Annotated in this window: 59 protein-coding genes (3 of these 59 running past the window's edge); 25 read left to right on the top strand and 34 right to left on the bottom strand. The window is 58.4% G+C overall.

The window, feature by feature from the left end; all coding sequences use genetic code 11:
- Positions 1-793: the 3' portion of a lytic transglycosylase domain-containing protein gene (locus ACR0KG_RS02535; RefSeq protein WP_480826396.1), read on the top strand. It extends 1,181 nt beyond the left edge of the window; the window shows 793 of its 1,974 coding nt (coding positions 1,182-1,974); its start codon lies off the left edge, out of view; its stop codon occupies positions 791-793.
- On the opposite strand, the gene ACR0KG_RS02530 is transcribed toward ACR0KG_RS02535, so the two are convergent.
- Both ACR0KG_RS02530 and mnmC2 read right to left on the bottom strand, forming a co-directional pair.
- Positions 767-1,636, bottom strand: a complete 870-nt coding sequence (locus ACR0KG_RS02530; RefSeq protein WP_480550770.1) for a DMT family transporter — start codon at positions 1,634-1,636, stop codon at positions 767-769. The two genes, ACR0KG_RS02535 and ACR0KG_RS02530, sit on opposite strands and share 27 nt — an antisense overlap.
- On the bottom strand, positions 1,633-2,298 hold the full coding sequence (mnmC2, locus tag ACR0KG_RS02525; protein WP_480826395.1) for a tRNA (5-methylaminomethyl-2-thiouridine)(34)-methyltransferase MnmC2: 666 nt from the start codon (positions 2,296-2,298) through the stop codon (positions 1,633-1,635). Before mnmC2 ends, ACR0KG_RS02530 begins: the two co-directional genes overlap by 4 nt.
- A 55-nt stretch (positions 2,299-2,353) precedes the next feature.
- Here mnmC2 and ACR0KG_RS02520 point away from each other — a divergent pair, with 55 nt between their 5' ends.
- The gene (locus tag ACR0KG_RS02520) at positions 2,354-3,388 is read left to right on the top strand and encodes an NAD(P)/FAD-dependent oxidoreductase (RefSeq protein WP_480826394.1); all 1,035 of its coding nucleotides are present in this window, start codon (positions 2,354-2,356) and stop codon (positions 3,386-3,388) included.
- A 7-nt stretch (positions 3,389-3,395) separates the two neighbouring features.
- Here the strand turns inward: ACR0KG_RS02520 and ACR0KG_RS02515 are convergent, their stop codons facing one another.
- The 3 genes from ACR0KG_RS02515 to ACR0KG_RS02505 form a co-directional block, all read right to left on the bottom strand.
- Positions 3,396-3,935, bottom strand: coding sequence for an NADPH-dependent FMN reductase (locus tag ACR0KG_RS02515; RefSeq protein ID WP_170533307.1), 540 nt, complete (start codon positions 3,933-3,935; stop codon positions 3,396-3,398).
- Between the two features lie 87 nt (positions 3,936-4,022).
- Entirely contained in the window at positions 4,023-4,694 is a 672-nt protein-coding gene (locus tag ACR0KG_RS02510; protein ID WP_480826393.1) for a YiaD family glycine zipper/OmpA-like lipoprotein, read from the bottom strand.
- 130 nt (positions 4,695-4,824) lie between these two features.
- A complete protein-coding gene (locus tag ACR0KG_RS02505) occupies positions 4,825-5,520 on the bottom strand; it encodes a helix-turn-helix transcriptional regulator (RefSeq protein WP_480826392.1) in 696 nt (231 codons plus the stop codon).
- Positions 5,521-5,624: 104 nt separating this feature from the next.
- On the opposite strand from ACR0KG_RS02505, the gene ACR0KG_RS02500 reads away from it, so the two are divergent.
- Complete coding sequence (locus ACR0KG_RS02500; RefSeq protein WP_480826391.1) at positions 5,625-5,816, top strand: hypothetical protein; 192 nt, start codon at positions 5,625-5,627, stop codon at positions 5,814-5,816.
- A 2-nt stretch (positions 5,817-5,818) separates the two neighbouring features.
- Here ACR0KG_RS02500 and ACR0KG_RS02495 read toward each other — a convergent pair whose 3' ends face one another.
- Complete coding sequence (locus ACR0KG_RS02495) at positions 5,819-6,466, bottom strand: RluA family pseudouridine synthase (protein ID WP_480826389.1); 648 nt, start codon at positions 6,464-6,466, stop codon at positions 5,819-5,821.
- 97 nt (positions 6,467-6,563) lie between these two features.
- Here ACR0KG_RS02495 and ACR0KG_RS02490 point away from each other — a divergent pair, with 97 nt between their 5' ends.
- Positions 6,564-6,974 (top strand): nuclear transport factor 2 family protein, encoded by a 411-nt coding sequence (locus tag ACR0KG_RS02490; protein ID WP_480826388.1) that lies wholly within the window; start codon positions 6,564-6,566, stop codon positions 6,972-6,974.
- A gap of 1 nt (position 6,975) precedes the next feature.
- Positions 6,976-7,686, top strand: coding sequence for an SGNH/GDSL hydrolase family protein (locus tag ACR0KG_RS02485; RefSeq protein ID WP_480826387.1), 711 nt, complete (start codon positions 6,976-6,978; stop codon positions 7,684-7,686).
- Here ACR0KG_RS02485 and rarD read toward each other — a convergent pair.
- The 12 genes from rarD to ACR0KG_RS02425 all read right to left on the bottom strand — a co-directional run bounded on the left by rarD (position 7,677) and on the right by ACR0KG_RS02425 (position 20,718).
- On the bottom strand, positions 7,677-8,582 hold the full coding sequence (gene rarD, locus ACR0KG_RS02480; protein ID WP_480826386.1) for an EamA family transporter RarD: 906 nt from the start codon (positions 8,580-8,582) through the stop codon (positions 7,677-7,679). The genes ACR0KG_RS02485 and rarD overlap by 10 nt on opposite strands.
- A 263-nt stretch (positions 8,583-8,845) precedes the next feature.
- Positions 8,846-11,299 carry a GcvT family protein gene (locus ACR0KG_RS02475; protein ID WP_480826385.1) on the bottom strand — a complete coding sequence of 818 codons (2,454 nt, stop codon included), beginning with the start codon at positions 11,297-11,299 and terminating at the stop codon, positions 8,846-8,848.
- Positions 11,300-11,388: 89 nt separating this feature from the next.
- Positions 11,389-12,372, bottom strand: coding sequence for a GlxA family transcriptional regulator (locus tag ACR0KG_RS02470; protein WP_480826384.1), 984 nt, complete (start codon positions 12,370-12,372; stop codon positions 11,389-11,391).
- 17 nt (positions 12,373-12,389) lie between these two features.
- Complete coding sequence (locus tag ACR0KG_RS02465) at positions 12,390-13,283, bottom strand: homocysteine S-methyltransferase family protein (RefSeq protein WP_480826383.1); 894 nt, start codon at positions 13,281-13,283, stop codon at positions 12,390-12,392.
- A gap of 12 nt (positions 13,284-13,295) precedes the next feature.
- On the bottom strand, positions 13,296-14,348 hold the full coding sequence (locus tag ACR0KG_RS02460; RefSeq protein WP_480550742.1) for an alcohol dehydrogenase family protein: 1,053 nt from the start codon (positions 14,346-14,348) through the stop codon (positions 13,296-13,298).
- 12 nt (positions 14,349-14,360) lie between these two features.
- Positions 14,361-14,837, bottom strand: a complete 477-nt coding sequence (locus tag ACR0KG_RS02455) for a cupin domain-containing protein (RefSeq protein WP_480826382.1) — start codon at positions 14,835-14,837, stop codon at positions 14,361-14,363.
- Between the two features lie 19 nt (positions 14,838-14,856).
- Positions 14,857-17,304, bottom strand: coding sequence for a GcvT family protein (locus ACR0KG_RS02450; protein WP_480826381.1), 2,448 nt, complete (start codon positions 17,302-17,304; stop codon positions 14,857-14,859).
- 15 nt (positions 17,305-17,319) lie between these two features.
- A complete protein-coding gene (locus tag ACR0KG_RS02445; protein WP_480826380.1) occupies positions 17,320-17,700 on the bottom strand; it encodes a GFA family protein in 381 nt (126 codons plus the stop codon).
- Between the two features lie 4 nt (positions 17,701-17,704).
- Positions 17,705-18,328, bottom strand: coding sequence for a LysE family translocator (locus tag ACR0KG_RS02440; protein WP_480826379.1), 624 nt, complete (start codon positions 18,326-18,328; stop codon positions 17,705-17,707).
- Positions 18,328-18,897: a helix-turn-helix domain-containing protein gene (locus ACR0KG_RS02435; RefSeq protein WP_480826378.1), complete on the bottom strand. Its 570-nt coding sequence runs from the start codon at positions 18,895-18,897 to the stop codon at positions 18,328-18,330. The genes ACR0KG_RS02440 and ACR0KG_RS02435 overlap by 1 nt, the downstream gene beginning before the upstream one ends.
- A 124-nt stretch (positions 18,898-19,021) precedes the next feature.
- A complete protein-coding gene (locus ACR0KG_RS02430; protein ID WP_480826377.1) occupies positions 19,022-19,474 on the bottom strand; it encodes a GAF domain-containing protein in 453 nt (150 codons plus the stop codon).
- A gap of 71 nt (positions 19,475-19,545) precedes the next feature.
- Complete coding sequence (locus ACR0KG_RS02425; protein ID WP_480826376.1) at positions 19,546-20,718, bottom strand: acetyl-CoA C-acyltransferase; 1,173 nt, start codon at positions 20,716-20,718, stop codon at positions 19,546-19,548.
- Between the two features lie 103 nt (positions 20,719-20,821).
- Between ACR0KG_RS02425 and ACR0KG_RS02420 the strand changes: the two genes are divergently transcribed.
- The 3 genes from ACR0KG_RS02420 (at position 20,822) to ACR0KG_RS02410 (ending at position 23,424) form a co-directional block, all read left to right on the top strand.
- The gene (locus ACR0KG_RS02420) at positions 20,822-21,160 is read left to right on the top strand and encodes an STAS domain-containing protein (protein WP_480826375.1); all 339 of its coding nucleotides are present in this window, start codon (positions 20,822-20,824) and stop codon (positions 21,158-21,160) included.
- A gap of 19 nt (positions 21,161-21,179) precedes the next feature.
- Complete coding sequence (locus tag ACR0KG_RS02415; protein WP_480826374.1) at positions 21,180-21,629, top strand: ATP-binding protein; 450 nt, start codon at positions 21,180-21,182, stop codon at positions 21,627-21,629.
- A gap of 217 nt (positions 21,630-21,846) precedes the next feature.
- A complete protein-coding gene (locus ACR0KG_RS02410) occupies positions 21,847-23,424 on the top strand; it encodes a gamma-glutamyltransferase family protein (protein WP_480826373.1) in 1,578 nt (525 codons plus the stop codon).
- 34 nt (positions 23,425-23,458) lie between these two features.
- Here ACR0KG_RS02410 and hspQ read toward each other — a convergent pair whose 3' ends face one another.
- Complete coding sequence (gene hspQ, locus ACR0KG_RS02405; RefSeq protein WP_170533369.1) at positions 23,459-23,785, bottom strand: heat shock protein HspQ; 327 nt, start codon at positions 23,783-23,785, stop codon at positions 23,459-23,461.
- Between the two features lie 80 nt (positions 23,786-23,865).
- On the opposite strand from hspQ, the gene ACR0KG_RS02400 reads away from it, so the two are divergent.
- Together ACR0KG_RS02400 and ACR0KG_RS02395 are read left to right on the top strand one after the other, a co-directional pair.
- The gene (locus tag ACR0KG_RS02400) at positions 23,866-24,747 is read left to right on the top strand and encodes an AEC family transporter (protein WP_480826372.1); all 882 of its coding nucleotides are present in this window, start codon (positions 23,866-23,868) and stop codon (positions 24,745-24,747) included.
- Between the two features lie 61 nt (positions 24,748-24,808).
- A complete protein-coding gene (locus ACR0KG_RS02395) occupies positions 24,809-25,390 on the top strand; it encodes a transglycosylase SLT domain-containing protein (protein WP_480550721.1) in 582 nt (193 codons plus the stop codon).
- Positions 25,391-25,427: 37 nt separating this feature from the next.
- Here the strand turns inward: ACR0KG_RS02395 and ACR0KG_RS02390 are convergent, their stop codons facing one another.
- From ACR0KG_RS02390 to ACR0KG_RS02375, 4 genes are all read right to left on the bottom strand, one after another.
- Entirely contained in the window at positions 25,428-26,000 is a 573-nt protein-coding gene (locus ACR0KG_RS02390) for a LolA family protein (RefSeq protein WP_480543092.1), read from the bottom strand.
- Between the two features lie 39 nt (positions 26,001-26,039).
- Positions 26,040-28,931, bottom strand: a complete 2,892-nt coding sequence (locus ACR0KG_RS02385) for a DNA translocase FtsK (protein ID WP_480826371.1) — start codon at positions 28,929-28,931, stop codon at positions 26,040-26,042.
- A 14-nt stretch (positions 28,932-28,945) separates the two neighbouring features.
- Positions 28,946-30,127, bottom strand: a complete 1,182-nt coding sequence (locus ACR0KG_RS02380; protein WP_480826370.1) for an aminotransferase class I/II-fold pyridoxal phosphate-dependent enzyme — start codon at positions 30,125-30,127, stop codon at positions 28,946-28,948.
- Positions 30,128-30,235: 108 nt separating this feature from the next.
- Positions 30,236-31,564 (bottom strand): amidase, encoded by a 1,329-nt coding sequence (locus ACR0KG_RS02375; RefSeq protein WP_480550713.1) that lies wholly within the window; start codon positions 31,562-31,564, stop codon positions 30,236-30,238.
- 51 nt (positions 31,565-31,615) lie between these two features.
- Between ACR0KG_RS02375 and ACR0KG_RS02370 the strand changes: the two genes are divergently transcribed.
- Entirely contained in the window at positions 31,616-32,878 is a 1,263-nt protein-coding gene (locus tag ACR0KG_RS02370; RefSeq protein WP_480550711.1) for an FAD-dependent monooxygenase, read from the top strand.
- On the opposite strand, the gene ACR0KG_RS02365 is transcribed toward ACR0KG_RS02370, so the two are convergent.
- The 4 genes from ACR0KG_RS02365 to ACR0KG_RS02350 all read right to left on the bottom strand — a co-directional run bounded on the left by ACR0KG_RS02365 (position 32,875) and on the right by ACR0KG_RS02350 (position 35,508).
- Complete coding sequence (locus ACR0KG_RS02365) at positions 32,875-33,060, bottom strand: Trm112 family protein (protein ID WP_170533390.1); 186 nt, start codon at positions 33,058-33,060, stop codon at positions 32,875-32,877. The two genes, ACR0KG_RS02370 and ACR0KG_RS02365, sit on opposite strands and share 4 nt — an antisense overlap.
- Positions 33,057-33,698, bottom strand: a complete 642-nt coding sequence (locus tag ACR0KG_RS02360; protein WP_480826369.1) for an LON peptidase substrate-binding domain-containing protein — start codon at positions 33,696-33,698, stop codon at positions 33,057-33,059. The genes ACR0KG_RS02365 and ACR0KG_RS02360 overlap by 4 nt, the downstream gene beginning before the upstream one ends.
- Positions 33,699-33,725: 27 nt before the next feature.
- Positions 33,726-34,643 carry a thioredoxin gene (gene trxA / locus ACR0KG_RS02355; RefSeq protein WP_480826367.1) on the bottom strand — a complete coding sequence of 306 codons (918 nt, stop codon included), beginning with the start codon at positions 34,641-34,643 and terminating at the stop codon, positions 33,726-33,728.
- Positions 34,644-34,719: 76 nt separating this feature from the next.
- Complete coding sequence (locus tag ACR0KG_RS02350) at positions 34,720-35,508, bottom strand: exodeoxyribonuclease III (RefSeq protein WP_480826366.1); 789 nt, start codon at positions 35,506-35,508, stop codon at positions 34,720-34,722.
- Between the two features lie 213 nt (positions 35,509-35,721).
- Here ACR0KG_RS02350 and ACR0KG_RS02345 point away from each other — a divergent pair, with 213 nt between their 5' ends.
- Complete coding sequence (locus ACR0KG_RS02345) at positions 35,722-36,621, top strand: hypothetical protein (protein ID WP_480826365.1); 900 nt, start codon at positions 35,722-35,724, stop codon at positions 36,619-36,621.
- 160 nt (positions 36,622-36,781) lie between these two features.
- On the opposite strand, the gene ACR0KG_RS02340 is transcribed toward ACR0KG_RS02345, so the two are convergent.
- Complete coding sequence (locus ACR0KG_RS02340) at positions 36,782-37,468, bottom strand: response regulator transcription factor (RefSeq protein WP_170533404.1); 687 nt, start codon at positions 37,466-37,468, stop codon at positions 36,782-36,784.
- A gap of 160 nt (positions 37,469-37,628) precedes the next feature.
- On the opposite strand from ACR0KG_RS02340, the gene ribA reads away from it, so the two are divergent.
- Both ribA and ACR0KG_RS02330 read left to right on the top strand, forming a co-directional pair.
- Positions 37,629-38,723 (top strand): GTP cyclohydrolase II, encoded by a 1,095-nt coding sequence (gene ribA, locus ACR0KG_RS02335; protein WP_480550701.1) that lies wholly within the window; start codon positions 37,629-37,631, stop codon positions 38,721-38,723.
- Positions 38,720-39,220, top strand: coding sequence for a L,D-transpeptidase family protein (locus ACR0KG_RS02330; RefSeq protein ID WP_480826364.1), 501 nt, complete (start codon positions 38,720-38,722; stop codon positions 39,218-39,220). Before ribA ends, ACR0KG_RS02330 begins: the two co-directional genes overlap by 4 nt.
- On the opposite strand, the gene ACR0KG_RS02325 is transcribed toward ACR0KG_RS02330, so the two are convergent.
- Positions 39,204-39,863, bottom strand: coding sequence for a YggS family pyridoxal phosphate-dependent enzyme (locus ACR0KG_RS02325; RefSeq protein ID WP_480826363.1), 660 nt, complete (start codon positions 39,861-39,863; stop codon positions 39,204-39,206). The two genes, ACR0KG_RS02330 and ACR0KG_RS02325, sit on opposite strands and share 17 nt — an antisense overlap.
- A 105-nt stretch (positions 39,864-39,968) precedes the next feature.
- The gene (locus ACR0KG_RS02320; RefSeq protein WP_480550697.1) at positions 39,969-40,937 is read right to left on the bottom strand and encodes a porin; all 969 of its coding nucleotides are present in this window, start codon (positions 40,935-40,937) and stop codon (positions 39,969-39,971) included.
- A gap of 282 nt (positions 40,938-41,219) precedes the next feature.
- Here ACR0KG_RS02320 and ACR0KG_RS02315 point away from each other — a divergent pair, with 282 nt between their 5' ends.
- The 5 genes from ACR0KG_RS02315 to ACR0KG_RS02295 all read left to right on the top strand — a co-directional run bounded on the left by ACR0KG_RS02315 (position 41,220) and on the right by ACR0KG_RS02295 (position 46,504).
- Complete coding sequence (locus ACR0KG_RS02315) at positions 41,220-41,708, top strand: DUF3576 domain-containing protein (RefSeq protein WP_170533418.1); 489 nt, start codon at positions 41,220-41,222, stop codon at positions 41,706-41,708.
- A gap of 72 nt (positions 41,709-41,780) precedes the next feature.
- Positions 41,781-44,333 carry a leucine--tRNA ligase gene (leuS, locus tag ACR0KG_RS02310; RefSeq protein WP_480826362.1) on the top strand — a complete coding sequence of 851 codons (2,553 nt, stop codon included), beginning with the start codon at positions 41,781-41,783 and terminating at the stop codon, positions 44,331-44,333.
- Between the two features lie 19 nt (positions 44,334-44,352).
- On the top strand, positions 44,353-44,823 hold the full coding sequence (gene lptE / locus ACR0KG_RS02305) for an LPS assembly lipoprotein LptE (RefSeq protein WP_480826361.1): 471 nt from the start codon (positions 44,353-44,355) through the stop codon (positions 44,821-44,823).
- Positions 44,820-45,848 (top strand): DNA polymerase III subunit delta, encoded by a 1,029-nt coding sequence (gene holA / locus ACR0KG_RS02300; RefSeq protein WP_480826360.1) that lies wholly within the window; start codon positions 44,820-44,822, stop codon positions 45,846-45,848. The genes lptE and holA overlap by 4 nt, the downstream gene beginning before the upstream one ends.
- A 68-nt stretch (positions 45,849-45,916) precedes the next feature.
- Positions 45,917-46,504, top strand: a complete 588-nt coding sequence (locus ACR0KG_RS02295) for a glutathione S-transferase family protein (RefSeq protein ID WP_480826359.1) — start codon at positions 45,917-45,919, stop codon at positions 46,502-46,504.
- Here ACR0KG_RS02295 and ACR0KG_RS02290 read toward each other — a convergent pair.
- Positions 46,497-47,678, bottom strand: coding sequence for a TIGR03862 family flavoprotein (locus ACR0KG_RS02290; protein ID WP_480826358.1), 1,182 nt, complete (start codon positions 47,676-47,678; stop codon positions 46,497-46,499). The two genes, ACR0KG_RS02295 and ACR0KG_RS02290, sit on opposite strands and share 8 nt — an antisense overlap.
- Positions 47,679-47,724: 46 nt before the next feature.
- Here ACR0KG_RS02290 and ACR0KG_RS02285 point away from each other — a divergent pair, with 46 nt between their 5' ends.
- A complete protein-coding gene (locus ACR0KG_RS02285; protein ID WP_480550687.1) occupies positions 47,725-48,021 on the top strand; it encodes an HNH endonuclease in 297 nt (98 codons plus the stop codon).
- On the opposite strand, the gene ACR0KG_RS02280 is transcribed toward ACR0KG_RS02285, so the two are convergent.
- From ACR0KG_RS02280 to ACR0KG_RS02270, 3 genes are read right to left on the bottom strand one after another with little or no spacing between them, the layout of a single operon-like run.
- On the bottom strand, positions 48,022-48,759 hold the full coding sequence (locus tag ACR0KG_RS02280) for a VOC family protein (protein WP_480550685.1): 738 nt from the start codon (positions 48,757-48,759) through the stop codon (positions 48,022-48,024).
- On the bottom strand, positions 48,756-49,364 hold the full coding sequence (locus ACR0KG_RS02275) for an enoyl-CoA hydratase/isomerase family protein (protein WP_480550683.1): 609 nt from the start codon (positions 49,362-49,364) through the stop codon (positions 48,756-48,758). The genes ACR0KG_RS02280 and ACR0KG_RS02275 overlap by 4 nt, the downstream gene beginning before the upstream one ends.
- Positions 49,361-50,104 (bottom strand): SDR family oxidoreductase, encoded by a 744-nt coding sequence (locus ACR0KG_RS02270; protein ID WP_480550681.1) that lies wholly within the window; start codon positions 50,102-50,104, stop codon positions 49,361-49,363. The genes ACR0KG_RS02275 and ACR0KG_RS02270 overlap by 4 nt, the downstream gene beginning before the upstream one ends.
- A 140-nt stretch (positions 50,105-50,244) precedes the next feature.
- On the opposite strand from ACR0KG_RS02270, the gene ACR0KG_RS02265 reads away from it, so the two are divergent.
- Positions 50,245-51,765, top strand: coding sequence for a DUF2125 domain-containing protein (locus ACR0KG_RS02265; RefSeq protein ID WP_480550679.1), 1,521 nt, complete (start codon positions 50,245-50,247; stop codon positions 51,763-51,765).
- Positions 51,766-51,900: 135 nt separating this feature from the next.
- Entirely contained in the window at positions 51,901-53,247 is a 1,347-nt protein-coding gene (locus tag ACR0KG_RS02260; RefSeq protein ID WP_480543137.1) for a TldD/PmbA family protein, read from the top strand.
- A complete protein-coding gene (locus ACR0KG_RS02255; protein ID WP_480550677.1) occupies positions 53,234-54,034 on the top strand; it encodes an inositol monophosphatase family protein in 801 nt (266 codons plus the stop codon). The genes ACR0KG_RS02260 and ACR0KG_RS02255 overlap by 14 nt, the downstream gene beginning before the upstream one ends.
- A protein-coding gene (locus ACR0KG_RS02250; protein ID WP_480826357.1) for a 3-deoxy-D-manno-octulosonic acid transferase crosses the window boundary here: on the top strand, positions 54,031-55,260 show its 5' portion. It continues 6 nt past the right edge of the window; 1,230 of the gene's 1,236 nt are visible here — the first part of the coding sequence; it begins with the start codon at positions 54,031-54,033; its stop codon lies beyond the right edge, outside the window. The genes ACR0KG_RS02255 and ACR0KG_RS02250 overlap by 4 nt, the downstream gene beginning before the upstream one ends.
- Positions 55,253-55,260: the 5' portion of a tetraacyldisaccharide 4'-kinase gene (lpxK, locus tag ACR0KG_RS02245; RefSeq protein WP_480550673.1), read on the top strand. It continues 991 nt past the right edge of the window; only the first 8 of its 999 coding nucleotides appear in the window; its start codon is at positions 55,253-55,255; the stop codon falls past the right edge of the window. The genes ACR0KG_RS02250 and lpxK overlap by 14 nt, the downstream gene beginning before the upstream one ends.

Raw genomic sequence — 55,260 nt, 5'->3', positions numbered from 1 at the left:
ATTGGCGACACCCCGCCGTGCGCCGCATTGGCGGCAGGCGGATTTCACAAATTCCAGCGTTCTGGAGGCCGGGCTGCTGCTGTTGAAAGCAGGCGAGGACAATCTGTCCGAGCGGTTTCTGACACATCTGGTCGAAGGCCTTGATCCGGTTCAGGCCGCTCAGCTGGGCGATCTCGCGATTGAGCTAAACGAACCGCATCTGGCGGTCATGATTGCCAAACGGGCAGCCACCGCCGGAACCGTTCTGCCTGCGGCCTACTATCCGGTGCACCCTGTGGCCGATATGAGCCTGCCCATGGCGAAGGAAATGACACTGGCGATCGCACGACGCGAAAGCGAGTTTGATCCGGTTGTGATCAGCGGTGCAGGCGCGCGCGGTCTGATGCAGGTGATGCCAGCCACGGCGAAACTGGTGGCGCAGGAGCTAGGTATCCTCAGCGGTCATCAGACCGGACGCTTGACCTCAGACTGGCAGTATAACGCCAAGCTCGGGGCCAACTACCTGTCAGGGCTGGCAGCTGATTTCAACGGCAACGTAGTCATGATGGCGGCCGGGTACAATGCCGGGCCACGGCGGCCAATTTCTTGGATGGAACGCTATGGCGACCCACGCCGGGGGCAGGTTGATGTGGTCGATTGGATCGAGACCATCCCTTTTAGCGAAACCCGCAACTATGTGATGCGCGTGGCAGAAAGCCTTCCGGTTTACCGCGCGCGTCTGGGCCAACCAGCCCTGCCAATCCCCTTTTCGCAGGAGTTGACCGGCTCAACCCTGGCTGCGTTCGCGCCATAGGGTGAAAAGGCCCGCGGCCACAACAACCGCCGCCCCGACAACCACCTCGGGGCGCAGCACTTCACCAAAGACCGAAATGCCCAGGATCGCGCTCCAGACCAGGTGGAAATAGGCAAAGGGTTGAACGGCGCTGGCCTCGGCCATCTCATAGCACTTGATCAGCAGCCAATGCCCAAGCGCCCCGCTGACGCACAACACCGCCATCCAACCCCAATCGCCTTGCGCCATGGGTTCCCAGAACCACATGCCAACAAGCGTCATGGCGACCGCACCGGACACGCCGGTCCAGAAAAAGCTGGTGGCCGTACTGTCCTGACGCGCGGCATAGCGGGTCAGCAAGCCGTAAAGCGCGAACATCAGGGCTGAGATCAACGGAATGATGGCCCAAGGATTAAAGACTCCGACCCCCGGCTGTAGGATGATCAAAACACCAACACAGCCCACACCAATCGCCGTCCACCTACGCCATCCGACCCTTTCACCCAACACCGGGCCGCTCAGTGCCGCAACGAGCAGCGGATAGCAGATAAAGACAGCCATGCTGTCGATCAGACCCAGAATCGTAAAGCTGAATACGGCAACGCAGATTTCAGCCGCCAGCAAGACGCCCCGAAAGATCTGCAATCCGAGTTGGTTGGTCCGGGTCGTTGCCCTCAACCCGCCGGGCGCGCGCGCAGCCAGGGCGATCACGAAGGCAGCGAAGAACCAATAGCGGATCATCACGACCATGTAAGTGTTATAGGACTCGGCCAAATGGCGAGAGATTCCGTCCTGCAAGGCAAAGACGATTGTCGCGCCAATCATCAACGCAACGCCCGCGCGCGTATTGTTCTGCTGGGTCATGCCTTGACCGCCCGTGTCATATGGCGTTTGCGGCCATAGCCGGGGGTTCTGGTCACTTGAAAACCCGCATCTTCTAACCCGCGCCGCACGAATCCGGCGGCGGTATAGGTGGCCGCCGAGCCCCCTTGGACCGTATGATCTGCAACCTGCTGCATCAAGTCAGGGCCCCAAAGCTCGGGGTTCTTGGCGGGTGAGAAACCGTCCAAAAACCACGCATCCGCCCGCTCCTGCCAATTCTGTAACGTCTGGCGCGCGTCGCCTTCAATGACGGTTAGTACCAGCGTATCGAGCAGGCAGTCTTTCCCTGTCCATTTCTCCAGAAATCGATCCGCCCATAGCGCCAGTTCAGGGAATGCAGTCAAAGCCCGCCGCATATTCGCTGTGTCCATTGGAAAAGCTTCGAAGCTGGTGAACTGCAGCGGGGTCGTTTGACCCGCCTGTTCCCAGGCAGACCACGTGGTGAGCATATTCAGCCCAGTGCCAAACCCCAGCTCAGCAATGTGAAAACCCGGCACAAACCGCGCAGGCAGCTCGTTGCCCGCAAGGAAAACATGCCGCGTCTCCTCGACCCCGTTTTGCAACGAGTAGTAAGGGTCGTCGAAGCGATCCGAGACGGGTATCTGATCCTCGGTCCACGTGACCTCGGCGCGCTGGTCTGCCATCGGGGAATCCTGTAGCTAAGCGGCGCGACACTGAACAAGGAAAAGGAGTTTGGCAATGGTCGATGTGACCGTCAAAGGCGCCGGGGTTTTCGGCTTGTCGATCGCCTGGACCTGCGCGCAGCGCGGCGCGAAGGTGCGCATCATCGACCCCTTTGGGCCGGGCGCTGGCTCCAGCGGCGGTCTGGTCGGCGCTTTGGCCCCGCATGTGCCTGAAAACTGGAACGCCAAGAAGGCCTTTCAGTTCGACAGCCTGATCATGGCCGAACCGTTCTGGGCTCAGGTCGAGGCCGTCGGCGGTGTCTCTGCCGGGTACGGGCGTTTAGGTCGCATCCAGCCGATTGCCGACCCGCGCAGCCTCGATCTGGCGCGCGCGCGTGAACACACCGCGCAAGAGCTGTGGCAAGGCCGTGCCGAATGGCGGGTAATCGAGGTGGCCGAGGCCGGATCATGGTGCCCGCCCAGCCCGACCGGCTATGTCATTCATGACACGCTAACCGCCCGCATGCACCCGCGCCGCGCTTGCGCCGCGCTGGTCGCGGCTTTGGCGGTTATGGGGGTAAAGTTGGTCACTGACGCACCCGATGCAGGTCGGGTTGTACACGCCACCGGACTGGCCGGTCTGAAAGAGCTAAACGAAGCCTACGGCAAAACTGTCGGCAATGGCGTGAAAGGTCAGGCGGCGCTATTGCGGTTTGATGCGGGCGCGGTACCGCAACTGTTTGCAGATGCGATCCATATCGTTCCCCATGCCGACGGGACGCTGGCCATCGGCTCGACCTCGGAACGCGACTATGACGATCCCGCCAGCATCGACAGCGCGCTGGACGATGTGATCGAGCGTGCGATGCAGGCGGTTCCGCTGCTGCACGGGGCCGAAGTGATCGAGCGGTGGGCCGGTGTCCGTCCGCGCAGCAAAAGCCGCGCGCCGATGCTGGGCGAACACCCCCTGCACACAGGTCAGTTCATCGCCAATGGCGGATTCAAGATCGGTTTTGGCATGGCCCCGAGAATTGCCGAAGTCATGGCCGATCTTATGCTGGATGGGCGGGATACGATCCCGGATGATTTCCGGCCCGAAGCCTCGCTTTGACCCGGCTCTATGCGCTCAGGTTCCGCAGCTTCTGCATCAAGGTCCCCAGCGTCTGCTCATAGCGCGCACTGGTCAGCCTGCCCTGGTCATCAAACTCGTTCGAACTGTTGGCCAGGTGGATTTCCGGGCCCTGCAAAATCAGCGGCTGGAACGGTACCATATAGGCCCGCAGGATCATCTGGGCCCGTTCACCCCCTGCACGACCCGCAGCAGCTGACATAACCGCAACAGGCTTGTCGGCCCATGGGTTGCCTTCGGTCCGGCTGACCCAGTCCAGCGCATTTTTCAGAACACCAGAGGGACCCTTGTTGTATTCCGGGGTCGAGATGATCACCGCATCTGCTTGCTCGATCTGAGCCCGCAGGGTCTGAACAACGGCAGGAATGCCCTCACCTTCCTCCAGATCGCCATCATAAAGCGGCAGGTTCAGGTCGGCCTCGACAAACTCGGCGGGATCAAAAAGCCGAGCAGCCTCACGCAGCAATTTGCGGTTGGTCGCGCTTTGGCGCAGGGACCCAGACAGGCCCAGTAGGATCGGTTTGGACATCAGGGGAAACTCCGTTTCGTTGTTTCCCCATAGTTAGACCGGGACAGGCGCGATCCAAACCCCATTCCGTGCACAGGCCCTGCGCGATCAGGCGTTGCCGCTGGGAACGATCACGATCTCAACCCGACGGTTCTGCGCCTTGCCCGCCGGTGTCAGGTTCGACGCGATTGGATTGTTTTCGCCCTGTCCGATGGTTGTGATGCGGTTGAAGCCGACGCCGTTGGCTTGCAGAATGTCCGCGACCGCATTCGCACGACGGACCGAGAGGCCCTGATTGTACGCCGCATCGCCATCACTGTCAGTATGGCCGATGATCTGCACATTCGAGTTCGGGTAGTTTACCAGGTTCTGACCAACCTTCACCAGGTCCGAGCGCAAGGCCGGGCGCACAGTGGCGCTGTCGGTGTCAAAGGTGATATCGTTCGGTACGGTCACAATCAGACGATCCCCGGTATTCACGATAGTGATGCCGTCATTGGCCAGTTGCTGGCGCAGTTCAGCCGCCTGACGGTCAAGCTGATTGCCTATCAGACCACCGCCTGCCGCACCAATTGCGCCGCCCGCCAACGCGCCCAGTAACGGGTCCGAGTCATTGGCAATGGCCCCGACCCCTGCCCCGACCAGACCGCCAATAAGCGCACCTTGTTTGGCATTCTGGTTAGGATCACCGGGCGCATTCAACGTACCCGGATCGGTACATGCTGCCAGCGCCAGGGCCGAGCCCAGCCCAGTTGCCACAAAAAACTTGGAAATCGTCATGATATCACCTTCTGCTCCGGCCCCCGGTTTGTTCGGGTTTGCCTTGTTCAGCCCGTTATATCATGGGGACTAGGTAAAGGCTCAAGCAACAATGCGGTGAAGTCGGCGAATACCTGCCCAAACCCTCCGATCAGGCGGTTTCAACATGGCTGTCCCAACGGGTCTGTTCCTGCCAGAGAGTACGCAGGGAGTCACCCTGCCCGCAAAAGCTCTCGTCTATGCTTTCACTGGCCCAGATACGATCCGTTCGAAAATGACGAAACCCGCTGCGCAGCTCGCACCAGGCGGCCAGTATCGTGCATTCGATATGGTAGATCAACGCGACGGGGCGGACGACGCGAATGGTGCGTTCCTCTGCCCCATTCACATAGGTGATGCGGATTTTCTGTTCGCTGCGAATGGCCTCTCGATAGTTGGCAACCGGCACGCAGCCTTTGGCCGGATCATCCGGCGGCGTTCCCCAGGTCGACACTTGCAGCCAACGCCGTGGCGTGTCGTGCAGCGCGTCAATCTTGCGGCAGATTCGGCGGGCGGCTTCCTGCAACTCACTGTCGCCGGTGCGTGCCAAAAGCGACAGCCCCACCCAAAGGGCCTCAACCTCTTCCGCATCGAAATTCAGCGGCGGCAGATCATACCCCCGGCGCATCAGATACCCGATCCCCGCCTCTCCTTCGATGGGGGTGTGCTGCGCCTGCAGTGCCGCGATATCGCGGTAAACTGTGCGCGCCGAGACTTCGAGCTTGGCCGCCAATGCTTCGGCCGTGACCGGCGCGTCAGCCGCACGCAATATCTGGATGATTTCGAACAATCGGGTCGAACGGCGCATTTTTTTCTCCCTCAACGCTACTGACACACTAGCACGCCCCACTGACAAGGGGGTGTCAGGAGTGATGGGCGAAGCTGGAACAGTCCCGAAAAAGGAGTGATGGCATGCCCTATCTCGACAACCACGTCATGATGACCCTGAAACTTGGCCGCTGGTCGCAGGACCACGCGCTGCGCGCCTTCGAGATCGAACGTGAACTTGCAGAGGCAAGACTGCCTTGCCAAGCCAGAACAAGAAAGCGTAGGCGCCGTTTCTCATTGGGTAATCTGAAAATGCTGTGGACCAATACAGCCTGAATTCAGAAATCCGCCGGTGCCCTGAATTTCATGGAAACCCCGCCTTCGGGGTTTTTCAGACGCAGTTCTTCGGAGTGCAACATCAGGCGCGGGAAATCGCGCGCAGGGCCTTCGGCATAAAACGGGTCACCCAATATCGGGTGGCCCATCGCCAGCATATGAACTCGCAGCTGGTGTGACCGCCCGGTCTTGGGAAACAGGCGCATACGGGTGCTGTCACCCTCATGTTTCACGACCCGCCAGTCGGTCACGGCTGGTTTGCCGGTCTCATGACATACCATCTGACGCGGGCGGTTGGGCCAGTCGACGATCAGCGGAAGATCAACGGTTCCAGTTTTATCTTTGACCCGCCCCCAAACGCGCGCAACATAGGTTTTTCGCGTCTGACGTTTCTCGAACTGCATGCTCAGATGCCGTTGCGCATGAGGGGTTTGGGCGAACACCATAACGCCCGAGGTGTCCCGATCCAGCCGATGCACCAGCAAGGCCTGCGGAAACGCAGCCTGCACACGGGTCAACAAACAATCCGCCAGATGATCACCCTTGCCCGGAACCGACAGCAGCCCCGAAGGTTTGTTGACCACGATCAACTGCGCATCTTCATGCAGCACATCCAGCGGTGTATTTGGGGGATCATAGGCCTCGGTCATGCGCGCCTGCCTAACGCAGGGCGCACCCTACCGCAACGTCGTCCTTGCGTGCCACAGGGTGTTCGTGAACCCTTGGACCCAGCAAGGGAGACAGGCCATGCATCCAACAATCGAACACATGCAACAGGTTGTCGCCAAAGGTGATGACGCGCAGATCCGCCCGCTTTTGGCCGAAGACGTCCGCTTTATGCCCCCGACCTATTTCAGCACATGGACAGGACGAGAGCCCGTCGCGGCTGTTCTGGGCCACGTGGGGCAGGTTTTTTCCGACTTTCGATATCGACGGATCATGGGCAGCAGCTGCGATTGGGCATTGGAATTTCAATGCAAGGTCGGCGATCTGGACGCGGTTGGCGTGGATCTGATCACGCTGAACGATGACGGCCTGATACAGGAATTCGAGGTTGTCATGCGCCCCTACAAAACCATCGGCGCCCTGCGCGAGGCGATGATGGCCCGCGTCACCCGCGATCCGCGCTTTCTGGACTTCAAATCCGCACTCAGCTGACATGCCAGTCCCGATTGCCTCCGATCAGATCGTCCGCGTGCCATTGGCCCCGGTTCTTGCACTACAGGGTCTGGCGGTGCGCCGCAGAGTTCAAATGCTGCCGGAACCCGCTGGCCCGCGCCAGGGGCAAATCGGTCGTGGGCCCCGGCTGCGCCTGTTGATCACAGGTGACAGTTCTGCCGCAGGGGTCGGCGCAGGCAGGCAAGATCAGGCCCTTTCCGGCCATTTGCTGCATCATCTGTCCAAGCATCACGCGGTCGAATGGCGGCTAGAGGCCACCACCGGGCATACAACTCAGGACACGCTGAACAGGCTGTCGCAGCTAGGCGGCACATATGACGCTGTTGTCACTGCACTGGGGGTGAATGATGTGACCCGTGGTGTTACACTAAAACGTTTCTTCGAACGCCAGACCCAATTGGCGACCCTGCTGACGCAGAAGTTTGGCGCATGTCGAGTCGTGGTTACAGCCGTCCCCCAAATGAACCGGTTTCCTGCTCTGCCGCAGCCTCTGGCATGGGTTCTGGGCCAGCAATCCGCGCGACTGGACCAGGGTTTGCAACGAGTGGCAGCTGCGTATCCAGAACTCAGGCATCTGAAACTGGATCTACCTGACGATCAAGCCCTGGTCGCACCGGACGGCTATCATCCCAGCCCCAAGACCTATGCGATCTGGGCAGAAAGAGCAGCGAAACTTTTGCTTCAAGCCTGACGCCGCGCCTGTCGGATCATCGGAATCGAATAGACAATCAGCGCCGCCCAGATCAACGGAAACGCAATCATCCGGCCACGATCAATCTGCTCTCCGAACAATGTGATCGCAGTGATGAAAATCATTGTGGGCGCGATGTATTGCAGAATACCCATTGTCGATAATCGCACCAGCTTGGCCCCGTTGGCGTAGACCAACAGAGGCACAGCGGTCACAATACCTGCGCAAGACAAGAGCAAAGTGTCAGAGGCAACAACTCCGAAATGGCCAGTGCCTTGCACGCCCAGCAATGTCACATAGGCAAGTGCTGGAATCAGCAGGATCAGCACTTCTAGCAGGAACCCCTGATTGGGACCAATGGGCAGAGAGCGTTTGAAAAAGGCATAAAAACCCCAGCTGACCATCAAACCCAATGCGGCCCAAGGCAGCCGCCCGGCTTCGTACACCAAAACCAGAACACCCAGCGCGGCCAGACCAACCGCAACAAGCTGCGTTCGGTTCAGCGGCTCGCGCAGCAATATCGCGCCCAGAGCGATGCTGAACAAAGGATTGATGTAATACCCCAGCGCGGCGTCCAGCGCATGCCCGGTTGAAATCGCCCAAACGTAAATCGCCCAGTTCACTGAAATCAGCGCAGCCGTGACCGCCGCCATCCCCAGCATCTTAGGATTACCAAGGGCTGCTTTCAGATCCCCTGTACGCCCCAGCAGGATTAACAACAGGCCCGCAACCGGCACCGACCAGATCACACGATGCGCAACCACTTCGACCGGACCAATATGATCCATCGCTTTCATATAAAGCGGCAGGAAACCCCAAAGAACATAAGCCGTAACCGCAAGCACCAACCCCTTTGGGGTATCTACATTCTGAGGTGAAGAGGGTGCGCGTGACACAGCAAATCTCCGGTTGATACCGGACCGGTGTACGGCAATTCCCAAGGGGTTGAAAACTCCGAAATCGGTGAAGCCCAACATAACGAATAGTGATGGGTCAATGTCTGACCCTATGCACAATTCAGTTCAAATTCTGCGAGGCTCTGCCTCGCGCTCCGAGATGTCTTTAGCCAGATGAATTCAGGATCCCGTGCTTCATCTGGCCCGAAATATCCCGGGGGAGGTGCCCGAAGGGCGCCGGGGGCAGAGCCCCCTGATCCGTCTCAGACTTTGACGCGCTCGGATTTGGAATCATACATTGGTTTCAACGAAGCTTCGGCTTTGACCTTCACGCCACAGACATCGATCTCGTAGGTCGAGGCCAAAACATCGGCGGCTTTCTCACCTTCGCAAGGAACATAGCCCATGCCGATAGCGCCACCCAACGTATGGCCGTAGTTGCCGGAACTCAGATAGCCGACATATTCGCCATCCCGCACAATCGGTTCGTTATGAAACAGGAGCGGTTCGGGATCGGTCAGTTTGAACTGTACCAGACGGCTTTGAGGCCCATTTTCTTTGCGTGTGATCACGGCCTCACGGCCAATGAAATCGCAGCCCTTGTCAACCTTGACGGCAAAACCTAGCCCCGCATCGACCACATGATCTTCGCAAGTGATATCATGCCCGAAATGGCGGAAACCTTTTTCAATCCGGCAGCTGTCCATCATGTGCATGCCGCACAGCTTCAACCCCATGTCTTGCCCGGCGTCGTGCAGCGTTTCGAACACATGGCCGGCCATGTCTGAGGAGACATAGATCTCCCAACCAAGCTCACCCACATAGGTCACACGATGGGCACGGGCCAGGCCCATGCCGATTTCGATGTTCTGCGCTGTACCAAAAGGGTTGGTCGCGTTCGTGAAATCCGCCGGCGAAACTTTCTCCAGGAGCGCGCGCGCGTTCGGGCCCATCACGGCCAGCACGCCTTCGCCCGCGGTGACATCCGTGATGACCACGTTGAAATTACCCGCCTGGCGCATCATCCAGGTCTGATCAGCCAGGCGGGTCGCCGCCGGGGTGACCACCAGATAGGCGGTCTCGGTGAGGCGAGTAGCTGTCACGTCGGCCTCGATCCCACCCGCTCGGTTCAGGAACTGGGTGTAGACGATCTTGCCATTGGCGACCGCGTAATCGCCGCCGCCGATATAGTTCATGAACTTTTCGGCATCCGGCCCTTCAACGCGAATTTTGCCGAAGGAAGATATGTCATACATGCCGACATTTTCGCGCACGGCCCGGTGTTCGGCGGCAGAGTTTTCGAACCAATTTTGACGTTTCCAGCTGTATTGATATTCGCGTTCCTGCCCGTCATTGGCAAACCAATTGGCGCGTTCCCAACCCGCCAATTCGCCGAAAACGGCCCCTTGTTCCTTCAGGTGATGATGGAACGGCGTCCGGCGCACACCGCGCGCGGTGGCCTTTTGACGATAGGGGTAGTGGTCGGCGTAAAGCAGGCCCAATGTCTCTTTCGAACGCTCGAACAGGTACTTTTTGTTGCCCTGAAACGGCTGCATCCGGCTGATATCCACGTCACCCAGATCGAACGGCTTTTCACCACTGTCCATCCATTCGGCCAACGCCATGCCCGCACCACCGGCGGATTGGATACCGATCGAGTTGAAACCGGCGGCAACCCAGACATTGTCCATCTCGGGCGCGAGACCCAGATGATAAGCGTCATCGGGCGTAAAGCTTTCCGGCCCGTTAAAGAAGGTATGTATGCCCGCTTCGGCCAGCATCGGCATGCGTTCACAGGCAGCTTCGAGGATCGGTTCAAAGTGGTCGAAATCCTCAGGCAGTTGGTCAAACTCAAAGCTGTCTGGAATGCCGTCCATCGCCCAGGGCTTGGCGTTGGGCTCAAACGCGCCCAGCATCATCTTGCCCGCATCTTCCTTGTAATAGGCGCATTCATCCGGCACGCGCAAAACCGGCAGCGGGGTCAGACCTTCGATGGGTTCCGAGACGATGTAGAAATGCTCGCATGCGTGCAGCGGCACGTTCACACCTGCCATGCGGCCAACTTCGTGGCCCCACATACCCGCGCAGTTCACCACCATATCACATTCGATATGGCCCGAGGCGCCGCCATCATCGGCAACCCAGTCCACACCGGTGACCGTGCGGCCTTGCTTGACGATATCGGTGACCTTCACCCGTTCTTTGACGATGCCGCCCCGCTGCCGTGCGCCCTTGGCCAATGCCAGGGCGATATTCGCAGGATCGCCCTGCCCGTCGAGCGGCAGGTAAACCGCACCTTTGACACCATCGAGGTTCAGGTGCGGATACATCTCATGCACCCGTTCGTTCGAAATTTCTTCGACCTCGACACCAAAGGCGCGGGCCATGGCGGCCTGGCGGTATATCTCTTCTTTACGTTCTTCGGTCAGCGCGACGGTGATTGACCCGACGCGCTTGAACCCGGTGGCGACGCCGGTTTCCTCTTCCAGCGCGCCGTAAAGCTCCTGGCTGTATTTCGCCAGTTTGGTCATGTTTGCCGTCGCGCGCAGCTGCGCGATCAGGCCCGCCGCATGCCATGTGGTACCGCTGGTCAACTGCTTGCGCTCAAGCAGGACAACGTCTTTCCAGCCCTTCTTGGTCAGGTGATAGGCAACCGAGCATCCGATGACGCCGCCGCCGATGATGACCACTCGGGCTTTGCTGGGCAGATTAACCATTGTGCAGACTCCGCTTTGTCAGGTTTTTACCTGCATCGCACGGAAGATCGACAGAAAACCTATCAAAAACGTCAGCACATCTACAAAAATCACCTATGCGCGATTTGCCTCTTCTGGCGCCGCATCGCGAAAGGCGTGACCCCAAAGAAGCTTCGATAGACCGACGAAAACCCGTTTGGGAATCCACAGGCAAGGCCGATCTCGCGCACGCTCATGGTTGTGTTCAGCAGCAGGTTGTTGGCTTTGGCCAGCCGCATTTCGCGATAAAACCCATTGGGTGTGGTTCCGAAGAAGGCTTTGAATTTCCGTTCCAGCGACCGGTTCGATAAGCCCAGCAGGTCTACGATCTCATGAATAGGCAGCGGTTCTTCGATGTTTGCCTGCATCAGCTTGATACATTGATCCAGTTTCAGGTCTCCGGTCGCTGTGGTCTTGGCCCCGGAAAACGGCTGCAAGGACGAAAAATCGCGGATGTTTTCGTGCAGCATGATATCCGCGACCGTCATTTTCACCGCGCCTGAGATGTGGCGCCCGATCACCGCCAGGGCGATATCTGTCGTCGCCCCCATCCCGGCGCAGGTGACCACCGCGCCACGTTCGGTTGCGATTGACAGTTTAGCCTCAAAACCTGCACCACGTTCACGCAGGAAAGATGCGTTTTCCCAATGCGTTGCCAAATCGGCTGTTCCCTGTTCGTCAATGTAGCGGCTGGCCGCTTCGGCCAGCAGAAACACTTGCGCGCCGCGATAGGTATAGTCCGAGACGACACGGCCCAGTGACAGGTCGGGTTGATACGGGTCCGTATTCCCGATCACAAAAAGGTAGGCCGCTGTCGGGTTGGGCAAAACGGCTTTGGTCTCAACGGTCGCGTCGCTGCTGCTGGCAATCGGCCCTCCGCGCAGGGATCGGTAGCCAAAGGAAAACCGGGGCGACGGGCAGACCCGGTTTGCAATACGCAGCACATCGACCAAAGACGCCAGTTCCAACAACACATAGCCCGGCGCGACCAGTATGTCGAAATGGACAAGATCAGGGCCTGGTTCGGCGGAGGCTGAAACGGGTGTCTCTGTCATTCAGCCCTGCACATTTCTCAGACGATCTGATGACCGGCAGCCTTAAGCCGATGAGCCAAAGCCTCGATGTGATCTGGGCCGATCTCACAGCATCCGCCAACAATCGTCGCGCCTTGATTGACCCAGGCCATGGCATGATCGGCATAGGCTTTGGGCCCCAGATCATGGCGCTGTTCCAGCGCATCAACCGTCGGGGCATCTTTCAAAAAACCGTCCGCGATATGGGTGAAACCATTGGCATAGGCCCCAAAGGGCAGACCCATGCCGGACAAAACATCCAACGCCGCCGGGATTGCCTCGGGCGGCGAGCAGTTGATCAGAACGGCGTCGGGGTGATGTTCGGCGACCAAGGGGGCGATATCCTGCAAAGGCTCACCCGAGCGCAGGCGTGTTCCGTCCTCATCCATCACCGACACGGCCAACCAGACAGGTTTCCCGCAGTTGGCTGTCCCGCGCAGGGCTCCTTCGGCCTCAAGTACCGAGGACACGGTTTCATGCAGGAACAGATCCACGTCATCCGCCATCAACGCGACCAGTTCACCGAACTTTTGGGCTGCGTCGTCCGGGTTGGGCATCAGGTCGGGTCGGTATGACGCCAGCAGAGGCCCCAACGATCCAGCGACCCGCCCAACCCCGTCCGGCCGCGCGGCCTTAGCCTGGGTCACAGCGGTTTGAATCAACAACGGCAGCTGATCCTCGATCCCTTCACGCACCAGGCGCGAGCGGTGAACAGCATAGGTGTTGGTCGTGGCAACGGTTGCGCCGCGGGCAAAGTATTCGGCATGTACCTCACGGACCAGTTCGGGATGATCGATCATCACCCGCGTTGACCACAAGGGCGTCGGGCGCTTGCCGCTGCGCTTCACCAGCTCTTGCCCGATTGAGCCATCCAACAAAGTAATCTCCGCCATACCAAACCTTCCTTACGGGATCAGCACCAGTTTCCCCGGCAGCGCTTTGGACTGAAACGCCTCTTGCGCCTTGGCGATATCCTTTAAGGGATATGTTTGGGAGATCAACGGTTTGATGTGACCAACATTCATCAGTTCGACCAAGCGGCCAAAGACCTCGGGCGATTGATGCGTGCAGCCATGGATGGTGATGTCGCGCAGATAGATATCGCGCAGGTCTGCCTGTACAATCGGGCCTGCAATTGCGCCGGAGACAGCGTAGTGGCCGCCGGGTTTCAGCGCTAGGATTAGATTTGCCCATGCCGGGCCACCAACCACGTCGATCACAACATCGAACATATCGGTAGGCAGAGGCGCATCGCGGTCAAAGGTTCCGACTGCGCCCTGAGATTTCACCACCTCGGCTTTGACTTCCCCGGTAACGCCCCAGACCTGCGCGCCCCGCAGATGGGCCAGTTGCACAGCGGCCAGACCTACGCCACCCGATGCGCCGGTGATCAGGACCTTGTGACCAGCGGTGACACCCGCGCGGGTCAGCAGATTCTCAGCGGTCCCAAAGGCGCAAGGTATGGCCGCGATCTCGATATCTGACAGGGGCGAAGCGGAGACGTCATAAAGATCATCCGCCTCCACCAGACAATATTGCGCAAAGGCCCCATCAATCTCGGACCCCAGCGCGATAAACCCGTGCGGGTGACCGGGGCGCGGACGTGGCAGGTTGATCGGGCAGGTCACACGCTGCCCGGGTTTGAACCCCACATCGGAACCAACAGCTTCGACAATGCCGCACAGATCACCCCCCTGAATCCGAGGAAATTGTAACGCACCGCCCCAGCCCCCGGCTTCGACATCCTGATCGACGTCATCCGTAGCGCCGGTTACATCCGAAGAGTACCAGCCGACCCGTGTGTTGATATCCGTGTTATTGACCCCGGCAGCTGCAACGCGCACCAGAACCTGCCCCGGTCCGGGTGTTGGCACTGGAATATCCTCGCGCCATTCCAGCGCCTCGGGCCCACCATGGTGGGTCAGATAAACGCCGGACATTTTGGTTGGTATGGTCATAGGGATCGTCGCTCAATCTGCGTCGTCTGGATGGGGAGGAACGGGGCCCATCGGGACAATGTCGTAGCGGGCATTGAGTGCTGCCATCTTCGCTTCATCGGCAAAGTCAGCCTCACTCATATTCGCCATCTCAGCCAGGAAATCATCAAAGCCCGAAGGTTGGTAGATCATCAGCATCTTTGCGGGTGCATTGCCCGCTGTTCGGCACGCATGCGGCACACCGGGGGGCACGTGCATCGTTGTCCCTGCCCCGCAGCGATGCCAATCGCCATCGATGTAAAAATCAACCTCACCATCCAGAAAATAGAACGTTTCAGCGTGAGTTTCATGACGATGAAGGCCAAGCGCAAAGCTGGCCTTCAGATTGTCCTCCATCAGGGTATAAGCGCCATTCGTATCCCGACCGGACACTTTCACAAACGTATGGTCGTTTTCCCAGTCATAGTTGGGGCCTTCACCAGGCCCCAGAACTGAATAGCGTTTGCCCATATGGTCTTCCTTTCAACGGTCAGGCGCGCAGTCGCTCGTTCGCCGGATCCCAGAGCGGTTGGTCCTGTTCTACCACAGCGCGGTATTTCTGGCCGTAGATTTCCACCTGAAGCTCGGTTCCCGGGTTCGCGGCATCGGTTTTGACCATGCCCAGCGCGATGGACTTTCCGACACGGTAACCCCATGCGCCCGAGGTCGTTTCACCCACAATCTGATCCCCTTGCCAGATGCAGGACATGTAAGGCGCATCGCACTCACCGGCCTCAACAGTCAGTGTGACAAAGGATTTCTTCACCCCTTGCTGCTTTTCATTCAGGATCGCAGCTTTGCCGGGAAAGTCCTGCGGCTTGTCCAGCTTGACGAACCGCTCCAACCCGCCTTCGAGCAGCGAATAGTCGGTGCTCAGATCGCCCTTCCATGCACGGTATCCCTTTTCGATGCGCAAGGAGTTCAGGGCGTACATCCCGAACGGTTTGGCCCCGGCGTCGAGGATCGCGTCGTAGATGGCTGGCATATCCGCGTTCAGAGCATGGACTTCCCAACCCAGCTCTCCGGCAAAGGACACACGGATCAGATGGGCAGGGTGCCCGGCCACCGTGGCGCTTTGATGGGTCAGCCAGCCGCTGGTCAGATCGGCGTCGGTCATCCCCGCCAGTATCTCACGCGACTTGGGCCCTGTGACGATCAGCGTGTCGCGTGTTGTGGTGACATCCTCGACACTGACGTTAGCGGGCATCGCTGCTTTCAAGATATCACGGTCATGCCACTGAGCTGTTGCGGCGGTGATCATGACGAACTCATCCTCGCCCAGTCGCAGGCAGGACATCTCGGTCAGAATGCGACCTCGCGGATCGGAGATGTAGACCAGGTTGATACGACCGACTTTGGGCAAGCCGCCCGCGACCAACCCACGTAGCGCTTCGGCCGCGCCGTCACCCTTGACCATGAACCGAGAGAACCCGGGCAGGTCCAGAACGCCGCAATGGTCGCGTACGGCCTCGCATTCTTCCTTGATACGCTGTTCCCACGGGCCCGACCGGCCCCAGGTGTGTGTAGCCTCAAGCGAGGTATCGTCGCCCGGCTGCGCGAACCAGTTGGCGCGTTCCCAACCGTTATAGGCCCCCATGACAGCGCCTTGTGCGATGATCTTGTCGTGGACTGGCGACAGCTTCTTGTCCCGCGCGGCGGGCCATTCGTGGTGGGGGAAGTGCATCGCGTATTCGTTGCCATACACCTCCAGCCCCTTCTGATTGCAATAGTCCTGATCGGTATAATCTGTGTAACGGCGCGGATCGACGGCCCACATATCCCATTCGGTGGCGCCATCGACGATCCATTCCGCCAGCACCTTGCCGGCCCCGCCACCCTGCGCGATGCCGAAGGTAAAGGTATGCGCCTCAAACGCATTTTTCACACCTGGCATTGGACCGATCAACGGCAGACCGTCGGGCGCGTAGGGGATCGGGCCATTGATAACGCGGCCCACGCCCGAGGTCGCCATCAACGGCACCCGTTCCATCGCATCGGTGACAATGTCTTCGATCCGGTCCAGATCGTCGTTCCAGAGCTGGAACGAGAAATCCTCGGGCATCGGGTCATCTTCGGTCATCCAGTGGCCCTTACAATTGGGCTCATACGGGCCGAGGTTGAAGCCGTGCTTCTCCTGCCGCAGGTAGTAGGACACGTCAACATCCCGTAGCAGTGGCAGCTTGCCGCCATTTTCCTTGGACCATTCTTCGATTTCAGGAATCTCATCGGTCAGCAGGTACTGATGGCTCATGACCATTGCTGGAACGGTCCGACCACCAAAAGGTTTGAACCATTCACCCACGCGCTGTGCGTAGTAACCAGCAGCATTCACGACATAGTCACAAGAAATATCGCCCTGATCTGTGTGCACCGTCCAGGTGCCATCGTCGTGTTGGGTCACACCTGTCGCCGGGCAGAAGCGGATGATCTTCTGGCCCATGTCACGAGCACCTTTGGCCAGCGCCTGTGTCAGCTGGGCGGGGTCGATATCGCCATCTGTTGGGTCATACAAAACGCCTTCAAGATCATGCGTTTCCAAGAACGGGTAGCGCTCCTTGGCCTCTTCCGGGGTCCACATTTCCATCGGAATGCCCTGATACCGGCCCATCGCCAAGGCGCGTTCGAATTCCTGCATCCGCTCTTTGCTGTGCGCCAGACGGATCGAACCCGACTGGTGATAGTTCATCGGATAGTCGACCTCATCCCCCAGCCGCGCATAAAGCTCGGTCGAATACCGCTGCATGTTCATGATCGCCCATGAGGTCGAGAAGGTCGGCACGTTGCCTGCTGCATGCCATGTCGAGCCTGCGGTCAGTTCGTTCTTTTCCAGCAGAACGCAATCAGTCCAGCCTTTCTTGGCAAGATGATACAGGGACGAGGCCCCCACCACGCCACCACCGATGATAACCACGCGGGCTTTTGTCGGAAAATCATTCATGTCATTCAGTCCCTGTTACTGTGCCTCTCGAGGCAGATCGTCTGTGATTTCGTAGTAGCCGCCCTTGTCAGCCACGAAGATGTGGCGGGCGAGGTGCAATCCGGTGGGCGCGTCAAACGCCCCCATGGAAATCGAAATTGTGTCTTCGTCTTTGTGCTGCCAGAAGAGGAACGAGCCACACGCCCCGCAAAAGCCGCGACGGGCGATATCGGAGGCTTCGAACCACTTCAACGTGTCATTGGAGGTAAAACTTAGATTGTCCTCATGCGTCCAGGTCGAGGCCCAAACATGCCCGGATTGCTTTCGGCACTGGCCGCAGTGGCAGGCCGAAGGTGGCGATAATTCTCCGTCAATCTCAAAGGCTACAGAACCGCAGAGACAAGATCCGGTATACATGGTGTTAACCCCTTGTTGCGGGCGTGGAGCTGGCCCCCAGCGACACACCATAGATGATGAAACAGGTCGCCATGACGCGGCGCACCCAGACATTGAACACAGCACCCAAGGCTGCTTTGCCCATCATCGCACCCAACAATGTGAAGCCTGTATAGCTGAGCGTGGTGATCGCTAGCGCGGTGGGCATGATCACCCCCATCTGCTGCCAAACAGGTACGTCGGGCTGCACAAATTGTGAAAAGGCGGCAAGGTATCCGGCCACGCTTTTGGGATTGATTGTCGCAACGGCCAACGCGTGAAGATAGATGTGGCTTGCGGGTCTTTCACTGGCCGGTGCAGGCTTGGCTGCGTTCATCCAGCCGCGTATCCCGAGCCAGATCAAGAAACCGGCGCCGATCAGTTTTGCAATGAAGAACCCAGTCGGCGAGGCAGCGATCAGCGCTGTGACCCCTAGCGCCGACAAGATAAGAAACGCGCTTGCCTGGGTCAGGATTGCCAAAACCCCCAGCATGGCCTTGGGAAATGGCAGGCTCATCCCGTTCGAGATGCAATTGACCGCGTTCGGCCCCGGCGTGGTCACAAACACCACCCAGAACAGTGCGAATATGGTCCAGGCCTCAAAGCTCATCAATACACCGGCGGGGCGATCACCCAGATAGCCACCGCAGGCTCATCATAGGGGTTCGCCCATTGATAGGGTTCATGCTTGATCCGAAAACTGTCACCCGGTCCGACGGCGTATTGGCGCGCACCGATGGTCAGATCCAGCCGGCCCGAGATCATATATCCAACCTCCTGCGTCGGTCGATTGGCGGGCTTTTGCATTCTCGATCGGGGCTCAAAGGTGGAATGGACCATTTCGAAATCGTCTGTCAGATCGGGCGACAGCAACTCTTCAATCAGCCCTTCCTCGCCCGAGCCCATAGGTCGGCGTGAGCCCGCGCGAACCACATAACCTTGCTCTTCCGCGGGCACCGAAGAATGCGCAAATAGCATCGACATCGGCACGCCCAGACATTCGGCAATCTGGCGCAGGTCCGAGATCGACGGGTCGGACATGTCGCGCTCAACCTGGCTGAGCCACCCGACGGAGCGGTTAAGACGCTCGGCAATCTCGGACAAGGTCAACCCCCGCGCCTTGCGCAAGGCGCGCAGGTCTGCTCCGAGTGTGGCGCTTTGCGGGGCCTGACTGTTCAAAGGGCGCTCCGAATCTCGTGAAATTTACATCTCGTTTTTCACGATGGCGCAGTTTCGTGAAATTTCCAAGATTTTTTTCACGTACGTTTACGCCGTGTTGACTCACTGAAGTGAGATGCGTGTGCTACCCGCCAAATGTCTGGGTCAGGATCGATTCAAGGCGATCTGCATCCGATTGATCAAATGCGTCTGGCTGGTCGCTATCAATGTCAAACACTGCGATCACCTCACCCGTGGCATCACGCACCGGCAGAACCAGCTCGGACCGGGTGGAGGAGGCACAGGCGATATGCCCCGGGAAGGCCTCCACATCCGGCACCAGTTGCACTTGGCCCGTGCGCGCGGCGGCCCCGCAAACACCGCGCTCGAACGGGATGATCAGACAGCCATGGCCGCCTTGATAGGGACCGATCTTCAACAGGCCGGGCTGGGTCACGCGGTAGAACCCGGTCCAGTCGAAACGATCATCGGAATGATGCACCTCGCAGGCGATAGTGGCCATAAGGGCAACATGATCAGTTTCCCCCTCGGTCAGGGACGCGATGGTTTTGGCAAGGGTATCGTAGTCGACGGTCATGACGCGCTTTCAGGTAAGGGAAACGGGGACCAGCTCCCGTACCCCCGAAGTATTTGGAAAAAGATGAAGGGTCAAACGCGTTCGATGGCGATAGCTGTGCCTTCCCCGCCGCCGATACAAATCGCTGCGATACCGCGTTTGAGGTTCCGTTTTTCCAGCGCGTTCAGCAACGTAACCATAATCCGCGCGCCCGATGCGCCAATGGGATGACCAAGCGCGCAGGCGCCGCCATTCACATTCACCTTCTCACGTGGCAATCCCATTTCATTCATGAAAGCCATGGGGACGACGGCAAAGGCTTCATTCACTTCCCATAGATCAACATCCTCGGTCGACCAACCGATCCGATCCAGCAGTTTTCGCGCTGCGGGAACCGGGGCCGTCGTGAATAGACCCGGCGCTTGCGCATGACTGGCGTGGCCCAGGATCCGCGCACGGACTGTCAGAGCCCGCGCTTCTGCCTGGGCCGCAGACGCCAGCACCAACGCGGCCGCACCATCCGAGATTGAGGAAGCGTTGGCCGCAGTGACTGTGCCATCCTTGCGGAACGCAGGTTTCAGGGTCGGGATTTTCTCAGGCCGGGCAGATTTAGGCTGCTCGTCCGTGGACTGGGTCACCTCACCCTTACGGCTGCGCACGGATACGGGCGCGATCTCTTCGTCGAAGGCACCGTTTTCCTGTGCCGCCAATGCGTTGGAAAGAGATTGCAGGGCGTATTCGTCCTGCGCCTCGCGCGTGAACTGATACGCCTCGGCACAATCTTCGGCGAAGGTGCCCATCAGGCGGCCTTTGTCATAGGCGTCTTCGAGACCATCAAGAAACATGTGATCGATAACCTGCCCATGCCCGATGCGCGCGCCCCCCCGCATTTTAGGCAACAGATAGGGTGCGTTTGTCATGCTCTCCATTCCGCCCGCAACCATCAGGCCCGCATGACCCAGCGCAATCTGATCAAAGGCCATCATGGCAGCTTTCATGCCCGACCCGCACATCTTGTTCAGCGTTGTTGCGGGCACGTCTTCGCCCAGACCAGCTGCAAACCCGGCCTGACGCGCGGGGGCCTGCCCCTGGCCTGCGGGAAGAACACAACCCATGAGAACTTCATCCACTGTTTGGGTGCCTGCCTGTGTAAGTGCCGCCCGGATCGCCGTTCCACCAAGCTCCGCCGCCGAGACGCCATCAAACATGCCCTGAAACCCACCCATCGGGGTACGAGCGGCCCCTGCGATCACAACATCTTTCATCTCGGCTTTCCTTTGTTCGATTTCCGCACCCTGAATACCGAATGGTAAGATTTGACGTCTAGCGTATTTCTACGACTTAGTTTTAGCGAAGAGGGCGGTCACAATGGGTCTGACCAGCAAAACGACCGGGGCCACTCAGATCATAACAGTTGAATCTGACAGAATTGATGCTGCTATGGCCATCCAGTTTAAGGAGGATATGCGGCGCGAAACCGAAACGGAATGCGACCGCGTCATACTAGATCTGGCAGGGGTCGAATTCATCGACTCGAGCGGACTGGGTGCCATCGTTGCCGCGATGAAACAGCTTGGGGACGGGCGCAGGCTGGATTTGTCAGGCCTGCAACCGGTTGTCGAAAAGGTCTTTCGCCTGACGCGCATGGACACAGTGTTCAAACTGTTCACCACTCTTGACGACGCTTTGGCAGAGACGTTGGACTGATCTGGCAGGAGTGGACTGCGTGACGCCGATACGGAACGAAACCTGCCTGGAGCTCAGCTTTCCCGCCACAGAGTTGGAAGCCAGCGCCGGGATTGCACAGCTCAGCGCCAGGCTGTCGCAGCAGGGGTTGCCTGATCATATGGCAGATGATGTTAAGATTGCCTTGGCCGAGGCAATCAATAACGTCGTTGAACATGCCTACGAGGGGATAGCCCCCGCTAAGGTACAGGTAACCTGTCGGCTGGAACGCGACCGATTGGACATTTTGATCTCGGACACCGGGAACCCGATGCCCGGGTATCAATTGCCTGATGGAACCCCAGCCTCGGTCGAAACGGACCTACAGGATTTGCCCGAAGGCGGGTTTGGTTGGTTTTTGATAAATCAACTGACCAGTGATATCTGCTATGAGCGACATCAGGGATGCAATCGCCTGTCCTTAAGGTTCGACTTTGAACGCCAGCCTTAACTGCAGACATAACGCCACAATAACGCCTTTTTCGAACCATTGTGGCGCCGCAAATAACCATCATAAAGTGACTCGTAGCTCAGATAGCTTCCCTCGGCGCCAAGTGTCACAGCCCCCACCCAGTGAACGGCGCCGAGGAACCTCCCTCCCCTTGAAATCACTGGACAATCCCTCCCCTCACTTTACCTTCGCCACGGCAAGGAAGAGGAGAGATGTTATGCGCGATTTGCACCTGCCTGGACGTTCCGAGGTTCTGGCAACCGAGGGAATGTGCGCAACATCGCATCCTCTGGCGGCAAAGGCCGCGCTGGATATTCTTGCGCAAGGCGGTAACGCGATGGATGCGGCCATCGCCGGGGCGGTGCTGCTGGGCATTTGCGAACCACAAATGACCGGGCTGGGCGGCGATTGCTTTGTCCTGTTCAATCGGGCGGGTGAGAACAAGGTTCGCGCACTGAACGGGTCGGGCCGAGCCCCGGCTAAAGCATATGCCGAAGCGCTGCGCGCCAAGAACCTGACTGCAGTCCCCCTGACCAGCCCCGACGCGGTAACGATCCCCGGCGCGGTCGATGCCTTTTGCCATCTGTCTGAAACCGAAGGGCGGCTTGGTCTGGACGCAATTCTGCAACCCGCAATCCGCTATGCCGAACTGGGTGTTCCGGTTGCACCGCGCGTCGCCTTTGACTGGCAAAGCGGGGCGGCAACCTTGCAAGGGGCCGCCAAACAGCACTATCTAATCGACGGACAGGCGCCCAAGATTGGTCAGGTTTTCCGATCCCCCGGTCAGGCCGAGGTGTTGCGCCGCGTCGCCAAAAACGGGCGCGAAGCCTTTTACACAGGTGAAATTGCGCAGGATATGCTGACTGCCCTGTCTCAACTCGGTGGTGTCCACACTGCCGATGATTTTGAACGTACAGAATGCACGCCAACAGATCCGGTGAGCGGCAGCTACGGCGGTATTGATCTGGTTGAACATCCACCCAACGGACAAGGCGCAACCGCCATCTTGCTTCTGAACATCCAGAAACAATTCGATTTGGCGCGCATGGATCCGTTTGGCGCAGAACGGGTTCATATCGAGGCGGAGGCCACCAAACTAGCCTATGATGCCCGTAACCGTTTCATCGCTGATCCGGACCACACCGCGCGTGCGGAACAATTCCTCAACCCAGACGTGGCCGAACGCCTCGCTGCGCTGATCGATCCCAAACGCGCGATGGGGTCGCCAACTCCGCTGACCGAAGCCATTCACAAAGACACGGTCTATATAACCGTTGTTGATCGGGACCGTATGGCGGTGTCGCTGATCTATTCAATCTTTCACAGTTTCGGCTCGGGGATTGCTTCGGAAAAATACGGTATTCTAATGCAAAACCGTGGAGCGGGCTTTACGCTGGAACGCGGTCATCCCAACGAATTGGGCGGCGGGAAACGTCCGATGCATACAATCATACCGGGCATGCTGACCGAGAACGGGCGCATCATGATGCCGTTTGGTGTGATGGGCGGGGCTTATCAGCCAACAGGCCACGCCCGGTTTGTATCGAACCTGACAGATTTCAATCTTGGGATACAAACCAGCATCGATGCCCCCCGTGCTTTTGCCGATGGCGGAGTTCTGAAACTGGAACGTGGCTTCCCAGATAAGGTCGCTCAACAATTGGCAGATATTGGCCACACTGTCACGATTCCAGAAACTCCGCTTGGCGGGGCTCAGGCCATTCGGATCCGTGAGGATGGTGTGTTGGAAGGCGGCAGCGATCCGCGTAAGGATGGCTGTGCACTCGGGTACTAGACACAGTCACCTTTGGCCCCACAAGCCCAAAGGTTCAGTTCAGATGAAAGTGCAGCGGGTAGGACCCATCTTCGAAAGGGCCAAACATATTGGGGATATCCGGATGCTCGACCGGCTCGCCCGATTGATCCTCGATCAGATTTTGTTCTGAAACATAAGCGACATAGAAGGATTGATCGTTCTCGGCCAGCAGATGATAGAACGGCTGGTCCTTGATCGGCCGACTGTCTTCGGGGATGGCTTCGTACCATTCCTCGGTGTTCGAAAACTCTGGATCGACGTCAAAAATCACCCCTCGGAAGGGATGTTTTTTGTGTCGAACAACCTGTCCCAGGCCGTATTTGGCGTGTGTCTTTAGCATTGTTTCAGCCCCCAAAGAAGTTACTACCTCTTTCCGGGCAGAAAAGCCAATCATTGATCTGAAATTCGGGGAAACAGTCTGTGAACCTTCTACTGACAGTGTTCGAAATCGTCGCGCCGGTCTTCATTCTGGCCGGTATCGGGTTTGCCTGGGTCAAGTTGGGGTTCGAATATCGACTGCAATTCGTCACCCGATTTGCCATGACATTGGCGGTCCCCAGCCTGATCTTTGTCGCCCTTATGCAAACTGAAATCCCGGGTGGTAACCTGTCGCGCTTTACGATCGCCACGATCGTCGCCAACCTTGTTCTGGCAGCTGTCTTCTGGGTCCTCGTTCGCGTACTGAAACTGGACCAGCGCACCTATCTGTCACCGCTGATTTTTGGCAATACCGGCAATCTGGGGCTGCCCTTGTGCATCTTCGCCTTTGGTCAGGCAGGTCTGGGATATGCCGTGATTTTCCTGTCGGTGACGGCTTTGTTTTCTTTCACCTACGGCATCTATCTGGTCGCCGGAAAAGGTGCGCATGGGCAGGTGATCCGACAACCCATGGTCTGGGCGACACTTCTGGGTGCGCTGTTTTTGTGGCGCGGATGGGAAACCCCGCTGTTTCTGACCAACACGTTGGATTTGCTGGGGCAAATGGCTGTGCCGTTGATGCTGGTCACTGTTGGCGTCGCTATTGCCCGGCTCACCACGCGCAGTCTGGGTCGCGCAGTCTGGCTGTCCCTTCTGAAAGTCGCTGTCTGCTTTGCGCTGGGTTGGTTTATAGCTGTTGCATTCGATCTTGAAGCAATCGCTTTTGGTGTGCTGGTCCTGCAGATGTGTACTCCGGTCGCGGTCACATCTTATCTGTTGGCCGAACGGTTTAAAGCCGATGCAGATGCGGTCGCCGGGATGGTTATGGTGTCAACATTGGTGTCCGTTGCAACACTGCCACTTGTTTTGGCGCTTGTGCTCTAGCGATTGTGATTCCATCTACGCTCAATCTGCGCTAGAATGCTCGAAAAAAGGCATGAGGCACATGAGCAGAATTCTTTTCGTACTCCTTGGGGTGCTGCTTTTGGCATCCTGTGGGGGTGGTTCAAAGCAGCCGCCCAGCAGATTGAATGACGCGTGCAGTATTGCGCGTGAGAAACCGGACTATATCCGGGCCTTCCAAAAAACCGAGCGTAAATGGGGCGTTCCCGTTCACGTTCAGATGGCCACCATCTATCAGGAAAGCCGATATCGTCACGATGCGCGTACGCCGCACCGTTATGTTCTGGGTGTCATCCCGATGGGCCGTCAAAGCAGTGCCTATGGCTATGGTCAGGCCCTGGATGGCACGTGGGAGCAATACCAGCGTGAAACCGGCAAACGCCGCGCCAAGCGGGATCGGATCGGCGATGCATCGGACTTTATCGGTTGGTACATGAACAAAAGTTACGAGCGGAATGGCATCCACCCCTCCGACACGCGTAACCAGTACCTAGCCTATCACGAAGGGCACACAGGGTATGCGCGTGGCAGTTACAATCGCAAATCCTGGTTGCTTGGCGTGGCCAGCGACGTGGATGCGCGCGCCGATATGTATCAGTCACAGCTGGCAAACTGCCGATACTAAGCGTGATGGGGTCGGCGGTTTTGCTGACCCTTATTCGCTATTTGTCTGAAAAGAGATTTTGATCGAAGGTGCCACCTTCGCTCAGCGGGCCCAGCAGCACTGTGGTTTGGGTGCCTGCATTGTCGTGGATCACCCATTTCCGCAGCTCAACAGGATTGTCGGTAAACATCAGCTCGATCCGGCCTGAGTCTGGGTTCTTGGGGTCCTGCGCCGTGACAACCGTTGCAGTACCGTCAAACTCGTGCCCAACCACCATATTGGCCTGCCCCAGGTTAACGTTGCGCGCCAAAACCAAAGACAGTGGTGTTCGCCTCAGCGGATATTGTTCGGGTGGTTGGTTCGATTTGGGATCGAAGATCAGAACACTGCCCGCCCGTGCCAGAACAACGGCGCTTTCCGGCGGATCATACTCGAACCTCATCTTGCCCGGTCTTTGAATCCAAAGCTTGCCGGTGCTCAGCGAGCCATCGTCATTGACCTGGGTAAAGCTGCTCTGAACCGTTTTCATCTGGTTCAGATAATTCGAAATCTCTGACAATGGCAGTTTCTCGGCCGCCCAAGCCGCAGGCACGGCCAATATCAGAGCAAGGGCAAAAGCAATCTGTTTCATAAGGTCCAGATAAGCCTTTTGCCCTTGTTATTAAATATCCTACTGCTCGGGGACGAGGATTTCCCGCTTACCGACGTGATTTGCCGCCGAAACAACGCCTTCGTCCTCCATCTGCTCAACCAGCCGCGCGGCTTTGTTGTAGCCGATGGCAAGTTTCCGCTGGATGTATGAGGTCGAGCATTTGCGATCCTTGATCACAATCGCCACCGCTTGGTCGTACAGCGCATCTTCGCCATTGGTGTTGCCACCGGTGTTCAGCCCCAAAACGGCGTCTATGTTGTCGGCCTTTTCTTCGGCCGGTCCATCGACGACGCCGCTCATATAGTCCGGCGGGCCGAATTGTTTCAGGTGGTTTACGATTTCCTCGACCTCTTCATCCGAGACAAACGGTCCGTGGCAACGGGTGATCTTGGCGCCACCCGCCATATAGAGCATATCGCCCTGCCCCAGCAGCTGTTCCGCGCCCATCTCACCCAGGATGGTGCGGCTATCGACCTTCGAAGTTACCTGGAACGAGATCCGGGTCGGGAAGTTCGCCTTGATCGTGCCGGTAATCACATCGACCGAAGGCCGCTGTGTGGCCATGATCAGGTGAATGCCCGAGGCCCGCGCCATCTGCGCCAGACGCTGGATGCAGGCCTCAATCTCTTTGCCGGCGACCATCATCAGGTCGGCCATCTCGTCAACGATGACCACTATATAGGGCATCGCCTCGGGCGCGAACTCTTCAGTCTCGAACATCGGTTCGCCGGTTTCATCGTCAAACCCGGTCTGGACTGTGCGCGAGAACATCTCACCCTTGGACAGCGCATCCTTCACGCGCCCGTTGTAGCCCGCGATGTTACGCACGCCCATTTTGGACATCTTGCGATAGCGATCCTCCATCTCGCCCACGACCCATTTCAGGGCCACGACCGCCTTTTTTGGATCGGTCACAACGGGCGACAGCAGATGTGGGATACCGTCATATACGGACAGTTCCAGCATCTTGGGGTCGATCATGATCAGGCGGCATTCATCCGGGCTCAGCTTGTACAACAGCGACAGGATCATCGTGTTGATCGCCACCGATTTACCCGAACCCGTGGTCCCCGCGATCAGCAGGTGAGGCATCTTCGCAAGGTTCGCCACGACAGACTCACCACCAATATCCTTGCCCAACGCCAGTGGCAGTGCATGGTTACCGTCACCAAAATCACGGCTGGCCAGGATTTCGCGCAGCACCACCATTTCTCGGTTTTCATTCGGCAGTTCGATCCCGATCACCGAGCGGCCCGGCAAGGTCGAAACCCGCGCCGAGAGCGCGGACATGGATCGCGCAATATCGTCAGCCAGACCAATCACACGGCTGGCTTTAAGGCCCGGCGCTGGTTCCAATTCGTACATGGTCACCACCGGGCCGGGACGGACGCTGACGATCTCACCTTTGACGCCATAGTCATCCAGCACATTTTCCAGCATCCGCGCATTTTCCTCCAGCGCTTCGTCGCTCAGGTGGTGGCGCTGAATGGTGGATGGGTTGGACAGCAGGCCCAGCGGAGGCAGTTCAAAATCCGAATGCCGTTCTTCAAAGGACAAAGTCGGCTGCGCCTCAGCCTGCGCGCGGCGTGATGGCTGCGGCGTGCGACGCACGGGCTGGGCAACCACCGGCTTGCGCGGTTCAGCCACCGGGATTTTCATTGCAGGACGCGCCTGCGGTTCAGATGCGTGCATATCTTCGAACACGGTATCGTCGTCTTCCAACTCTGGCTCAGCCGCAAAGTCCTGATCCAGCGGCTCTTGCCACTCCGCCATGGCCTCGGCGCTCAGCGTCGGTTCGGGTGGAAGGTCGGTCCAGCTCATGGGTGGTTCGGGAGGCAACTCCGCAGCTGTACCGGTGTTCAGGATCAGGGGATCAGGTCCTCGACCCCGGCCTTTGGTAAGCGGCAAGTTCGGATCAGGCTCGGGTGTTACTTCACCCGTCGCCACCTTGCGATTACGTACCGCGGCCGAAATCTTCGAACGTATACGATCTTCGCCCGGCATTTCGTCAAAACCTTCGACCGGCATCGCCTCGATCAATTCCGGTTCAGGCATCGGATCAGGGCGGCGGATCAAGGCTGGCATACGGGCCAGCAGGCCGGTTTTTTGAGGTGGTTCGGGTGTCTCTTCTTCCAGTTCTTCAAAGACAGGATCGCCAAAGGCAACCTCATCCTGCAGGACAGGCTCAACCCGGGCCGCCCGGTGCTCTTTCCACTGCGCGCGGCGATCCCGCGCTGCTTGCGCCGTAGCCGAAGCTCCACGACCCAGTAGGGTCATCAGCAGGTCATAGGACACCACCAAGCCCAGCAGGAAGGCACTAAAACCGCGCTGTACGTCACTTCTGGTGAAGCCTAGGACGAAGACACCCAGCGCAAGCATGCCAAGCGCCATCACCAAAGACATCAGTTTGACAACAAAAGCGGACGAGATCGGGAGGATCAACAAGATAAAGCCCAGCACGGTATCACCGCCCAAGCCGCCCAGGCCATAGCTGTGGGTCGCGCGCCACGCCTCTCCGGGCACCAAAGTTGCTGCATAGACGGCCAGAACTGCGATCCAGATAGGTGCAAAGATCAGCCGGGCAATGGCGCGATCCTCGCCGAAATGACCCGCAAAACGCACACCCCAAACGATCAACGCCAGGGCAAAGCCCCAACTGCCCCAGCCCACAACCATAAAGGAAAACGCGGCGATCCAGGCACCGACCCGGCCCATCCAGTTCTGCACCGGCGCATCGGTGGAAACCATCCAGTTTGGGTCCTCGGGTGTGTAGGACCAGATCATTGCCGCAGCTGCAAAGCCCAGCAGGATCAAGGCGATCCCAATCAATTCCTTGCTGCGCCGCTCGATGGCGGCCTGTGTGGTGCTGTCCAGCAGTGGATCGCGGTTGCGCGCGTTCAATGATGCCATTTTGCCCTCGTACCTCACGAATAGATGCAGTCGCGGAGCGTGATCAGCCCGCGCTGCAACTCTGTTTTTGGGGCCACCATGGCGGCCCGGATAAAGTGTTCGCCCGGGTTTTGCCCCGGATCGCCCTGAGAAAGATATGCGCCCGGCAGAACCCGTACTCCGGTCTCTTGCCACAGTTTCAATGCGGTCTCTTCGCCGTTTTCGACCGGCAACCACAGGAAAAACCCGGCCTCGGGCGGCATATAGCCTTGCACGTTTGCAAAGACCTCATCCGCAAGGGCGTATTTTTCCTGATAGAGTGCACGGTTCTGGACGACATGCGCCTCATCCGCCCAAACCCGCGCTGCCGCGGCTTGCAGAGGCAAAGGCAACGGCGCACCGGCATAGTTGCGAAGCTGTTTGACACGTTTGATCGTTTCGGGCCCGCCAGCAATCAAACCGGACCTCAAACCGGCCAGATTCGACCGTTTCGACAGCGAATTGAACAGAGTGATCCGTTCGGGATCGGCACCCATCTCCTGCGCGACGGTCAGAACGCCTGTGGGCGCTTCATCCCGGTAAATCTCGGAATAGCATTCATCCGCAAAGATGCGGAAATCGTATTTCTCAGCCAACGCAATCAGCTCGGCCCAGTAGTCGCGTGATGCAACGGCCCCCTGAGGGTTGGCCGGAGAACAGATATAGGCAATCGCCGTTCGGTTCAGCACGTCCTCGGGCAGCGCGGCATAATCAGGCAGATGATCTGTAGCCGCAGTCGCAGGCACAAAGACAGGCTCAGCCGCAACCGAGATCGAGGCGACCATGTAGACCTGATAAAACGGGTTCGGGCACAGAACGACCGGCTTTTGCCCATTCTTCTGCTCGGGGCACAGGGCCATGGCCGCATTATACAACCCCTCACGCGTGCCGTTCAGGGCCATCACATTCGTGTCGGGGTTCATCGCGACACCGTAGCGGCGCTCGATCCAGTCGGCGATCGCGCCGCGCAGCTCAGGCGAACCTTCATTCGGCGGATAACCCTGAAACCCTGCCGCGTTCTCAGTAATGACATTTGTCACCCAGGCGGGAAAATCATGCATGGGCGCGCCGATGGTCATATGAATGACATCTCCGCCCGGCTGGTGATGATCCAACAGGGTGCGCAGACGCGGGAATGCATATTCCGGTAGGTTCGAAAACCGCTCGGGAAAATTCATAACTACTGCCTCAAGATCGGGATCGTTTTCGCCCCGTTTTTTGACAGATTACAGATCACACCCCACCCCGTCCAGACAAAGAGACGTCGAATCAGGGGATTGTGGCATTCAGGCCAATGCAGATTCGGCGGCTGATCCCAGCCGCAGCAGGGCCTCTTCGGACCCCGGGTAGCCCAGCATCATCACCCCGCAACCCGGTGTTCCGGTGGGCAGGGTCAGGGCGGCCAGACCCATCAGGTTGCCGATGCGGGTGTTACGAAGGGCCAGCAGATTCTCGGTTACGTAGTAGTCGTGGTCGCTCATCAACCGGTCCAGATTGGGCGGCAGGATGGGCGCTGTGGGGGCTAAGACCGCATCGAATTCGGCAGTGGCCGCATCCCATGCAGCCCGACAGGCTTTCAGCTTGGACCATGCTGCAACGTAATCCGGCCCAGAATGGGCCTGTCCCATGCGGAATCGTTCGAGGATTTCGGGATACATCGCATCGGGGTTGGCTTCGATCACGTCTTTCCACAGGCCGTAGGCTTCGGTGGTATAGAGCACACCCGACAGGCCCATCGCCTCGTTCAACTCGGGGACCTCAAGCGGAACAATCTCGGCCCCGGCATCCGTCAGTCGTTGTAACGCCCCCTCATAAGCTTTGCGCGGTTCATCCCGCAGGTCATCTTTGGCCACGTTTTGAAGATCAGCAAAGCGGCGTCCAACCAGTGACGCACCGCGCAGATCGGCGGGCGTGCCGCCCTCTAGCAAGGCCAGCATATGTACTGCATCCTCGACCGACCGCGTCAGTGGACCGACAGTGTCGAAGCGCAAGCACAATGGCACAGTCCCTTCCAGGCTGATCCGCCCGGCGGTGGTTTTCAGCCCCACCAGATTGTTCCACGCCGACGGAATGCGAACAGACCCGCCCGTATCCGATCCGATCCCGCAGGCCGCCAACCCCCAGGCCACCGAGGCCGCTGCACCCGAAGATGAGCCGCCCGGCACAGCCTCTTCATCATCAACGCAAGGCGGAGTGCCGGTGATCGGGTTCAGACCAAGCCCGGAAAAGGCAAGCTCACTCATATGGGTTTTGCCCAGACAAACCGCACCCATCGCGGTGGCGTTGCGCACAACCACGGCGTCTGCTTCGGGCACACGGCCTTGCAACAGGGCGGATCCAGCCTCGGTCCCGATACCGGCGGTATCGAACAGGTCCTTCCAACTGATCGGAACGCCATCCAGCAGCGACCGGCGCAAACCCAAAGCGGCGCGGTCCTTTGCAGCCTTCGCCTCGGCCCGTGCGCGATCATGGGTGACGCGCGCATAGATACGATCACGATGCGGATGGGCGTCAATGGCGGCTATGTAGGTTTCGGTCAGCTCGACCGGGTCGATCTGCCCCATGCCAATACCTCGACCCAGATCACAGGCTGTCATCGTCAACCATTCCTGCATCACCGCGCTCCTTCTTTTTGGCTGAACCGGACGGTAGCGACAGGACCGCACATGGACAATCCCGAAAGGGCGCGCATAGTGCAGGGCATGACACGAGGCTCGAACATTCTGATCGTTGGCGGAGGGCTAAATGGCCCCGCCTTGGCCCTGGCACTGGCTCAGACCGGTCATTCGATTACGGTGATTGATGCACTGGCCGAAAAGACACGTAAGAATGCGGCTTTTGACGGGCGGTCTTATGCATTGGCGCTGGCGTCTCAGCGGTTGCTGGACGCAATCGGGATATGGGATCGTATCGCCGAACACGCTCAGCCAATGCTTGAAATCAAGGTCACCGATGGGCATGCGGGTGCAGGCCCGTCGCCCTTTTTCATGCATTTCGACCATGCCGAAATCGAAGAGGGCCCGATGGGCTACATGGTCGAGGATCGCCACCTGCGCCGCGCGTTTCTGGACGCAATGGCCGAGGACGAGCGCATCACCCCGATCAACGGCAAGACTGTTGTAGCGCAGGAAACGGGTGTGGGCGGGGCCGTTCTAACACTGGATGATGGCGCCACGATCGAAGGGCAGTTGCTGGTCGGCTGTGACGGTCGCCGCAGCGGTACGGCGGCGCGGGCCGGGATCAAGCGCACCGGATGGGACTATGGCCAAACCGCATTGGTTTGCGCAATTGAACATGAGCTGCCGCATCACGGCATCGCGCATCAGTTCTTCATGCCGCCTGGCCCCCTGGCCATTCTACCGCTAACCGGCAACCGCAGTTCGATTGTCTGGAGCGAACGGACAGAGACCGCGCATCAAATCAATGCCTTACCTGAGGCTGAGTATCTACAAGCGCTGCGTCCAAGGTTCGGCGACTTCCTCGGCGATATCCGCCTGCAGGGCGACCGATTCACCTATCCGCTGAACCTGACCATCGCCAATTCTTTCATCGCCGATCATCTGGCTTTGGTTGGAGACGCCGCACATGGGATGCACCCGATTGCCGGGCAGGGTCTGAACGCCGGTCTACGTGACGTGGGTGCATTGGCCGAAGTGCTGACACTGGCCGGACGGCGGGGTGAAGAGATCGGCTCGCCCCTGGTGCTGCAGCGTTATCAGGAATGGCGGCGGTTCGATACAGCCTCACTCGCCATGGCGACGGATGTGTTCAACAGGCTGTTTTCGAACGACAATTCGCTGCTTCGGCTTGGACGGGATATCGGGATGGGGATCGTTGGCTCGTTGCCCGGATTACGCCGCGGCTTCGTACGCGAAGCCGCTGGGCTGACCGGAGATCTGCCGAAGCTTCTGCAGGGTCGCGCGATTTAGTCCAGCTGACGCGCCTCATCGACTAACATCACAGGAATGCCATTTCGGATCGGAAAGGCCATCCCGGCAGCTTTGGATACGAGTTCCTGTTTTTCGGCATCATAGTGCAAGGTGGTCTGTGTCTGAGGGCAAACAAGCGCTTCAAGCATATGGCGGTCAAAGGCGTTCGCGGTATCGCTCATTGCAAAGTTTCCTCATTTGATCCGCCGCGCATGGCGAATTCAATCAGTGTCACCAATGTTTCGCGTCGGGTCCGCAGGCACGGGGCCTCAAGCAGGGCTTGTTTATCTTCCGGTTCAAAATCCATCAGCATCGATAGGGAATTCACCAAAAGCTCATCATCCGCATCCTTGAGCGAATCCCAATCGGTCGACAACTGACGGGAGTCAAAGAACCGTTCCAGCAAGTTCAGGAACCGGGTTCGGTCGAACCTGTCATCCTTCTCGGATTTCCCAAGATCGCGGTCAAACCCCTCCCAAGACACTTCACAGCGTCGATAGGGCGTGAATCCATCAAGCTCTGATTTGATGCGGAACCGGGACACCCCGGTCAGGGTGATCAGATAGCGCCCGTCTTCTGTTTCGGAAAACTGAGTAACTCGCCCCGCACATCCGATCCGATGCAGCTTTTTCTCGTCATTCAGAGACGGGTTCGGCTGAACCATTGCGATCAGCCGTTCCTTGGTCTTCAGCGCATCGTCCAGCATCTGCAGGTAACGTGGCTCAAAGATATGCAGCGGCAAGCGAGACCGAGGCAGCAACAGCGCCCCGGGCAATGGAAAAACGGATACCGTTTCCGGAAGGTCAGCGGGATGCATCATGTATCCGAGTGTAGCTCTGATCCGGAATTAGGCAAATATCATCGAGCTGAGCTTACGCCGCCCGTTCAGAACAATTGGATCATTGGGCTTGAGCGCATCGAAGATCGTGAACAGTTGCGTCTTGGCGGCACCGTCATTCCACTCACGGTCTCGACGGAACAGTTCCAGCAATTGTGCGACGGCGTCTTCGACATCCCCATTCGCATGCAGAGCCTGCGCCAGATCGAAACGCGCCTGATGGTTGTCGGGCTCAGCCTCGACCGTTGCGGTCAGTTCGGCTACGGGACCCGCATCTGCGGCTTGTTTCGCCAGTTCCAGCTGCGCATGGGCCGCTTCCAACTCGGGCGCGCTGGAGATTTCTGCAGGGGCACCGTTCAGGATCGCCTCGGCCTGTTCCAGATCGTCGGATGCGATATGCGCCCGCACCAAGCCGCCATAGGCCGCAGCATGGTTGGGGTCTTCACCCAGAATGGCCGCGAAAGTCTGCGCCGCATCAACAGCGGCCCCTTCGGCCAGCATTTCTTCGGCGGCCTGAACGGCATCCTCCAATTGACCGCCCGGGCTTTCGCCACCTGCCGCTTCGATCACCCGGTCCACAAAGGCCTTGATCTCGGATCCCGGCACGGCTCCTTGAAACCCATCAACAGGCTGACCCTTGAAAAAGGCATAAACGGTTGGGATCGACTGAATGCGCATTTGCGACGCGATCATCTGCGCCTCATCCACGTTGATCTTGACCATCTTAACCGCGCCCTTGGCGGCGGTCACGGCCTCTTCCAGCAGCGGACCCAACGTCTTGCACGGACCACACCACGGAGCCCAGAAATCCACAATCACTGGGGTTTCCTGCGACGCCTCGACCACATCGGCCATAAACGTCGCCTCAGATCCATCCTTGATCAGATCGGTGGCGGCGGTGCTGTCTGAGCTGTTCAGAAGGTCCATGGCAAATACTCTTTCGTTCAAACTTGCGCCCTATATGCAACCGCTTGGCACAGAAACCAAGGGCCGAGTTGCACAGTTACAGATCGAAGCTGGCAAAGACCGGGGCGTGATCGCTGGGTTTCTCCCAACCGCGCGCGTTGCGCAGAATGCGGCTGGAATGGCCAGCGTTCGAAATATCCGGCGTGGCCCAGACGTGATCCAGCCGCCGCCCCTTGTCTGCCGCATCCCAGTCCCGCGCGCGGTAAGACCACCAGCTATAGAGCTGCCCTTCGGGGATATCCTGACGGGTGATATCGACCCAACCGCCTGCATCCTGCGTCTCGGCCAGTTGCTCTACCTCGACCGGGGTATGAGAGACAACTTTAAGCAGTTGCTTGTGCGACCAGACATCATCTTCGCGCGGGGCAATGTTCAGATCGCCAACCAAGATGGATTTTTCAGGCTTTTTCGCATGGAACCAGTCGCGCATGTCGGTGAGGTAATCGAGTTTTTGCCCGAACTTCTCATTCACCTCACGATCAGGCACATCTCCGCCCGCCGGGACGTAGAAATTGTGGATCGTCACGCCGTTCTCCAACCGCCCCGCGATATGGCGCGCATGGCCAAGACCGGCAAAATCCTTATCGCCCACTTCCACCATCGGTAGGCGAGACAGGATGGCGACACCGTTGTACCCCTTCTGACCACGCGCAACCATGTGGGTGTAGCCCAGTTCCGCAAAGCCTTCGGTCGGGATTTTCTCGACCGGAGACTTGCATTCCTGCAGACACAGCACATCCGGAGCCTCTTCCTGCAGCAATTTCAGCACGATAGGCTCACGCAAACGGACGGAGTTGATGTTCCAGGTGGCAAGGGTGAAGGGCATAAGTTGAGATTCCTCTTTCGCGATTGGGCGGAGGTTAGCGCGGCCGAGCGCAAGGTGCCATGAGAAAAGATTACCGGTAGAGTTGGGTTTCTCGGTGTTAGCGTGGAAGAGGAAATCGCCCGCATCGGATGTGCGAAACTCAATTCGCGTCAATGATGATTTCTTAAGAAAGGCGGTCTTAGTTTTGTCAAGTTTGCCCAATACTTCCGAATTATGAATTGGTTTATCTCGAAAGCTCATAACTCACTGATAAGAACTGTCATCGTCATCACGACACTCACAATTGCATTGTCGGTATCGTTTCTTGTGCAGCAACTTGATGGAAGAACCAGAATCAATCTGGGCTTCGCACCGTATCTTCCTATTGCTGGCCTTGTGGTGATCCTTGTTTTTTTGATCGTGCCCAGACTGAATAGCTTGGTCGTCGCGCCCCATGAGGCGAGGCACATACTCATTCAGATCGGAGTATGCCTATTCGGCGCAGTCGTGATCATATGGGCCGGGCTGATTGCGTTCCATGCACCCTTGGCATTGTGGCTGTCTCCTGTCTACATCGCGCCATTTCTCGCTTTGGGATGTGGAGTTTTGTATGTTTGTCTAGGCTTTGTGGGCAGCCTTCGTGCAGTCTGGCCGTCGGTGGAACACCGTTTGTTCGAAGATGAGAGTACGGTGCGTAGCGTTCACTATTGGTCTCGCGCATCCGCCGCCGCCGTCGCATATGCTTTCAGCGGGGTCATTTTGGCATCAACCTTGATCTTCAACAGTCCAACAACGCCAACGACATATAGATGCACGATTGTCCTGTGGTGCGTAGCTGCTATCCTTGGCTCGTCGCGGCTGAGCGTAGCGAAATTAGAGAAACCTGTCGGACTTTGGAATCTCGCATTCCAGTTCTGTGTCGCATTTACAGCGGTACTTCTCATAAAAATCACTACGCGCGCCTTTGCTTTTCACACGCATCTGTTTGATTCCAGATCAGCAATTGATGCAAGTTATCCAACGCTGGAAAATCTACTGATGCTGCCGTTTATTGTTTTTGGGCTGACAAGCATCGCTATTGCGCTGACGCGTCAAAGACCCGCTCCCGCAGAGGTTGGCGAAGTTTTCGCCTAATTCTCGTCGTTTCGTGCTGCAGCTTCCACAAAAAAAGCCGGGCCATCAGGCCCGGCAGTCCAACAGGGAGGTACATGTCATAACCCGGACATGCGCGGGATGGGAGTAACCTAATTATGAGTACAGAGTATCACTTTGATCCAAGTCAATCCATAGGCGATCAAGACACTAATCGATATCCACCCGATTCTGTGACCAAAAGGCGCGCATTGGACGGATCGGGCTCGATTTTCTGACGCAGGCGATAGATGTGCGTTTCCAGCGTATGGGTCGTGACACCCGCGTTATAGCCCCAGACCTCATGCAACAGCACATCGCGTGCGACAACCCCATCGGTCGAGCGGTACAAGAATTTTAGGATGTTGGTCTCTTTCTCGGTCAGACGGATTTTCCGGTCTTCCTCGGTGATCAGCATCTTCATCGCGGGCTTGAACGTATACGGCCCCAGTACAAATACGGCGTCCTCAGATTGTTCATGCTGACGCAGCTGCGCGCGGATACGGGCCAGCAGGACCGGGAATTTGAAGGGTTTCGAGACATAATCATTGGCGCCAGCATCCAGGCCCAGGATAGTGTCGGCGTCGCTGTCATGGCCGGTCAGCATCAGGATCGGGCTTTTAACACCTTGCTTGCGCATCAGGCGGCACAGCTCTCGGCCATCTGTATCAGGCAGGCCGACATCCAGAATGACCAGATCGTAGATCGCTTCGCGGGCCCGCTCCATCGCTGATGCACCATCCGAGGCTTCGAAGACGTCAAAGTCCTCTGTCATCACCAGTTGCTCACTAAGCGCTTCGCGCAGGTCTTCGTCGTCATCCACCAGCAGGATTTTCTTGAGCTGAGCCATCTGCGGTCCTCCTAAGCCTTTTCCATCACTTGCGTTTGGAATATGCAATCAGCAAGCTTTGCTGCAATCGTCTCACGCCTTCGTGTCGGACGCAGCGGAAATGTTTCACTTTTCTGGGTGAAGCCGGTAGTAATTCGCCGGATGTAGTAAGGTATCATCGATGAGTCTCAGCCCTGACATGACCGAATTGCTGGCCCGCGCACGGGCCGATTTGCGCATGGGCGTGCCGGTGGCACTGACCGATGATAGCGGGTTTTGTGTGTTGGCCGCGTCGACCGAGACGCTCAGCCCCCAACGGTTGGCCGATCTGCGCAAGCTTGGCGGCACGCCTGTTGTTGCGATCACCGGCCGACGGGCCGAAACGCTGAAGGCACGGGCCTATGACGGCGATCTGGCGCGGGTTCTGGTTCCTGCGGACGCAGATATCAGTTGGGTGCAGGCCGTTGCTGACCCGTCGGACGATCTGAACGCGCCGATGAAAGGCCCGCTGATGACCGAGCGGCAGGGCAGCGCCAATCTGCATCGCATTGCCATCGCTTTGACCAAATCCGCACGCCTGTTGCCCGCTGCGGTGGTCGTTTCTGTCGAAAACGGCCGATCCTTCGCAGCTGAGCGCGGGCTGACTTGCATCGATCACGCGCGCGCCGCGCCGCATTTGGCAGAACGCAGTGCGTTGCACGAAATCGTTGCCGCGCGCCTGCCTATGGAGGTGTCCGAAGCCGGGCGGTTGCATGTTTTCCGTCCTGAAGACGGGGGCGAAGAACACTACGCCGTTGAAATTGGACGCCCGGATCGCAGCAAGCCAGTCCTCGCCCGTCTGCATTCGGCCTGTTTCACCGGTGACCTGATGGGCAGCCTTAAGTGCGATTGCGGCCCGCAGCTACGCGGGGCTCTGGCGCAGATGGGGGATGAAGGTGCGGGCGTATTGCTTTACCTGAATCAGGAAGGTCGCGGGATTGGGTTGGCCAACAAGATGCGCGCCTATTTCCTTCAGGATCAGGGGTTTGACACGGTTGAGGCCAACCATCGGCTGGGCTTTGAGGATGATGAACGGGATTTCCGTCTGGGCTCGGACATCCTGAAATCGCTGGGCTTCAGCTCGGTTCGACTGTTGACGAACAACCCTGCCAAGATCGCTATGATGGAAAAAACCGGCATCGCGGTAACCGAGCGAGTACCGCTGAAGGTCGGTGAGACTGCGCATAACCGAGGCTATTTGGCCACCAAGGCTGCGAAGTCCGGGCATCTGCTTTGACACCTGGTGATCTGGTCCTGACCCCGCGCGGGGTCCGGTTTATGGGACGCGTGTTTCCCTGTTCCATCGGAAAAGGAGGGCTCAGCAACGCAAAGCGCGAAGGCGACGGCGCGACGCCAACCGGAATACATCGCATCGTAGGAATGCTCTATCGCCCTGATCGCATCTCACCGCCTGCCGGATGGGCCCAGCCCATTGGCCCGTGGGATCTGTGGTCAGATGATGTATCGGATGATGACTATAACTCTCTGGTGACCGCGCCATATGGGTTTAGTCATGAGAGGCTGCGTCGCGCGGATCCGCTGTATGATCTGGTTTTGATCACCGACTGGAACTGGCCCAATGCGGTGCCGGGTCGCGGGTCAGCTATTTTTATCCATCAATGGCGCAGACCCGGATATCCGACCGAAGGCTGTGTCGCTTTTCGGCGCGACCACCTGCGTTGGATGGCGCGCCGCATTAACCTCGGCACGCGTCTGATCATCCCTGAGGTTTGACGCGTTCCCCAAAGATTGCCGAACCAACGCGTACATGGGTCGCACCCAGTGCGATGGCCTGTTCAAAATCACCGCTCATCCCCATCGACAGGCCCGTCAAACCATTTCGGTCTGCGATTTTGGCCAGCAGAGCAAAATGCAATGCAGGTTCTTCTTCGACCGGCGGTATACACATCAGGCCCTGGATGGGCAGATCAAGCGCGCGGCATTCGGCGATAAATCCGTCAGCGTCCAACGGTAAAATCCCTGCCTTTTGCTCTTCTTCACCTGTATTGACTTGAATGAAAAGCGCGGGGCAGCTTCCGATCTCCTGCGCCAGTCGGGCCAGAGTCTTGGCCAGCTTCGGGCGATCAACCGAATGAATCGCGTCGCAAAGCTCCATCGCCTGACGCGCCTTGTTGGTTTGCAGCGGGCCGATGAGGTGCAGATCAATTCCTTCGAATTGTTCCTTGAACATCAGCCACTTACCCGCCGCCTCCTGCACTCGGTTCTCACCGAAGCAACGATGGCCCTGCTCTAGTACGGCTTGCACCCGCTCATTCGGCTGCACCTTGGAAACAGCGATCAGCTTGACCGACCCTGGATCGCGCCCGGCTTTGGATTCGGCACTGGCGATGCGGGTGGTGATGTCTTGCAGCGACATGGTGTTCCTTGAATCTGCTTTCTGAGGCGACAGAACACCATGTGGCGACAAAAGAAAAGGGCGGGTCCGAAGACCCGCCCTGAGAACTTTGTGGTTCAGATCAACTTAGAAGTTGAACTGGGCACCGAAGTCAGCACGCAGCTGACCGTCCGCGTCACCAGTTTTGATGTCGCCGATACCACCGCGCAGCGATGCACCGCCACCCAGGTCATAGATAGCGCCGATACCGATGTTGCGGGTATCGTCGTCAGCCGAACCGTCACCGTAAGCGGCGGTCAGGGTCAGAGCCGCACCAACATTGTATGCGGCCGAGAAGCCCCATGCAGTGCCGTTTTCAGCATCGTTTGCAACGTCATCGTCTGCGACGAACAGAGTACCCGAGAAGTCACCAAATTCTGCGCCCAGGGTCAGAACGGTCAGGGTGCTCTTCTCACCACCAGCCGGAGCATCGGTCTGACCGTAGGCCAGTGCTGCGGTGATGTTGTTGAAGGTGTAGGTCGCGCTCAGGTCCCAACGGTCAATGCCGCTCAGGGTGGTGTCGCCACCAACGTTGCCAACGTTCTGGTCGTACGACGCGCCAAACGCGAAGTCACCAACTGCGTACTGGAAGAACACAGCGTTTGCGCCCGCGCCAGTCGACGAGTAGGCCAGGAAGTCATAGTCAACGCCCGAGTACTGGCCGATGAATGTTTCCAGACCAGGCTCGTTACCGTAGTAGTTTGCCAGGTTGTCGAACGAGCCGGCAACGTTGCCCGCGTCAACACGCAGACCACCGAAGATGACCGAGAAGCGCGCGCCGTTCAGGCCAGCTGCGTTTGCTTCACCGTTGTCGGAGTCTTCGTCAGCCTGCACACGAACACGACCTTCGAAGCGTACGCCGCCGTCGGTTTCAACGATGCCATCGATGTTCAGACGGAAGCGCGAGACCAGGATGGTGTCGCTTACGTTTTCGTCGGTGGAACGGTCTTCCAGGTATCCAATACCGAAACGACCGTAGCCGCCGAACTTAACTTCTGCTGCTGCAACGCCTGCGGTCGCGATCAGCGCCGTCGTTGCAAAGAGAACTTTTTTCATCTTGTTTCCCTCGGTTTCAAAGATTTATCTACTCGACACATGCCTAGCACATGTCTCAGCACGGACATCGTTTCGCTCTTTTTGCCCCCTTTGCGCAAGCTTGGCCTAAACAACGCGCTGTCATTGACAAAATATTGGTGCAAGGATGCCACAGTCATCTTCTCGTCCTGCTGCCCAACTGCACACTCAATAAATACCAAAGAATAGGGTTGTTGCGCACAGGGACCTTAGTTAGGAGTATCCCCTGACGATGACAGCGAGTGAAAACAGGACCTGCTTACGATGCGTGTGCCTACGATTTTGGGTTTGATTGCAACAATAGCCGCCGTTTCGGCCTGTGGCCCGAATCGAAGCGCCGCGCCAAACCCCGTTTATAGCAACACCGATAGCAGCCGGTCTTCTGAGCGCGAATTGAACGACCCTGAACGCACGTCAATCTGGGATGTGTTTGATCGCGGCAATGCCGAGCAGACAACCAATGTGAATCGTTATCTTTGGTCCGCCTCGCTGGATGTTCTTAGCTTTCTTCCAGTTCAGGAGGTCGATCCTTTCACAGGCGTGATCGTAACGGGGTATGGCACCCCTCCGGGCGGCGGACGCTCCTATCGGGCGACTGTGCATATCAGTGACCCGGCCCTTGCTGCGCGGTCTTTATCGGTCGCCTTGCAAAGCAGCGGCGGCGCGCCTGTTAGCGATGCGACCGCGCGCGCGGTTGAGGATGCGATCCTGTCCCGCGCCCGTCAGCTGCGCATTGCAGACAGTAAGTTCTAGCAACCCGACGAAATACACTCTAATACCACGCCGGGTTCTGACCCGGCGTTTTCATTCACGAAGGACCGCATGATGTCGCGCTATTCGGCCAACGAAATCGAAGCAAAATGGCAAGAGGCCTGGGACAAGGCCGGGATCTTCACGGCAAGCAGCAAGGCAGACAAGCCGAAATACTATGTGCTTGAGATGTTTCCTTATCCGTCCGGGCGCATTCACATGGGTCATGTGCGTAACTATACGATGGGCGACGTGATCGCGCGGCACAAGCTGGCAACCGGCCATAACGTATTGCATCCAATGGGTTGGGACGCATTCGGAATGCCCGCAGAAAACGCGGCAATGGCAATCGGCGGTCACCCGAAAGATTGGACATACAGCAACATCGCCGACATGCGCGGACAGATGAAACCTCTGGGCCTGTCCATCGACTGGTCCCGAGAATTCGCCACCTGTGACCCCGAATACTACGGTCAGCAGCAGGCCTTGTTCTTGGATATGCTTGAGGCCGGGCTGGTCTATCGCAAGAACGCAGTGGTGAACTGGGACCCGGTCGACATGACCGTTTTGGCCAATGAGCAGGTGGAAAACGGGCGCGGCTGGCGTTCGGGCGCATTGGTGGAACGGCGAGAGCTGACCCAGTGGTTCTTTAAGATCAGTGACTATTCCGAAGAATTGCTTGAGGCGCTGGATACCCTCGACAACTGGCCCGCCAAGGTCCGCCTTATGCAGGAAAACTGGATCGGCAAGTCGCGCGGCATCGAAATCCCGTTTGAGCGCACAGATGGCGGTGAGCCCATTATCTGCTACTCGACCCGCCCGGATACGCTGCGGGGTGCAAGTTTCATTGCAGTCTCGCCGGAACATCCTTTGTCGCGCCAACTGGCAGAAAACAGCCCCGAAGCTGCTGAGTTCATCGCCGAATGTCGCAAGATGGACACCACCGAAGCGGCCATGGAAAAGGCCGAGAAAAAGGGCATCGATACCGGTATCTCCGTGCGTCATCCCGTCTGGCCGGATCAGGAACTTCCGGTTTGGATCGGCAACTTTGTCATGATGGACTATGGCACGGGCGCGGTTTACGCCTGTCCAGCGCACGACCAGCGTGACTTGGATTTTGCCCGCAAGTACCAGCTTCCCGTTGTGCCTGCGTTCCATATGCCAGGTGATGAATCCGAGATCGAAACCGAGGCGCTGGTGCCCCAGAAATCCGAGAAAGTCGTTTATATCGAACACTTTGCCGGTCTGGGCGAATCCACCAGCCAGGACGGGATCGACAAAACAATCGACTGGTTCGAACAGCGGAATTTGGGCAAAGCGCAGGTCAAATTCCGTCTGCGCGACTGGGGCCTCAGCCGTCAACGCTATTGGGGCTGCCCGATTCCCGTGGTTCATTGCGAGAAATGCGGCACAGTTCCCGAGAAGAAAGAGAACCTGCCGATCGAACTGCCTTATGATGATGGCAACGGCAAACCCATCGACTTTTCAATCCCCGGCAACCCGCTGGACCGCCACCCCAACTGGCGCGACACCCCGTGCCCGGCCTGCGGCGCACCCGCCAAGCGCGAAACCGACACGATGGACACGTTTGTTGATTCATCCTGGTACTATGCCCGTTTCACAGCCCCGCGTGCAGAAACACCCACAGATTTGGCCGAAGCCGAGTATTGGATGAATGTCGACCAGTATATTGGCGGGATTGAGCATGCGATTCTGCATCTGCTCTATTCCCGTTTCTTTGCGCGGGCGATGCAGATCACCGGTCATCTGCCGAAAAAGGCTATTGAGCCGTTCGATGCGCTGTTCACCCAAGGCATGGTGACGCACGAAATTTACCAGACCCGCGACGCCAAGGGCCGCCCGGTCTACCACCTGCCCGAGGACGTGACCGACGGTAAACTGGCCGACGGCAGCGAGGTCGAGATCATCCCCTCGGCCAAAATGTCGAAATCCAAGAAAAATGTGGTCGACCCGGTCAGCATTATCTCAGCCTTTGGCGCCGACACTGCGCGCTGGTTTGTTCTGTCCGATTCTCCGCCTGAACGGGACGTGGAATGGACCGCATCCGGGGCCGAGGCCGCCTTTAAGCACCTCAGCCGCGTGCACCGCATTGCGTCCGAGATCGCAGCGTCGGATATCCCGGCCAATGACGAGGATGAGACCCTTCTGCGCGAGATGCACAAAGCGATCCATGATGTATCTGGCGGGGTCGAATCCTTTGGCTTCAACGCTTCTATCGCTAAGCTTTATGCGTTCACCAATACGCTTGCCAAATCCAAAGCAGGGTCAGATGCCAAACGCCAGGCAGCGAAGATATTGGCACAGTTGATGTCGCCGATGACGCCGCACCTGTCCGAGGAGCTCTGGCAACTGTTGGGTGGCGAAGGGTTGGTCGCGACAACACCCTGGCCAGAGGCGGATGAGGCGATGCTGGTGGATGATACCGTCACCCTGCCCATTCAAATCAACGGCAAGCGCCGCGCAGAAATCAGCGTTCCGAAGGATATGCCCAAGGACGAGGTTGAAAAAATCGCGCTTAGCACCGAAGCTGTCGAAAAGGCGCTGGATGGTGCTGCACCGAAGAAAGTCATCGTTGTTCCGGGTCGGATCGTGAATGTCGTCGTTTGATCGCAGAAGAGTTCTACTGATGCCACTGGCAGCCTGCCTTGCCGGGTCTGCCTGCGGATTTGAACCTGTTTACGCCCCAGGTGGGTCTGGTTCCGAACTGTTTGGCCGGGTCGAGCTATCGGCTCCGAACACGGTTGATAGTTTTCTTCTGGTTGAAAACCTTGAACAAAAACTGGGCCGCAGCGCCACATCCGGCAAGGATTACAAGCTGAACGTTCAGGTTGCGACCAACATTCAAGCCGCCGCGATCACGACAACCAACGAAACCAACCGCTATACCATCAACGGCCGGGCAGAGTTTTCGCTTCGATCCAACGAAACAGGTCAGATCATAGCGTCGGGTACGGTTACCGATTTTGTGGGCTATTCGGCTGCAGGTTCGACCGTTTCCACACTGGCGGATGAGCGGGACGCGAAACGGCGATTGATGTCGATTCTGTCGGATCAGATCGTCAATCGCCTTTATGCCACGCCGGACCTGACCGCATGAAGCTGAGCCCGCGTGAGGCGGATGGCTATTTTGCCAAGCCTGATGCGGGCAAAACCGGGCTGCTTATCTATGGTGCCGATGCCATGCGGGTGGCGCTGAAGCGCCAGCAGGTGCTAGCAGCCTTGCTTGGCGAAAATGCCGAAGAGGAAATGCGCCTGACACGGATGCCGGGCAGCGACTTGCGCGGCGATCCGGCCCTATTGCTGGATGCGGTCAAGGCGGTTGGCTTTTTCCCAGGTCCGCGCGCGGTTTTTGTGGAAGAGGCGACCGATACTGCCGCGCCTTCGATTTTGGCGGCGCTCGAGGATTGGGCACCGGGTGATGCGCAGATCATCGTCACCGCGGGTCAGCTGAAACCCAGCTCGAAAATCCGCAAGGCCTTTGAGGCGCATCCTCAGGCCTATGCGGTTGGTATCTACGATGATCCCCCCTCGCGGGCCGAGGTAGAGCGGGTTCTGACCCAAGCCGGGCTACGCAACATCCCGCGCGATCCGATGTCAGCACTCAGCGAACTGGCCGTCAGCCTCAGCCCAGGTGACTTCGCTCAAACCATTGAAAAGCTGTCACTTTACAAGCGCGGCGATGATACCGAGCTAAGCATGGATGACATAGAAGCCTGCGCGCCCCGCTCGACCGAGGCGGCGTTGGACGATGTCCTGAACGTTGTTGCCGAAGGACGCGCCGGAGAAATCGGGCCGCTCATCCGACGCTTGCAGGCACAGGGTACAAACGGAGTAACGCTGTGCATCGGTGCGACCCGGCATTTTCGCACACTTTATGCCTGCGCCTCAGATCCCGGTGGTGCAGCGCAGGGCATCGGCAAGCTGCGGCCTCCGGTCTATGGCAAACGGCGCGACCGCATTCTGCGTCAGGCGCAGGGATGGGGCGCGCCAAAACTACAAACGGCACTGACGGTACTCACAGATACCGACCTGTCCCTGCGATCTGCCGGCCAAACCGCCCCCGCGATGGCATTGGTCGAACGCGCAATGATCCGATTGGCGATGCTGGCGCGGTCACGCTGACCCCGCGTATGTCTTGACGTACGCGCGATCCGGGTCACATTCGGTCAGGCATTTGGCAGGAGGATAGCATGTACAAAGTCTATGGGAGCGTTCGAAGCCGCGCAGCGCGTGTCATCTGGCTGCTTGAAGAGTTGGGTCAGCCATATGAGCTGATAAAAGTCGGTCCACGCGACCCCAAGGTCGTGGCGTTGAACCACACGGGCAAGATCCCTGTACTCGAGGATGGTGGCCATTTGATCTCTGACAGCTCCGCGATCATGACCTATCTGGCTGATAAACATGGCGCTTTCACCTATCCGGCAGGCAGCTATGACCGCGCCATTCAGGATTCGCTTTTTCATGCAATTCTTGACGAGTTGGACGCCGTTCTATGGGTCGCCGCACGACATGGCTTCATTTTGCCCGAAGACAAACGCGCACCCGGCATCAGTGAGGCGGCCAAATGGGAATTCGACAATAATTTCCAGCGGCTAGAACGCCGGTTTCAAGGTCCATTCCTGCTGGGTGATCAAATGACGATTGCCGATATCCTTTTGGTCCATTGCATGAGCTGGGCCAAAGGCGCCGGATTCCCTTTGAATTCAGATGTACTGAAAACCTATGGCAAAGAAATGCGGAACCGGCCTGCCTATAAGAAACTGGCCGAGCTTAGCTAGTTCGCAGCCAGTCCGCGGCTGATCGACCAGCCCAGCGCCCGGTGGCGAAACACGCCGTGAGCAGATAGCCTCCTGTCGGGGCTTCCCAATCCAGCATCTCGCCCGCGCAGAACACACCCGGAAGGTTGGTCAGCATCAGGCCATCATTCACCGCATCGCGTGAAACACCCCCTGCGGTCGAGATTGCTTCGTCTATCGGGCGCAATCCGGCGTGACAAACGGGCAGCGATTTGATCAGCCGGGCCAGCGCATCGGGCTCGGTGGGAGGGGGGCGACCAAACTCGGTCAGCAAAGCGGTTCGGGTCGGACCCAGCTTGAGCGACTTGCGAATATGGTTGGATAGACTGGCTTTGCCGCGTGTTTTGCTTAGGCGCTGCGCCACATCCTCCGCCGACAGATCGGGCATCAGATCAAAGGTCAACTCCGCCCCTTCCCGCACGGCTTTGCAGATGGTGTAGATGCCGCCACCTTCCAGACCACGGGCAGAGATCACGGCTTCGCCCCGCGTGCGCAGCGATCCGGCCTGAAGTGCCACGCTTTTGATCGGCGCGCCGAAATGCGATGCCATGTGATCTGACCAATCGACCAGAAAACCGGCATTGGCAGGGGCAAACGGGGCAACATTTACACCTTTCTGGGAAAGGATATCCGCCCATGCGCCATCCGATCCCAAACGCGCCCAACTGGCTCCACCCACTGCAAGGATCGTCACATCGGCTTTCACCGCCTGCGCCCCGTCTGGCGTGTCAAAGCTGAGCGCGTCGTCCTGCCATCCGGTCCAGCGCCAGCGGGTTCTGATCTCAACACCTGCGTCAGACAGACGTGCCATCCACGCACGCAACAAGGGCGAGGCTTTCATGACCGTCGGAAACACGCGCCCCGTGGAGCCGGTGAATAGTTCCTGCCCCAGCTCTCGGGCCCAGTTTTTTACATCCTGCGCGTCGAATTCAGCTAGCATCGGGCGGAGCCAGTCAGCGGCTTCGTCATACGATTGGAGCAGCGTCTCGAAAGGTTCATCCTTGGTCAGGTTCAAGCCCGACTTTCCCGCCATCAGAAACTTGCGCGCGACTGAAGGCTTGGCCTCGACCACCAGAACCCTGTGACCAGCTTGGGCCAGCTGTTCTGCGGCCATCAATCCGGCGGGCCCTGCCCCGATCACCACTGCCTGCGCCATCGCAGTCCTCTTGCCTTCATCGCCCACAGGCGCATCTTTCCATATCATGACGAACAGCGATCAAATCTGCCCGCTTTGCGACCGCCCGATCCCCGAGGGCGGCGGCAGCCTGCATCATCTGATCCCAAAACTCAAAGGAGGCAAGGGCGGACCCACCGTGCTGCTGCACAAGATTTGCCACAAGGAAATCCACGCCACGCTGTCCGAAGCCGAATTGGCGCGCAGTTTCAGCACGGTCGAGGCCCTGCGCGCCCATCCACGGCTTGAGAAATTCCTGAACTGGGTCCGCAGACGCCCACCCGGCTTTCAATCGAAAGTGCCGGGCAAGCGCAGAGGGCGATGATCAGCCTGGCAGAACTGGGTCGCCAAACGCATCCTGAATAGGCTCTGCCAAACTTTCGACCTCCAGCCCCTGGTAGTCCGGCACAGGCGCGAATTGCGCGCCCTGAACGTGCTGGAATTCCAGCATTGTGTAAGGGCGTTTCCAAAGCCATTCGCGGTTCGACACCGCCCAAAGATCGGGATCAGGCGGTACGTCATGCGTGAACGCATAGAAATGCAGATCGAACCCGTATGGGGCGACGTCCTGCGTTGACAGCAGTTTCATGCCCTGAGCGCGGCAGAATGCGTCCTCGGCGGCTATATCACCTGTACGCAGGGTGATCTGGCCAACCCGTGCCTGCGCGAACGGGTTCGCGGGATCTGCTGCGGTTTCGGGCCGGTTGCCTTCGAAATCATGCTGAAGCAGTTCGATCACAAAGCCTTCGGGGTCGCTGAGATGGGCCATGTAGCCGATATCCAGAAACTGACGCGGGACACTGACAGCATGGCCCTGTTTGCCCAACGCCTCAACCGCCACGTCCACATTGGGCAGGGTAATCCCGATCTTCCAGTATCGTTGCCCCTGATCATGGGCGTACCCGCCGCCACCCGGCATCAGCAACAGATCCGCATCCTGCCCGTCATAGCCAACACGGCGGTTCTGCCCCTCGACCTGCACCGACATACCCAGCGCCTCCCGATAGAAACCGGCTAGGCGATCCGGGTCGGCGACGCGCAATCGCAGCGCGGACAACCTCATCGGCACAGCTCGGCGATGCCAGCGGCGATGTCGGGTTTTGCAGCCACACTGTCCGCCACCAGCTCTTGCGCAGTGGGCATCAGGTCTTCGGGCGCAACGATGCGGTCCACAAGACCGAAGGCATAGGCCTCTTCTGCTGTGATCTTCTGCCCCGCCATCAGGATCAGTTTGGTCCGCGCAGGGCCAATCAAAGCCGCCATGCGTTTGGGATCAGACGGTTGCGGCAGGAAACCCAGCTTCATCACCGGATAAAAGAACTTGGCCGACGGCACCGCGATGCGCAGATCACAGGCCAACACCATCCCGTTCGCTCCACCGGCCAGCGTGCCATTCAATGCGGCCACCGTCAGGCAGGGCAAGGCGGCAATCGCGCCCGACAGGCGCTCCCATACGTCCGAGGTGGCGAGCCCGGCGCGCGCCTCGTCCAGATCGGCGCCAGCACTAAACACTTTGCCGGCGCCTGTCAGGATTAGGGCGCTGGCCTCAGTCGCCGCCTCTGCAATCTCGGCCAGTTCGGTCAGCATCGCCCGTGTCAAAGCATTTGCCTTACCCGGGTTATTGATCGTGACGATCCAAAGACCGTCGTCCTGCGTCAATTCAATCACGTCAAACCGATCCTTTGGCGGATGTCATCCTGGCGCAGGGAAATCTCGGATCCCAGAAACTCATCCGCATCGGATGAGCACATCCACATCAGCGCCCGCGCGGGCCAGTCCGCCGGGATGTGAACATCCCAGTCCAACTGGCTGACCGGGTTGATGCCGCTGGCCTTAATAACGCGCTGCATATCTGTGGCCACCGTACCCGGCGACAGACCCATGGCGCGGATACCATTATGCGCCTCTTCCAGATGTAGGCATTCGGTCAGCATCTTTGCCCCCGCTTTCGAGGAGCAATAGTGGCTCCACGCCTCAACCGGGTTCGAAGCCGCGCCCGAAGAAACGGTCAGTATCGTCCCTCCGCCCGCTGCGCGCATGATCGGTAGGGCGGCGCGCATCCCGTAGAAGACACCTTTGAGGTTGATGTCGATGGCCTGGCTCCAGGACGCGACATCAGCATTGGCCAGGTGAAAGATCGGCTCGATCACCCCGGCATTGCCGATCAGCACGTCCAAACTGCCGAAGCGAGCGACGCAATCGGCCACCGCCTGCTCAACCTGCACGAAATCGCTGACATCGCAGGCCAGCGCAATCGCGTTATCCCCCAGCGCAGCCGCCAGTGCATCAATCTGATCACGACTGCGTGCAACCAGCGCGACATTGGCCCCGGCTGCGGCAAAAACGCGCCCAGCTTCAGCGCCTATGCCCCGGCTGGCCCCGGTTATAAGTACTGTTTTTCCCTGCATTTGCCGCTCCTGACGTACTGAGTTGGAATTTGGCTACAGGCGTAGCGCGGAAACGGGGAAAGGGTCCAGCCCTTGCCCCCTTGACGATGCCCGCCACAACCCCGACCATGCGCATCAAATTGATCAAGAAGGGTTACCTTATGTCTGTTTTCCTCCGCCGCAGCTGCGGCGCAGCCCTGGCTTATACAATTGCCACCCAAGGCGCCTGGGCCGACCTGACCGCCAATGATATCTGGGCGGATTGGCAGTCTTACTTTCAGTCGATGGGCTATACCATTACCGGTGATGAAAGCAGTGCCGGGGACGTGACGACTATCACGAACATGACTGTGCTGATGGATCTGCCCGAGGATGAGGCCGAGTTCAGCATGATGATGCCTGAAGTTACGCTGACAGAAAACGGCGATGGCACGATCAGCATCGGCTTCCCAGAAAGCTTTCCATTGACACTGTCCGGCACCGCCGAGGATGAGGTGTTTTCCGTCGACCTGATCTATTCTCAGACCGATCTGGACATGGTTGTCTCAGGCACACCTGAGGACATGACCTATGATTATTCGGCATCCCAGCTGAGCGTGGCGATTGAAGAGCTGGAGGCAGGCGATGAAGCGCTGCCCGCTGATGCATTTGACGTCCAGTTCGATATGGTCGATGTGACTGGCAGCTCGCGCATGCTCATCGGTGAAGATCGCACCATCGCTCAGACCTTAGAGGCCGCGGAGCTGTCTTACAACGTCGCGTTTGAAGACCCTGAACTTGGGGATTCGGGCCTGTTCGTCGGACAGTTGAATGATCTGACATTCGAAGGCGACAATGTTCTGCCAAGCGGGCTAGACCTGAGCGATCCCAGCGCGTTTTATACCTCCGGTTTCGAATTTGATGGTGAATTCACTTACGGCTCGGGCGAGACAAATATCAGCGGGGTCGCAGAAGGTAGCGAGTTCACCATGGCAAGCTCCTCCGAAGGTGGGCGTTTCGCGGCCAGTATGGACGCCGAGAGCTTGGCTTATGATCTTGAACAGAACAAAACCCAGATGGCAGTGACCACAGCCGACCTGCCTTTCCCGCTCGAACTGGCGATGGAAAAGGCTGGTCTGAAGCTTGATATCCCGGTGCAGCCCTCGGATGAGGTCAAACCATTTGGGTTTGCGATGAACCTGACCGATTTCACCATGTCTGACGTTTTGTGGAGCATGTTTGACCCCGCAGGCACCTTGCCCCGCGATCCGGCAACAATTGCACTGGATACAAGCGGAACGGCCAAGGTGCTGATGAACATCTTCGACCCGGAACAGGCGGCAGCTCTGGAAAGCTCCGACGAATTGCCTGCCGAGTTGCATTCGTTAACGATCAACGAGCTGCTGGTCTCGCTGGTTGGCGCGCGCCTGTCAGGTGACGGCGACTTTGCCTTCGACAACGAAAACACCCAGGAATTCGGCATGCCCGCCCCATCGGGTGTCGCCAATCTTGAGTTGGTGGGCGCAAATGCACTGATCGACAAACTGATTGGCATGGGGCTGATGTCCGAGAATGACGCGCTGGGTGCGCGTATGATGATGGGCATGATGGCCGTGCCGGGTGATGAACCCGATACGCTGACATCGACCATCGAGTTCAAAGAAGACGGCCAAATTCTGGCCAATGGTCAACGCATTAAGTAAATGTGATCGAACAAGGGCGCCCCGATGCGCCCTTGTTCATGACCTTGGATGCAAACACCACGATTGCATCCGGCTGCAGGTCTTGCGAGACGGGCTGTGCAAGGCTAGGTCCTGTGCAAAGAAACCGGAGACGCCATGACCCGCACGCCACAAGAGTTGACCCATAACCTGTTGGATGCCGCCCGCAAAGCCGGGGCTGAGGCAGCGGATGCCATCGTAATCGATGGCTCGTCGGTCTCTGTCGAGGTGCGGCACGGAGCGTTGGAGCATGCCGAACGCTCTGAAGAAACGGAATTTGGGCTGCGCGTGTTTGTGGGCAAGCAGCAAGCGATTGTCTCCAGTTCTGACGTGCGGCCCGATACGCTGACCAAAATGGCGGAACGCGCCGTGGCGATGGCAAAGGAAGCACCCGAGGACCCGTTTACGGGCCTGGCTGACAGCGCTCAATTGGCGAAAGTTTGGGATATCGACGCGTTGGAGCTATTCGATCCTGCGCCGGAACCCGCAGCAGATGCCTTGATGCAGGATGCAATTGCCGCTGAAGCCGCCGCGCTGGCGGTTTCCGGGGTATCGCAAGTGTCAGATGCAGCGGCCAGCTACGGCACCCATCGGGTTAGTCTGGCGGCGACCAACGGGTTTTCCGGGGAGTACGCGCGCAGCTATCGGTCAACCTCCTGCGTTGCGATCTCGGGTGAAGGCACGGGGATGGAGCGTGACTATGACGGCGACGCCCGAACCTTTCAGTCAGATCTGCGCACGCCGCAGGATATTGGCCACTCCTCAGGCAAACGGGCCGTGTCGTTGGTGGGCGCACGCAAACCCAAGACCGGAAGCTTTCCAGTTTTGTTTGACGAGCGCATATCGACTTCTTTGATCGGTCACTTGCTGGCAGCGAGCAACGGCGCCGCAATTGCGCGCGGAGCATCCTGGCTGAAAGACAATCTGCGGGAACAGGTTTTACCCGCGCATCTGTCCCTGATCGAAGACCCGCATCGCCCGCGTATCTCGGGCTCTCGCCCTTTTGATGCCGAAGGCCTGCCAACCCAACGTCGCGCAATTGTTGAAAACGGTATCCTGACCGGCTGGACGATGGATTTGTCCAGCGCTCGCAAGCTGGGCATGGAGTCGACCGGAAATGCCGCCCGTGGCGTCTCAGGTCCGCCCTCGCCCAGCAATTGGAACCTGAGTCTGACCCAAGGCACGCAAAGCCGCGCCGATTTGCTGCGCGATATGGGAACCGGGTTGTTGGTTACTTCGATGATCGGTTCAACGATCAACCCCAACACCGGTGACTACTCACGCGGGGCATCAGGGTTCTGGGTCGAAAATGGAGAGATCACCTATCCGGTCAACGAATGCACCATCGCGGGTAACCTGCGCGATATGCTTATGCGGATGATCCCGGCCAATGATGCGCGGCCTTATCTGTCACGGGTCGTGCCCTCGGTACTGATCGAAGGAATGACGCTTGCCGGCAACTGATCTGCCCCTTCTGATCGACGCGGCCCTTGAGGCTGGCAAGATCGCGTCCCGCTATTCGGGACCGCAGGCGCAGCGCTGGGATAAACCCGACGGTGCCGGACCCGTGACCGAAGCCGATCTGGCCGTGAACGCGATGCTCGAACAACGCTTACCAGCGGCACGCCCGGGCTATGGCTGGCTCAGCGAAGAGACCGAAGATACCGCCGAGCGTCTCGATCGAGACCGAGCCTTTATCATCGACCCAATCGATGGCACTCGCAGCTTTGCCGAGGGGTCCCGGACATGGGCCCATTCGCTGGCCGTTACCGACAAAGGCGAAGTCACTGCTGCCGTGATCTTCCTGCCGATGCGCGATCTGCTTTATGCCGCCAGCAAGGGCCAGGGGGCCACGCTGAATGGCGCGGCGATCCACGCGACCCAAGCCGAGGCTTTGGACAAGTCCGAGCTTCTGGCAGCCAAGCCGAACTTGGCTGCACATCATTGGCGCGCGGGTCAGGTACCACCCTTCAAACGGGCCTACCGCCCATCGCTGGCCTATCGCATGGCTCTGGTCGCCGAGGGCCGGTTCGACGGAATGTTGACGCTGCGCCCTAGCTGGGAATGGGATATCGCGGCAGGCGATCTGATCGTACGCGAAGCAGGTGGGATATGTACGGACCGCCAAGGACAACCACTGCGCTTCAATAACGAACATCCCCGATTGAACGGGGTGGTCGCCGCCGGTGAAGGACTGCATACCATTCTGGCCGCACAACTCGATGAGGATGGTCCGGGGATCCCGGCATGAGCCAACCCCAATCGCTTAGCCTTATGGCCTATCGGATTCTGTCGTGGCGTATGCCGAAAAACGATGGCCGAACCGATCTACCGCGCCCAACAGGCGAGGTTTTGTGGGTGCATATCGCCGATCCGGACCGCCTGCGCGTGATCGTCGATCTGTGCGAGCGATTGAAACAGGTCCGGCCGGGATTATCCTTGCTGCTAACCGCCCCTCCGGACGCTGATCTTTCGCGTTGGGCGGAAACCAGCTTTCCCCTGATCACACTGCCTTTGGAACATACTGGTGCAGCCCGAAGTTTTCTGGATCATTGGCGCCCGAACATGGGTCTGTGGGTCGGTGGTGGGTTGATGCCAAGCATCATCACCCGCGCCGCAGACCAGAAAATCCCTCTGATCCTGATCGAAGCAACACCCGAGGTTTCAAGCGTCAGACTTGCGCGCTGGCTGCCGGATATCAGCCGGTATACCTTCAATTGCTTTGATCATATTCTGACGCCATCAGAAGAGATCGCGCGCCAGATTAGGCGGCTGGGCATTCCGTCGTCAAAAGTCGAGGAAACCCCACCCCTCCAGATCAGTCCGAACCCAAGGCCATGGCCCGAAGACGAACTGATCGAGGTCACCCATATCCTGTCCAGCCGGCCCGTCTGGCTGGCGGCACGAACTCAGGATAAAGAATTTATCTCGGTCCTCAGCGCCCACCGTCAGGCCTTGCGCATGATGCCCCGGCTGGTATTGGTTTTGCATGTCGCCGATATCGGTGAAGCACAGCCCCTGCAGCGGCGGCTGGCATCGATGGATCTACGCTGTAGCAACTGGGACGAGGGTGACCAGATCGAAGACGCGACACAGGTCATCCTGACCTCAGAGCCCGAGGATCTGGGCCTGTGGCAACGGGTCTGCCCAGTGACCTTCATGGGCAGCTCGCTTGAGCGCGGCGCAGGCGGATGCGACCCGCTGGAAACGATTGCCCTTGGCTCCGCCATCGTGCACGGTCCGTTTGTGCATCGATACCAGGGACTTTACGATCAGCTGAAACAGATCAAAGCAGCCCGCATGATCAAATCCGCAACCGAGTTGGGCGACGCAGTAACCGAACTACTGGCGCCAGATCAGGCAGCGGGGATGGCACTGGCCGGGTGGCAAATGATCACCGAAGGCGCGCCTCAGGCCGACAGGTTGATCGAGATGGTGCAGGACGCGCTGGACCAACGGAGTTCCGAAAATGCGGGC

The sequence above is a fragment of the Ruegeria sp. H4 genome (assembly GCF_056533065.1).
This window is presented reverse-complemented; position numbering and strand designations above follow the sequence as displayed.

What these genes read in the sequence shown, in the direction of transcription:
- mnmC2 (WP_480826395.1), bottom strand. Translation starts at nt 2,298, where the DNA reads ATGGCAGACCAGCGCGCCGAGGTCACGTGGACCGAGGATCAGATACCC.
- ACR0KG_RS02320 (WP_480550697.1), bottom strand. Translation starts at nt 40,937, where the DNA reads ATGAAAAAAGTTCTCTTTGCAACGACGGCGCTGATCGCGACCGCAGGC.
- ACR0KG_RS02265 (WP_480550679.1), top strand. Translation starts at nt 50,245, where the DNA reads ATGTCTGTTTTCCTCCGCCGCAGCTGCGGCGCAGCCCTGGCTTATACA.
- ACR0KG_RS02495 (WP_480826389.1), bottom strand. Translation starts at nt 6,466, where the DNA reads ATGACCGAGGCCTATGATCCCCCAAATACACCGCTGGATGTGCTGCAT.
- ACR0KG_RS02455 (WP_480826382.1), bottom strand. Translation starts at nt 14,837, where the DNA reads ATGGGCAAACGCTATTCAGTTCTGGGGCCTGGTGAAGGCCCCAACTAT.
- ACR0KG_RS02365 (WP_170533390.1), bottom strand. Translation starts at nt 33,060, where the DNA reads ATGAGCGATACCGCGAACGCCTTTGACCGCCATATGCTTGAAGCGCTT.
- ACR0KG_RS02450 (WP_480826381.1), bottom strand. Translation starts at nt 17,304, where the DNA reads ATGAATGATTTTCCGACAAAAGCCCGCGTGGTTATCATCGGTGGTGGC.
- ACR0KG_RS02350 (WP_480826366.1), bottom strand. Translation starts at nt 35,508, where the DNA reads ATGCCCTTCACCCTTGCCACCTGGAACATCAACTCCGTCCGTTTGCGT.
- ACR0KG_RS02445 (WP_480826380.1), bottom strand. Translation starts at nt 17,700, where the DNA reads ATGTATACCGGATCTTGTCTCTGCGGTTCTGTAGCCTTTGAGATTGAC.
- ACR0KG_RS02530 (WP_480550770.1), bottom strand. Translation starts at nt 1,636, where the DNA reads ATGACCCAGCAGAACAATACGCGCGCGGGCGTTGCGTTGATGATTGGC.
- ACR0KG_RS02295 (WP_480826359.1), top strand. Translation starts at nt 45,917, where the DNA reads ATGTACAAAGTCTATGGGAGCGTTCGAAGCCGCGCAGCGCGTGTCATC.
- ACR0KG_RS02520 (WP_480826394.1), top strand. Translation starts at nt 2,354, where the DNA reads ATGGTCGATGTGACCGTCAAAGGCGCCGGGGTTTTCGGCTTGTCGATC.
- ACR0KG_RS02505 (WP_480826392.1), bottom strand. Translation starts at nt 5,520, where the DNA reads ATGCGCCGTTCGACCCGATTGTTCGAAATCATCCAGATATTGCGTGCG.
- ACR0KG_RS02510 (WP_480826393.1), bottom strand. Translation starts at nt 4,694, where the DNA reads ATGACGATTTCCAAGTTTTTTGTGGCAACTGGGCTGGGCTCGGCCCTG.
- ACR0KG_RS02290 (WP_480826358.1), bottom strand. Translation starts at nt 47,678, where the DNA reads ATGGCGCAGGCAGTGGTGATCGGGGCAGGGCCCGCCGGATTGATGGCC.
- ACR0KG_RS02470 (WP_480826384.1), bottom strand. Translation starts at nt 12,372, where the DNA reads ATGACAGAGACACCCGTTTCAGCCTCCGCCGAACCAGGCCCTGATCTT.
- ACR0KG_RS02430 (WP_480826377.1), bottom strand. Translation starts at nt 19,474, where the DNA reads ATGACCGTCGACTACGATACCCTTGCCAAAACCATCGCGTCCCTGACC.
- ACR0KG_RS02260 (WP_480543137.1), top strand. Translation starts at nt 51,901, where the DNA reads ATGACCCGCACGCCACAAGAGTTGACCCATAACCTGTTGGATGCCGCC.
- ACR0KG_RS02465 (WP_480826383.1), bottom strand. Translation starts at nt 13,283, where the DNA reads ATGGCGGAGATTACTTTGTTGGATGGCTCAATCGGGCAAGAGCTGGTG.
- ACR0KG_RS02315 (WP_170533418.1), top strand. Translation starts at nt 41,220, where the DNA reads ATGCGTGTGCCTACGATTTTGGGTTTGATTGCAACAATAGCCGCCGTT.
- ACR0KG_RS02485 (WP_480826387.1), top strand. Translation starts at nt 6,976, where the DNA reads ATGCCAGTCCCGATTGCCTCCGATCAGATCGTCCGCGTGCCATTGGCC.
- ACR0KG_RS02475 (WP_480826385.1), bottom strand. Translation starts at nt 11,299, where the DNA reads ATGGTTAATCTGCCCAGCAAAGCCCGAGTGGTCATCATCGGCGGCGGC.
- ACR0KG_RS02385 (WP_480826371.1), bottom strand. Translation starts at nt 28,931, where the DNA reads ATGGCATCATTGAACGCGCGCAACCGCGATCCACTGCTGGACAGCACC.
- hspQ (WP_170533369.1), bottom strand. Translation starts at nt 23,785, where the DNA reads ATGCTAAAGACACACGCCAAATACGGCCTGGGACAGGTTGTTCGACAC.
- ribA (WP_480550701.1), top strand. Translation starts at nt 37,629, where the DNA reads ATGAGTCTCAGCCCTGACATGACCGAATTGCTGGCCCGCGCACGGGCC.
- trxA (WP_480826367.1), bottom strand. Translation starts at nt 34,643, where the DNA reads ATGGACCTTCTGAACAGCTCAGACAGCACCGCCGCCACCGATCTGATC.
- ACR0KG_RS02375 (WP_480550713.1), bottom strand. Translation starts at nt 31,564, where the DNA reads ATGCAGGAATGGTTGACGATGACAGCCTGTGATCTGGGTCGAGGTATT.
- ACR0KG_RS02370 (WP_480550711.1), top strand. Translation starts at nt 31,616, where the DNA reads ATGGACAATCCCGAAAGGGCGCGCATAGTGCAGGGCATGACACGAGGC.
- ACR0KG_RS02440 (WP_480826379.1), bottom strand. Translation starts at nt 18,328, where the DNA reads ATGAGCTTTGAGGCCTGGACCATATTCGCACTGTTCTGGGTGGTGTTT.
- ACR0KG_RS02425 (WP_480826376.1), bottom strand. Translation starts at nt 20,718, where the DNA reads ATGAAAGATGTTGTGATCGCAGGGGCCGCTCGTACCCCGATGGGTGGG.
- ACR0KG_RS02460 (WP_480550742.1), bottom strand. Translation starts at nt 14,348, where the DNA reads ATGACCATACCAACCAAAATGTCCGGCGTTTATCTGACCCACCATGGT.
- lptE (WP_480826361.1), top strand. Translation starts at nt 44,353, where the DNA reads ATGCCACTGGCAGCCTGCCTTGCCGGGTCTGCCTGCGGATTTGAACCT.
- ACR0KG_RS02410 (WP_480826373.1), top strand. Translation starts at nt 21,847, where the DNA reads ATGCGCGATTTGCACCTGCCTGGACGTTCCGAGGTTCTGGCAACCGAG.
- ACR0KG_RS02490 (WP_480826388.1), top strand. Translation starts at nt 6,564, where the DNA reads ATGCATCCAACAATCGAACACATGCAACAGGTTGTCGCCAAAGGTGAT.
- ACR0KG_RS02515 (WP_170533307.1), bottom strand. Translation starts at nt 3,935, where the DNA reads ATGTCCAAACCGATCCTACTGGGCCTGTCTGGGTCCCTGCGCCAAAGC.
- ACR0KG_RS02325 (WP_480826363.1), bottom strand. Translation starts at nt 39,863, where the DNA reads ATGTCGCTGCAAGACATCACCACCCGCATCGCCAGTGCCGAATCCAAA.
- ACR0KG_RS02390 (WP_480543092.1), bottom strand. Translation starts at nt 26,000, where the DNA reads ATGAAACAGATTGCTTTTGCCCTTGCTCTGATATTGGCCGTGCCTGCG.
- ACR0KG_RS02280 (WP_480550685.1), bottom strand. Translation starts at nt 48,759, where the DNA reads ATGAGGTTGTCCGCGCTGCGATTGCGCGTCGCCGACCCGGATCGCCTA.
- ACR0KG_RS02345 (WP_480826365.1), top strand. Translation starts at nt 35,722, where the DNA reads ATGAATTGGTTTATCTCGAAAGCTCATAACTCACTGATAAGAACTGTC.
- ACR0KG_RS02395 (WP_480550721.1), top strand. Translation starts at nt 24,809, where the DNA reads ATGAGCAGAATTCTTTTCGTACTCCTTGGGGTGCTGCTTTTGGCATCC.
- ACR0KG_RS02340 (WP_170533404.1), bottom strand. Translation starts at nt 37,468, where the DNA reads ATGGCTCAGCTCAAGAAAATCCTGCTGGTGGATGACGACGAAGACCTG.
- holA (WP_480826360.1), top strand. Translation starts at nt 44,820, where the DNA reads ATGAAGCTGAGCCCGCGTGAGGCGGATGGCTATTTTGCCAAGCCTGAT.
- ACR0KG_RS02360 (WP_480826369.1), bottom strand. Translation starts at nt 33,698, where the DNA reads ATGATGCATCCCGCTGACCTTCCGGAAACGGTATCCGTTTTTCCATTG.
- ACR0KG_RS02380 (WP_480826370.1), bottom strand. Translation starts at nt 30,127, where the DNA reads ATGAATTTTCCCGAGCGGTTTTCGAACCTACCGGAATATGCATTCCCG.
- ACR0KG_RS02285 (WP_480550687.1), top strand. Translation starts at nt 47,725, where the DNA reads ATGACGAACAGCGATCAAATCTGCCCGCTTTGCGACCGCCCGATCCCC.
- leuS (WP_480826362.1), top strand. Translation starts at nt 41,781, where the DNA reads ATGTCGCGCTATTCGGCCAACGAAATCGAAGCAAAATGGCAAGAGGCC.
- ACR0KG_RS02500 (WP_480826391.1), top strand. Translation starts at nt 5,625, where the DNA reads ATGCCCTATCTCGACAACCACGTCATGATGACCCTGAAACTTGGCCGC.
- ACR0KG_RS02270 (WP_480550681.1), bottom strand. Translation starts at nt 50,104, where the DNA reads ATGCAGGGAAAAACAGTACTTATAACCGGGGCCAGCCGGGGCATAGGC.
- ACR0KG_RS02420 (WP_480826375.1), top strand. Translation starts at nt 20,822, where the DNA reads ATGGGTCTGACCAGCAAAACGACCGGGGCCACTCAGATCATAACAGTT.